This window comes from Pseudomonas guineae (assembly GCF_900113745.1).
Classification (GTDB): domain Bacteria; phylum Pseudomonadota; class Gammaproteobacteria; order Pseudomonadales; family Pseudomonadaceae; genus Aquipseudomonas; species Aquipseudomonas guineae.
The window spans coordinates 1,430,422-1,486,149 of record NZ_FOQL01000001.1 but is presented as its reverse complement, the minus strand read 5'-3'; the positions used below and the strand labels follow the sequence as shown (position 1 = coordinate 1,486,149).

At 59.7% G+C, this 55,728-nt stretch carries 54 protein-coding genes (1 of these 54 only partly in view); 34 read left to right on the top strand and 20 right to left on the bottom strand.

Annotation, left to right across the window (positions count from 1 at the left end):
- The first annotated feature begins 84 nt into the window (after positions 1–84).
- The 4 genes from BMZ32_RS06735 (at position 85) to BMZ32_RS06720 (ending at position 3,040) form a co-directional block, all read left to right on the top strand.
- Complete coding sequence (locus BMZ32_RS06735) at positions 85–1,233, top strand: NAD(P)/FAD-dependent oxidoreductase (protein WP_090240744.1); 1,149 nt, start codon at positions 85–87, stop codon at positions 1,231–1,233.
- A gap of 185 nt (positions 1,234–1,418) precedes the next feature.
- Positions 1,419–1,691 (top strand): HU family DNA-binding protein, encoded by a 273-nt coding sequence (locus BMZ32_RS06730; protein WP_090240742.1) that lies wholly within the window; start codon positions 1,419–1,421, stop codon positions 1,689–1,691.
- Between the two features lie 139 nt (positions 1,692–1,830).
- Entirely contained in the window at positions 1,831–2,223 is a 393-nt protein-coding gene (locus BMZ32_RS06725) for a helicase (protein WP_090240741.1), read from the top strand.
- 79 nt (positions 2,224–2,302) lie between these two features.
- Entirely contained in the window at positions 2,303–3,040 is a 738-nt protein-coding gene (locus BMZ32_RS06720; RefSeq protein WP_090240740.1) for a hypothetical protein, read from the top strand.
- A gap of 54 nt (positions 3,041–3,094) precedes the next feature.
- On the opposite strand, the gene BMZ32_RS06715 is transcribed toward BMZ32_RS06720, so the two are convergent.
- The 3 genes from BMZ32_RS06715 to BMZ32_RS06705 form a co-directional block, all read right to left on the bottom strand.
- A complete protein-coding gene (locus tag BMZ32_RS06715) occupies positions 3,095–4,501 on the bottom strand; it encodes an aminoacyl-tRNA deacylase and HDOD domain-containing protein (protein WP_090240739.1) in 1,407 nt (468 codons plus the stop codon).
- A gap of 90 nt (positions 4,502–4,591) precedes the next feature.
- Positions 4,592–6,667, bottom strand: a complete 2,076-nt coding sequence (recG, locus tag BMZ32_RS06710) for an ATP-dependent DNA helicase RecG (protein ID WP_090240737.1) — start codon at positions 6,665–6,667, stop codon at positions 4,592–4,594.
- Positions 6,668–6,675: 8 nt separating this feature from the next.
- Entirely contained in the window at positions 6,676–7,602 is a 927-nt protein-coding gene (locus BMZ32_RS06705; protein ID WP_090240736.1) for a hydrogen peroxide-inducible genes activator, read from the bottom strand.
- Between the two features lie 266 nt (positions 7,603–7,868).
- On the opposite strand from BMZ32_RS06705, the gene BMZ32_RS06700 reads away from it, so the two are divergent.
- The 14 genes from BMZ32_RS06700 to BMZ32_RS06635 all read left to right on the top strand — a co-directional run bounded on the left by BMZ32_RS06700 (position 7,869) and on the right by BMZ32_RS06635 (position 23,797).
- Positions 7,869–8,282: an NADH-quinone oxidoreductase subunit A gene (locus BMZ32_RS06700; protein WP_090240735.1), complete on the top strand. Its 414-nt coding sequence runs from the start codon at positions 7,869–7,871 to the stop codon at positions 8,280–8,282.
- Positions 8,283–8,292: 10 nt separating this feature from the next.
- On the top strand, positions 8,293–8,970 hold the full coding sequence (locus BMZ32_RS06695; protein ID WP_090240734.1) for an NADH-quinone oxidoreductase subunit B: 678 nt from the start codon (positions 8,293–8,295) through the stop codon (positions 8,968–8,970).
- Between the two features lie 66 nt (positions 8,971–9,036).
- Positions 9,037–10,818, top strand: a complete 1,782-nt coding sequence (gene nuoC / locus BMZ32_RS06690; RefSeq protein ID WP_090240733.1) for an NADH-quinone oxidoreductase subunit C/D — start codon at positions 9,037–9,039, stop codon at positions 10,816–10,818.
- Positions 10,818–11,315, top strand: a complete 498-nt coding sequence (nuoE, locus tag BMZ32_RS06685) for an NADH-quinone oxidoreductase subunit NuoE (RefSeq protein ID WP_090240732.1) — start codon at positions 10,818–10,820, stop codon at positions 11,313–11,315. The genes nuoC and nuoE overlap by 1 nt, the downstream gene beginning before the upstream one ends.
- Positions 11,312–12,676 (top strand): NADH-quinone oxidoreductase subunit NuoF, encoded by a 1,365-nt coding sequence (gene nuoF, locus BMZ32_RS06680; RefSeq protein WP_090240731.1) that lies wholly within the window; start codon positions 11,312–11,314, stop codon positions 12,674–12,676. The genes nuoE and nuoF overlap by 4 nt, the downstream gene beginning before the upstream one ends.
- Before the next feature lie 96 nt (positions 12,677–12,772).
- Positions 12,773–15,496 carry an NADH-quinone oxidoreductase subunit NuoG gene (gene nuoG / locus BMZ32_RS06675; protein ID WP_090240730.1) on the top strand — a complete coding sequence of 908 codons (2,724 nt, stop codon included), beginning with the start codon at positions 12,773–12,775 and terminating at the stop codon, positions 15,494–15,496.
- Complete coding sequence (gene nuoH, locus BMZ32_RS06670) at positions 15,496–16,488, top strand: NADH-quinone oxidoreductase subunit NuoH (RefSeq protein ID WP_090241575.1); 993 nt, start codon at positions 15,496–15,498, stop codon at positions 16,486–16,488. The genes nuoG and nuoH overlap by 1 nt, the downstream gene beginning before the upstream one ends.
- Before the next feature lie 13 nt (positions 16,489–16,501).
- Positions 16,502–17,050 (top strand): NADH-quinone oxidoreductase subunit NuoI, encoded by a 549-nt coding sequence (nuoI, locus tag BMZ32_RS06665; RefSeq protein ID WP_090240728.1) that lies wholly within the window; start codon positions 16,502–16,504, stop codon positions 17,048–17,050.
- Positions 17,051–17,211: 161 nt separating this feature from the next.
- The gene (nuoJ, locus tag BMZ32_RS06660) at positions 17,212–17,721 is read left to right on the top strand and encodes an NADH-quinone oxidoreductase subunit J (protein ID WP_090240726.1); all 510 of its coding nucleotides are present in this window, start codon (positions 17,212–17,214) and stop codon (positions 17,719–17,721) included.
- Complete coding sequence (gene nuoK / locus BMZ32_RS06655) at positions 17,718–18,026, top strand: NADH-quinone oxidoreductase subunit NuoK (RefSeq protein ID WP_090240724.1); 309 nt, start codon at positions 17,718–17,720, stop codon at positions 18,024–18,026. The genes nuoJ and nuoK overlap by 4 nt, the downstream gene beginning before the upstream one ends.
- Positions 18,023–19,873, top strand: a complete 1,851-nt coding sequence (nuoL, locus tag BMZ32_RS06650; RefSeq protein WP_090240722.1) for an NADH-quinone oxidoreductase subunit L — start codon at positions 18,023–18,025, stop codon at positions 19,871–19,873. The genes nuoK and nuoL overlap by 4 nt, the downstream gene beginning before the upstream one ends.
- A gap of 14 nt (positions 19,874–19,887) precedes the next feature.
- The gene (nuoM, locus tag BMZ32_RS06645) at positions 19,888–21,417 is read left to right on the top strand and encodes an NADH-quinone oxidoreductase subunit M (protein WP_090240720.1); all 1,530 of its coding nucleotides are present in this window, start codon (positions 19,888–19,890) and stop codon (positions 21,415–21,417) included.
- A 23-nt stretch (positions 21,418–21,440) separates the two neighbouring features.
- The gene (gene nuoN, locus BMZ32_RS06640; RefSeq protein ID WP_090240718.1) at positions 21,441–22,916 is read left to right on the top strand and encodes an NADH-quinone oxidoreductase subunit NuoN; all 1,476 of its coding nucleotides are present in this window, start codon (positions 21,441–21,443) and stop codon (positions 22,914–22,916) included.
- A gap of 29 nt (positions 22,917–22,945) precedes the next feature.
- Positions 22,946–23,797, top strand: coding sequence for an SDR family oxidoreductase (locus BMZ32_RS06635; RefSeq protein WP_090240716.1), 852 nt, complete (start codon positions 22,946–22,948; stop codon positions 23,795–23,797).
- Between the two features lie 6 nt (positions 23,798–23,803).
- On the opposite strand, the gene BMZ32_RS06630 is transcribed toward BMZ32_RS06635, so the two are convergent.
- The 6 genes from BMZ32_RS06630 to BMZ32_RS06605 all read right to left on the bottom strand — a co-directional run bounded on the left by BMZ32_RS06630 (position 23,804) and on the right by BMZ32_RS06605 (position 29,194).
- Positions 23,804–24,538: a putative periplasmic lipoprotein gene (locus BMZ32_RS06630; RefSeq protein ID WP_090240714.1), complete on the bottom strand. Its 735-nt coding sequence runs from the start codon at positions 24,536–24,538 to the stop codon at positions 23,804–23,806.
- A 48-nt stretch (positions 24,539–24,586) separates the two neighbouring features.
- Positions 24,587–24,967, bottom strand: a complete 381-nt coding sequence (locus tag BMZ32_RS06625; RefSeq protein ID WP_090240713.1) for a RidA family protein — start codon at positions 24,965–24,967, stop codon at positions 24,587–24,589.
- A gap of 145 nt (positions 24,968–25,112) precedes the next feature.
- On the bottom strand, positions 25,113–27,221 hold the full coding sequence (gene spoT, locus BMZ32_RS06620; RefSeq protein WP_090240712.1) for a bifunctional GTP diphosphokinase/guanosine-3',5'-bis pyrophosphate 3'-pyrophosphohydrolase: 2,109 nt from the start codon (positions 27,219–27,221) through the stop codon (positions 25,113–25,115).
- A 60-nt stretch (positions 27,222–27,281) separates the two neighbouring features.
- Positions 27,282–27,545: a DNA-directed RNA polymerase subunit omega gene (gene rpoZ / locus BMZ32_RS06615; protein WP_090240710.1), complete on the bottom strand. Its 264-nt coding sequence runs from the start codon at positions 27,543–27,545 to the stop codon at positions 27,282–27,284.
- Positions 27,546–27,660: 115 nt separating this feature from the next.
- A complete protein-coding gene (gene gmk, locus BMZ32_RS06610; protein ID WP_090240708.1) occupies positions 27,661–28,281 on the bottom strand; it encodes a guanylate kinase in 621 nt (206 codons plus the stop codon).
- Positions 28,282–28,330: 49 nt separating this feature from the next.
- The gene (locus tag BMZ32_RS06605) at positions 28,331–29,194 is read right to left on the bottom strand and encodes a YicC/YloC family endoribonuclease (protein WP_090240706.1); all 864 of its coding nucleotides are present in this window, start codon (positions 29,192–29,194) and stop codon (positions 28,331–28,333) included.
- Between the two features lie 139 nt (positions 29,195–29,333).
- Here BMZ32_RS06605 and rph point away from each other — a divergent pair, with 139 nt between their 5' ends.
- Together rph and BMZ32_RS06595 are read left to right on the top strand one after the other, a co-directional pair.
- Entirely contained in the window at positions 29,334–30,056 is a 723-nt protein-coding gene (gene rph, locus BMZ32_RS06600; RefSeq protein ID WP_090240705.1) for a ribonuclease PH, read from the top strand.
- A gap of 40 nt (positions 30,057–30,096) precedes the next feature.
- The gene (locus BMZ32_RS06595) at positions 30,097–30,468 is read left to right on the top strand and encodes a DUF4870 domain-containing protein (protein WP_090240704.1); all 372 of its coding nucleotides are present in this window, start codon (positions 30,097–30,099) and stop codon (positions 30,466–30,468) included.
- Positions 30,469–30,548: 80 nt separating this feature from the next.
- Here the strand turns inward: BMZ32_RS06595 and BMZ32_RS06590 are convergent, their stop codons facing one another.
- The gene (locus BMZ32_RS06590; RefSeq protein WP_090240703.1) at positions 30,549–31,328 is read right to left on the bottom strand and encodes an exodeoxyribonuclease III; all 780 of its coding nucleotides are present in this window, start codon (positions 31,326–31,328) and stop codon (positions 30,549–30,551) included.
- 92 nt (positions 31,329–31,420) lie between these two features.
- Here BMZ32_RS06590 and pyrE point away from each other — a divergent pair, with 92 nt between their 5' ends.
- Both pyrE and BMZ32_RS06580 read left to right on the top strand, forming a co-directional pair.
- Positions 31,421–32,062: an orotate phosphoribosyltransferase gene (gene pyrE, locus BMZ32_RS06585; RefSeq protein WP_090240701.1), complete on the top strand. Its 642-nt coding sequence runs from the start codon at positions 31,421–31,423 to the stop codon at positions 32,060–32,062.
- A gap of 21 nt (positions 32,063–32,083) precedes the next feature.
- Positions 32,084–32,674 (top strand): DUF4124 domain-containing protein, encoded by a 591-nt coding sequence (locus tag BMZ32_RS06580; protein WP_090240699.1) that lies wholly within the window; start codon positions 32,084–32,086, stop codon positions 32,672–32,674.
- 495 nt (positions 32,675–33,169) lie between these two features.
- On the opposite strand, the gene argB is transcribed toward BMZ32_RS06580, so the two are convergent.
- The 4 genes from argB to coaBC all read right to left on the bottom strand — a co-directional run bounded on the left by argB (position 33,170) and on the right by coaBC (position 38,646).
- Entirely contained in the window at positions 33,170–34,075 is a 906-nt protein-coding gene (argB, locus tag BMZ32_RS06570; protein ID WP_090240697.1) for an acetylglutamate kinase, read from the bottom strand.
- Between the two features lie 31 nt (positions 34,076–34,106).
- Complete coding sequence (gene algC, locus BMZ32_RS19510) at positions 34,107–35,495, bottom strand: phosphomannomutase/phosphoglucomutase (protein WP_244153945.1); 1,389 nt, start codon at positions 35,493–35,495, stop codon at positions 34,107–34,109.
- 1,259 nt (positions 35,496–36,754) lie between these two features.
- On the bottom strand, positions 36,755–37,210 hold the full coding sequence (dut, locus tag BMZ32_RS06560; protein WP_090240693.1) for a dUTP diphosphatase: 456 nt from the start codon (positions 37,208–37,210) through the stop codon (positions 36,755–36,757).
- Positions 37,211–37,437: 227 nt separating this feature from the next.
- Positions 37,438–38,646, bottom strand: a complete 1,209-nt coding sequence (gene coaBC, locus BMZ32_RS06555) for a bifunctional phosphopantothenoylcysteine decarboxylase/phosphopantothenate--cysteine ligase CoaBC (RefSeq protein ID WP_090240691.1) — start codon at positions 38,644–38,646, stop codon at positions 37,438–37,440.
- 187 nt (positions 38,647–38,833) lie between these two features.
- Between coaBC and radC the strand changes: the two genes are divergently transcribed.
- Positions 38,834–39,508 carry a RadC family protein gene (radC, locus tag BMZ32_RS06550; protein ID WP_090240689.1) on the top strand — a complete coding sequence of 225 codons (675 nt, stop codon included), beginning with the start codon at positions 38,834–38,836 and terminating at the stop codon, positions 39,506–39,508.
- Between the two features lie 3 nt (positions 39,509–39,511).
- Here radC and BMZ32_RS06545 read toward each other — a convergent pair whose 3' ends face one another.
- The gene (locus BMZ32_RS06545; RefSeq protein ID WP_090240687.1) at positions 39,512–41,101 is read right to left on the bottom strand and encodes an ABC transporter substrate-binding protein; all 1,590 of its coding nucleotides are present in this window, start codon (positions 41,099–41,101) and stop codon (positions 39,512–39,514) included.
- Between the two features lie 345 nt (positions 41,102–41,446).
- Between BMZ32_RS06545 and rpmB the strand changes: the two genes are divergently transcribed.
- Positions 41,447–41,683, top strand: a complete 237-nt coding sequence (rpmB, locus tag BMZ32_RS06540) for a 50S ribosomal protein L28 (protein ID WP_090240685.1) — start codon at positions 41,447–41,449, stop codon at positions 41,681–41,683.
- A gap of 10 nt (positions 41,684–41,693) precedes the next feature.
- The gene (rpmG, locus tag BMZ32_RS06535) at positions 41,694–41,849 is read left to right on the top strand and encodes a 50S ribosomal protein L33 (protein WP_007894709.1); all 156 of its coding nucleotides are present in this window, start codon (positions 41,694–41,696) and stop codon (positions 41,847–41,849) included.
- A gap of 205 nt (positions 41,850–42,054) precedes the next feature.
- Here rpmG and BMZ32_RS06530 read toward each other — a convergent pair whose 3' ends face one another.
- Positions 42,055–42,420 (bottom strand): cupin domain-containing protein, encoded by a 366-nt coding sequence (locus tag BMZ32_RS06530; RefSeq protein WP_090240681.1) that lies wholly within the window; start codon positions 42,418–42,420, stop codon positions 42,055–42,057.
- Between the two features lie 216 nt (positions 42,421–42,636).
- Here BMZ32_RS06530 and BMZ32_RS06525 point away from each other — a divergent pair, with 216 nt between their 5' ends.
- Entirely contained in the window at positions 42,637–44,130 is a 1,494-nt protein-coding gene (locus BMZ32_RS06525; RefSeq protein WP_090240679.1) for an aldehyde dehydrogenase, read from the top strand.
- A 144-nt stretch (positions 44,131–44,274) separates the two neighbouring features.
- Positions 44,275–45,420 carry an MFS transporter gene (locus BMZ32_RS06520; protein WP_090240677.1) on the top strand — a complete coding sequence of 382 codons (1,146 nt, stop codon included), beginning with the start codon at positions 44,275–44,277 and terminating at the stop codon, positions 45,418–45,420.
- A gap of 51 nt (positions 45,421–45,471) precedes the next feature.
- Here the strand turns inward: BMZ32_RS06520 and BMZ32_RS06515 are convergent, their stop codons facing one another.
- Positions 45,472–46,785, bottom strand: a complete 1,314-nt coding sequence (locus tag BMZ32_RS06515) for an NAD(P)/FAD-dependent oxidoreductase (protein ID WP_090240675.1) — start codon at positions 46,783–46,785, stop codon at positions 45,472–45,474.
- Between the two features lie 175 nt (positions 46,786–46,960).
- Between BMZ32_RS06515 and BMZ32_RS06510 the strand changes: the two genes are divergently transcribed.
- Positions 46,961–47,314: a YkgJ family cysteine cluster protein gene (locus BMZ32_RS06510; protein WP_090240674.1), complete on the top strand. Its 354-nt coding sequence runs from the start codon at positions 46,961–46,963 to the stop codon at positions 47,312–47,314.
- 1 nt (position 47,315) lies between these two features.
- Here the strand turns inward: BMZ32_RS06510 and BMZ32_RS06505 are convergent, their stop codons facing one another.
- Complete coding sequence (locus BMZ32_RS06505; RefSeq protein ID WP_090240673.1) at positions 47,316–47,804, bottom strand: winged helix-turn-helix transcriptional regulator; 489 nt, start codon at positions 47,802–47,804, stop codon at positions 47,316–47,318.
- Positions 47,805–47,958: 154 nt separating this feature from the next.
- On the opposite strand from BMZ32_RS06505, the gene dadA reads away from it, so the two are divergent.
- The 5 genes from dadA (at position 47,959) to BMZ32_RS06480 (ending at position 52,369) form a co-directional block, all read left to right on the top strand.
- The gene (gene dadA / locus BMZ32_RS06500) at positions 47,959–49,257 is read left to right on the top strand and encodes a D-amino acid dehydrogenase (RefSeq protein WP_090240672.1); all 1,299 of its coding nucleotides are present in this window, start codon (positions 47,959–47,961) and stop codon (positions 49,255–49,257) included.
- On the top strand, positions 49,232–49,582 hold the full coding sequence (locus BMZ32_RS06495; RefSeq protein WP_090240671.1) for a RidA family protein: 351 nt from the start codon (positions 49,232–49,234) through the stop codon (positions 49,580–49,582). Before dadA ends, BMZ32_RS06495 begins: the two co-directional genes overlap by 26 nt.
- A 288-nt stretch (positions 49,583–49,870) precedes the next feature.
- Entirely contained in the window at positions 49,871–50,944 is a 1,074-nt protein-coding gene (gene alr / locus BMZ32_RS06490) for an alanine racemase (RefSeq protein ID WP_090240668.1), read from the top strand.
- A 343-nt stretch (positions 50,945–51,287) separates the two neighbouring features.
- A complete protein-coding gene (locus tag BMZ32_RS06485; RefSeq protein ID WP_090240667.1) occupies positions 51,288–51,836 on the top strand; it encodes a cupin domain-containing protein in 549 nt (182 codons plus the stop codon).
- A 110-nt stretch (positions 51,837–51,946) separates the two neighbouring features.
- The gene (locus BMZ32_RS06480; protein WP_090240665.1) at positions 51,947–52,369 is read left to right on the top strand and encodes a c-type cytochrome; all 423 of its coding nucleotides are present in this window, start codon (positions 51,947–51,949) and stop codon (positions 52,367–52,369) included.
- Between the two features lie 126 nt (positions 52,370–52,495).
- On the opposite strand, the gene BMZ32_RS06475 is transcribed toward BMZ32_RS06480, so the two are convergent.
- Together BMZ32_RS06475 and rep are read right to left on the bottom strand one after the other, a co-directional pair.
- Positions 52,496–53,068 (bottom strand): xanthine phosphoribosyltransferase, encoded by a 573-nt coding sequence (locus BMZ32_RS06475; RefSeq protein WP_090240664.1) that lies wholly within the window; start codon positions 53,066–53,068, stop codon positions 52,496–52,498.
- Between the two features lie 115 nt (positions 53,069–53,183).
- On the bottom strand, positions 53,184–55,193 hold the full coding sequence (gene rep, locus BMZ32_RS06470) for a DNA helicase Rep (protein WP_090240663.1): 2,010 nt from the start codon (positions 55,191–55,193) through the stop codon (positions 53,184–53,186).
- Between the two features lie 264 nt (positions 55,194–55,457).
- On the opposite strand from rep, the gene BMZ32_RS06465 reads away from it, so the two are divergent.
- Positions 55,458–55,728, top strand: partial view of a putative bifunctional diguanylate cyclase/phosphodiesterase gene (locus BMZ32_RS06465; RefSeq protein ID WP_090240662.1) — the 5' portion only. Its footprint extends 1,400 nt past the window's final position; only the first 271 of its 1,671 coding nucleotides appear in the window; the start codon lies at positions 55,458–55,460; its stop codon lies off the right edge, out of view.

Below are 55,728 nucleotides of genomic sequence, written 5' to 3'. Positions count from 1 at the left end.
GCGAGAGCATGAGCAGATTCTGATCTGCGCGTCCTGAAATTAATTAGCGCCGCCGCTCTGCGCGGCCTGTGTGAGGAATGCAACATGAGTGCACCTGTCGTCATCGTCGGTACCGGCCTGGCCGGCTACAACCTGGCCCGTGAGTTTCGCAAGCTCGACCGCGAAACCCCGCTGCTGCTGATCACCGCTGACGACGGCCGCTCCTATTCCAAGCCGATGCTGTCCACCGGCTTTGCCAAGAATAAGGACGCCGATGGTCTGAGCATGGCTGAGCCAGGCGCCATGGCCGAGCAACTGAACGCGGAAGTGCGCACCCACACGCGCATCAGCGGAATCGACCCCGGTCACCAGCAGCTGTGGATTGGTGAAGAGGCCGTACCCTACCGTGATCTGGTATTGGCCTGCGGCGCGGAGGTGATTCGCGTGCCGGTACCAGGTGATGCTGACGATGCGATCTTCTCGATCAATGACCTCGAAGACTACGCGCGCTTTCGTGCCGCAGCCGCCGGCAAACAGCGGGTATTGCTCCTGGGAGCCGGGCTGATCGGCTGCGAATTTGCCAATGACTTGACCCTTGGCGGTTATCAGGTTGAGTTGGTGGCACCCTGCGAGCAGGTCATGCCTGGCTTGCTGCATCCAGCCGCTGCCGCCGCTGTGCAGGCGGCGTTGGAAGGACTGGGCGCGCGCTTTCACCTTGGCCCGGTACTGGCCAGCCTGAATCACCAGGGTGATGGGCTGGAAGCGCACCTGTCCAACGGCACGCTGATCAACTGCGATCTGGTGCTGTCGGCAGTAGGCTTGCGCCCACGTATCAACTTAGCCGCGGCCGCCGGGCTAGTGGTCAATCGCGGGGTGGTAGTCGACCGCCAGCTGCGCACCAACCGCGCCAATATCTACGCCTTGGGCGACTGCGCCGAGGTGGATGGCATCAACCTGCTCTATGTCATGCCACTGATGACCTGCGCCCGTGCACTGGCCCAAACCCTGGCTGGCAATCCCACCGCTGTGAGCTATGGCCCCATGCCGGTGACGGTCAAAACCCCGGTCTGCCCTTTGGTGGTGTCGCCGCCACCGCACGGCTTGCAAGGCGAATGGAGCATTGAAGGCAGTGGCGCGGACATCAAAGCGCTGTGCCATGACAGCAGCGGCGCGCTGCTCGGCTACGCCCTCACCGGGGCGGCCGTTCAAGACAAATTGAACTTGAATAAGCGCCTGCCGGCGCTGTTGGCTTAAACGGCGGCTGTTGTGTCGTGTATGCCATAAAGTTGCACGGCTTAACTGTCGGACAAGACTGGCGCAGGGCCCAATGCCATGCCATTCTCCCTCAGCCTGCCGCAGCCTAGAGCTGTTGCGACGCCTTGGTACCTGCTCACGCAGAGCAGCCCGGACACAACAACAAAAAACGTAAAGAGGCATTTATGCGTAAACCGGAACTCGCCGCCGCCATCGCCGATAAGGCGGATCTGACTAAAGATCAGGCAAACCGTGTACTTAACGCCGTACTCGAAGAAATCACCAACGCACTGAACCGTAAGGACAGCGTAACCTTGGTAGGTTTCGGTACCTTCTTGCAGCGCCACCGCGGCGCGCGCACGGGTAAAAACCCACAAACCGGTCAGCCGGTACAGATCAAGGCCAGCAACACTGTCGCTTTCAAGCCAGGTAAGTCCCTGAAAGACGCGGTCAACTGAGTCCTTTAACCCGGAGCCACTGGCTCCGGGCGGCTGCACACTGGTCAGCGTGCTCACGCCCTTCTCAGACCGGCTGTAGTCCCTGCAACAACCCGCTACAATGCGCCGCCTTTTCCTGACTCTTTGCGAGGCCTCGCGCATGAAATTTCGTTTTCTTCTGTGGATGTTGGGCCGCCTAATGGCCAAGGCAAGCCGTGAAAACCCGGCGTTCCAACAGCAGCTTATTGACCGCGATATGACGTTCCAGCTGCATACGCTAGACGGCAAAGTGGCGCGTCACTTTATCGTCAAAGACCAACGCATCACCAGCAAGCGTGGTTCGGCTGCCGAGCCAGCATTCGCGCTCGGCTTCAAGGATGCGGCTTATGGTTTCGCCACCATGAGCGCCAAAAACAAGCAGCTGGCGTTTATGCAGGGCATTCAGAACAAGGACATCCAGATCCAGGGTAACCCTGCGCTGGTGATCTGGTTCCAGGGGCTGACTAAATACCTGATGCCGAAGAAGAAAAGCGCCGTCCAAAAAGCCGCCTGATTTGAAGCTGTGCGCGTCGGCACTGGTCGCCGCGCACGCCTTTCGCTAGGCTGGGCGTCGTCATAGTGAGAACTTGCCCATGCGTCTGCTGCTAATTGCCTTGTTGTTGTTGTCCTCCCTAGCCCATGCCGCACCGCCTAAAGCTGAAGCCTTTGCGCCTTTATTCGAACTGGCGGGTATTCGTTTAGTTTGCGAACAGGCTGCGCCGCTGGTGCAGCGCGGCCTGCCGAATACACAGCACGCGCAGCTGGGCAAAGTGTTTGCCGCCGATGGCTTATGCCTAGATTTGGCTAATCGCCTAACTGGTGCGCTCACGCAGACGCAGCTACAGCAAGCTCTGCGCTTGCTGGAAAGCCCGCTGGCGCAGGGCTTTACCGCCGCTGAGCGGTCAGTCGGCGACGCGGGCGCAGACGGGCTGGCGGCTTATCGCAAACAACTGAGCGAGCGGCCGCCACGTGCAGAGCGGCTTGCTTTGGTGCAGCGTCTGGATGCGGCCGCGCATACCACCGCTTTGGCCGGCCTGTTACGTTATGAGGTCGGTAAGACCCAGGCGTTTTTGGCCCTGCAAGCCCGTGGCGAAAGCATTGATGAAAAGGCGCTGAGTAGTCAAACCAAGGCTCAAGAAGACGCCTTGCGCGTCTCTAGCGCTGAGGCTGTGGCGTCCTTTATGCTTTACGCCTATCGGCAGATGCCCAGCGAAAAGCTGGCTGAATATGCTGCGTTGTATGAGCAGCCAGCCGTTGCCCAGTTGCTTGATGGTAGCGTGCAGCGGCTGCCAGAACTGTTTGCAGCGCGCCGCGCGCAGTTGCAGAAGTAACGCTTCGGCTGAAACGACAAAGGGGCCATAAGGCCCCTTTGTCGTTTCAGCTATTTAGTGCGCCGGGTGGAATTGTGCAGCCAGTTCGCGCAGCGCGACCTCGGCGGCCAGCACCTTGCTCACGGCTTCCTCGGCCTTGTCACGGCTGATGCCGAGGTTGTCGAACAGGCTTTGCGGGATATCGCTCTGCGGGCCCGCGCCGATGCCGCGATTGCGCAGCAAGCTAACTGACAGGCACACCAGGTTTGGATAGGCCGCATGTGCACCGGTGTACTCAGGGTCGTGCTGGAAGCGCAGGGCACTGACCAGCTCTTCCGGCATGTCCCAGTAGCGCATCAGCCAGGCGCCGATTTGCTCGCGGCTGATACCTAGCAGATGTTGCTCGATATAGCTGTGCGACAGGTGCGGATTGACCTCCAGATGACGACAGATCAGCGAGAAGTGTGGCGGAAATACATGCGCCAGCACCAGGTAGCCGAAGTTATGCAGTAGGCCGGCGAGGTAGCTCAGACCCGCTTCCGGGCGTTGCGCGCGGGGAATGGCGCGGGTCAGGCCTTCGATCACGGCGGCGCTATAAATCGCTTGTTGCCAATACGGCGTGGCGTGTTGCGGGTGGTCCTTGGGCAGGCTCAGGGTTTTACCCAAAGCCAGGCCTAGGGCCAAGTTAATCACCAGATCAAAGCCCAGCACGCGGACGATGGCATCTTCCACCGAGCGGATTTTGCCGGGCGCGGCGTAGTAGGGCGAGGCAGCCCAGCTGACGACTTGGGCAGCCAACGCCGGATCGGTTTCGACCACACCGGTAATATCATCAACGGTGGCATCCGGGTCGACGCGCAGCTTGATGATCTTCTGCGCCGTTTCCGGCAGCGGTGGAATCTCGATGGTTTCTTCCAGGCGCTGCTGGATGCGGCGAGCGGTAAACGCCTGGACAGCTTGAGTGATTTCCGCACGATCATCGTCTGGGCGGTCGAGGTTCAGGTGGATATTGCTCAGCGGCTCGCCGAAGCGTGCGGCGCTGGCCTTACTTAGCAGGCTCTTGAAAGCCTCGCTCGCCAGCTCCAGCAACACGCCGGGCTGACCCGATTCGATGTACAGACTCGGCACCTGCAGTAGACGTTCGTCATACAGGCACGGCGAGCTGGTCAGTGGCGGCAGGCCGGGCAGCATTTTCAGGTTGTGCTTGCCGAGCATGCGCTCCAGGCGATCCGGTTTGACCGCCACCAGTTGGCGCCCCGTGAGCTCGGTCAGGCGATTCAGGTCGAGCAACTGATTCTGCGGGAAAAGTACCAGCAGCGCGCCCACCGTATCGTCGAGCAGCACGGCTTGTAAGCGTTGCGCGCTTGGCAGGTTGGGTTGATCAGGACAGATTTGATAGCTCAGGCCGAGCTTTTCTAGCAATTGCAGAATCACCGCAGGCGGGCGCGGCGCAGTGTCAGTAGCAAGGGCGAGTTCAGTCATGGCGGTTTCCGGCAGAGTCAGCAATGTTTCGAGTATAAACAGCAGGCTAGCGGAAATGCGGCGCAGGTGGCAGTTGTGTTGTGCGTCGGATCACACTTGCCCGTATTGTTGGCCATGCCGCAGCCAGCGTTCAAGTAGCGGGCTGACATGCTGCGGCCAGTGTTCCAGCAGCGCCTGCGCGGCGTCGCGCACGGCCGGCAGCAAGTCAGCGTCGCGCATCAGATCGGCGACCTTGAATTGCAGCAGGCCTGTCTGGCGGGTGCCGAGCATCTCGCCAGGGCCGCGCAGTTCCAAGTCTTTTTCGGCGATGATGAAACCATCGCAGGTCTCACGCATGATTGCTAGGCGTTGGCGGCCCAGTTGCGATAACGGCGGGTGATAGAGCAGCAAACAATGACTGGCGGCGCTGCCACGGCCGACTCGCCCGCGTAACTGGTGCAGCTGAGCCAGGCCCAGGCGCTCAGGATTTTCGATGATCATCAAGCTGGCATTGGGCACGTCGACGCCCACTTCGATCACCGTGGTGGCAACCAGTAATTGCAGCCGGCCTTGTTTGAACTGGTCCATCACCGCCGCTTTTTCCGCCGGTTTCATCCGCCCATGGATCAGCCCGACATTCAGCCCGCCCAGTGCGGCAGTCAGGTCGCTGAAGGTGGTTTCGGCGGCCTGGCAGGTCAGCTCTTCGGATTCCTCGATCAGCGTACACACCCAGTAAGCCTGGCGACCTTCATTGCAGGCCAGGCGCACGCGCTCGACCACTTCCAGGCGGCGGCTGTCGGCAATCACCAGGGTATTCACCGGGGTGCGACCCGGGGGTAGTTCATCGAGTATCGAGGTATCAAGGTCGGCGTAGGCGCTCATCGCCAGGGTTCTGGGTATGGGCGTGGCGGTCATGATCAGCTGGTGCGGGCACATGCGTCCGCCAATGCCCTTCTGGCGCAGGGCCAGACGCTGTTGCACACCGAAGCGGTGCTGCTCGTCGATGATCACCAAGGCCAGCTTCTGAAAGCGCACTTCGTCCTGAAACAGCGCGTGGGTGCCGACCACCATCGGTGTTCCGCTAGCAATCTGTTCCAGCGCGCTGGCGCGCGCTTTGCCTTTGAGCTTGCCGGCTAGCCAGGCGACGTCTAGGCCAAGGGGGTTGAGCCATTTGCTGAAGTTAATGAAGTGCTGTTCGGCGAGAATCTCAGTGGGCGCCATCAGCGCCACTTGATAACCGGCTTCCAGCGCTTGCAGCGCGGCAAAGGCGGCGACCACTGTCTTGCCTGCACCCACGTCACCTTGCACCAAACGCAGCATCGGTTCGCTCTGGCTGAGGTCGTAGGCGATTTCCGCGCCGACCCGCTGTTGCGCACCGGTGGGGGCAAAGCCCAAATTTGCCAGGTACTGCTGCGGAAGGTTTTTTGCCATGGGCAGAGCGGGTGCCTGCTGCGCGCGCACGCTTTCGCGCAGGCGTTGCAGAGACAATTGGTGGGTCAGCAGCTCCTCGAAGGCCAGACGGTGTTGCGCCCAGTGACGGCCTTCGGCGAGTTCCTCTAGGTCGGCATCTGGCGGTGGTCGGTGCAGGTAGCGAATCGCCTGATCGAGCGGACTGAGCTGGTAATCGTCAGCCAGTTCAGGCGGCAGCCAGTCCGGCAGGCTATGCGGACCCAGGCGCGCCAGGGCTTGTTCGCTGAGTTGGCGCAGGCGCTGCTGGGTCAGGCCTTCAGTCGTTGGGTAGATTGGCGTCAGCGTCTGTTCCACTGCAATCGACTCGCTGCCCGACAGCGCGCGGTATTCCGGGTGATAGATCTCCAGCCCGGAGGAGCCCGGGCGCACTTCACCGTAGCAGCGCACCTGAGTGCCGCGTTTGAGTCCTTCCTTCTGTGCCTGGCTAAAGTGATAGAAGCGCAGGCTGAGGGTTCCGCTGCCGTCCTGCAGGCGCACCAGCAGGCTGCGGCGGCGGCCCATCACGACATCGGCGCCGGCGACTATGCCTTCGACCACGGCGTCTTGACCGGGGCGCAGCGCGCCAATCGGTACGATGCGGGTGCGATCCTGATAGCGCAGCGGCAGGTGAAACAGCACGTCTTGCAGCGTCTCAAGGCCAACCTTGCCGAGTTTTTCGGCCAATGCCGCACCCACGCCTTTCAGCGCGGTGACAGAAACCATGGCCAGCTCGGTCATGGCCTGTCTTAAGTCTTTTGTGGCAGCGGGCGCGCCACCGAGCACAGGCGGATCGAGTCGGTCAGCACCTCAATCGCATTAGGCCGCGGGAAGCTGGCACGCCAAGCGATGGCCACGGTGCGGAAGGGGGCTGGCGCGCTAAGCGGGCGCACTTCAATCACGCCCGGGGCGTAATGGTGGCTGTCGACTGCAGAGAACGGCAGGATCGACACGCCAAGGCCCGAGGCGACCATATGGCGGATGGTTTCCAGCGAGCTGGACTCCACAGTGGTGTGCTTGGCGCTGTCTTCACCGCCTTTGCGCAGCGTCGGGCAGGCTTCTAGCACCTGATCACGGAAGCAGTGGCCTTCACCCAGTAGCAGCAGGCTTTTGTCATTCAGCAGTTTGCTGTCGATGGTTTTCATTGCCGCCCAAGGGTGGCCAAACGGCAGCAGGGCGTAGAATGGCTCATCATAGAGCGGCTTGGTCAGCACATCGGCTTCATGGAACGGCAGGGCGATAATGATCGCGTCCAGCTCACCATTACGCAGCTTGTCGCGCAGCACGTGGGTGAAGTTTTCCTCGATATACAGCGGCATATCCGGAGCAACACGGTGCAGTTGCGGGATCAGATGAGGGAATAGGTAAGGGCCGACGGTGTAAATAGCACCGATTTTCAGCGGAGCCGCCATCTGGTTTTTGCCGGCTTGGGCCAGCTCACGGATGCCCTGGGCTTGCTCCAGCACCTTCTGCGCTTGGGTGACGATGCCTTCACCAACAGGGGTCAGGCGCACTGCGCTCTTGCTGCGCTCGAAGATCAGCACACCCAGTTCATCTTCGAGTTTCTTCACCCCTACCGACAGCGTTGGCTGGCTTACATGGCAGCGTTCGGCGGCACGGCCGAAGTGCTGCTCTTGAGCGAGGGTGACTATGTAGCGCAGTTCGGTGAGGGTCATAGTCTTTATCCATTGAGATGACGCCAAGCATAGCGGCTGTCTTCAATGGAACCAACTGTTGATCCGGCTTCATGGCAATGGCGACGGCACTGGGAGGGCTATAGCTATTGTCTACAAATTAATGTCTCTTTGTGAACAAAAAATAATTAGTTACTAATGTGTTGTGGGCATAGAATTGCGGCCATACTCCGCCGGCGATACCCGTTGGGTTTTGCATTCGCCATAATAAAATTATAGAAGCCGTCCTTTACCCGAGGAGTACCGGCATGCCTGATGCGGTAACGACCATGTCCCATAACTGGGCTTTTGCTGTGTTTTTGCTCGGAGTATGTGGGCTCATCGCCTTTATGCTCGGCCTATCCAGCCTGCTGGGTAGCAAAGCCTGGGGCCGCAGCAAGAACGAACCTTTTGAGTCCGGTATGTTGCCCGTCGGCAGCGCGCGTCTGCGCCTGTCAGCCAAATTCTATCTGGTCGCGATGCTCTTCGTGATCTTCGACGTTGAAGCCCTCTTTCTCTTTGCTTGGGCCGTCTCGGTGCGCGAAAGCGGCTGGGCTGGGCTAATCGAAGCTACAGTCTTTATAGCAATTCTGTTGGCAGGTCTTGTCTACCTTTGGCGGATTGGGGCGCTCGATTGGGCGCCTCAAGGTCGTCGTGAGCGGCAGGCGAAGCTAAAACAATGAGGCTTTGGCGATGCAATACAAACTTACTCGGATCGATCCGAATGCGCCCAATGAGCGCTATCCGGTCGGCGAGCGGGAGACGGTTTCCGACCCGCTGCTAGACGATGAAGTCCACAAGAACATCTACATGGGCAAGCTCTCGGATGTTCTCAATGGTGCCGTGAATTGGGGGCGCAAAAATTCCCTGTGGCCTTACAACTTCGGCCTGTCGTGCTGCTATGTGGAAATGACCACCGCCTTTACCGCGCCGCACGATATTGCGCGCTTCGGTGCGGAGGTGATTCGAGCCTCGCCACGCCAGGCGGACTTTATGGTCATCGCAGGCACCTGCTTTATTAAAATGGCTCCGGTCATCCAGCGCCTGTACGAGCAGATGCTTGAGCCCAAGTGGGTCATCTCGATGGGCGCCTGCGCCAATTCCGGCGGTATGTACGACATTTACTCGGTGGTTCAGGGGGTCGACAAGTTCTTGCCGGTCGACGTCTACATTCCCGGTTGCCCGCCTCGTCCTGAAGCATTTCTGCAAGGCTTGATGCTGCTGCAGGAGTCTATCGGCCAAGAGCGCCGTCCGTTGTCATGGGTTGTCGGTGATCAAGGTGTTTACCGTGCTGACATGCCTTCGCAGAAAGAACAGCGCCGCGAAGAGCGTATCGCTGTAACCAATCTGCGAAGCCCCGACGAAGTGTGAGCCTGGGCTCGCGTGAGCCCGTCGACTGACACTGTTGCCCGATAGCGACCGATAGCGACCGAGACCATGACTGCACAAAGCATTCTGTCCATACCGCCTTACAAAGCCGATGACCAAGAAGTGGTTGTCGAACTGAATTCCCGTTTTGGCGCTGACGCCTTTACTGTGCAAAGCACCCGCACCGGTATGGCGGTGCTGTGGGTGGCGCGTGAGCGCTTGGTCGAGGTGCTGACCTTTCTGCGCAACCTACCGCGACCCTACGTCATGCTCTATGACCTGCATGGTGTCGACGAGCGTCTGCGTACTCAGCGCCGTGGCCTACCCGGTGCGGACTTCACCGTGTTTTATCACCTGATGTCGCTGGAGCGGAACAGCGACATCATGATCAAGGTGGCGCTCAATGAGCGTGACCTGAATATGCCCAGCGTCACCAGCATCTGGCCTAACGCCAACTGGTATGAACGTGAAGTGTGGGACCTCTATGGCATCCACTTTACCGGCCATCCGCATCTGACGCGGATCATGATGCCGCCGACCTGGGAAGGGCATCCACTGCGCAAGGATTACCCCGCGCGCGCCACCGAGTTTGATCCGTTTAGCCTGACCCTGGCCAAGCAACAGCTTGAAGAAGAAGCGGCGCGTTTTAAGCCGGAAGACTGGGGCATGAAGCGCGGCAGCGAGCATGAGGACTATATGTTCCTCAACCTCGGCCCCAACCACCCTTCAGCCCACGGTGCATTCCGCATCATCTTGCAGCTCGATGGCGAAGAAATCGTCGATTGCGTACCGGAAATCGGCTACCACCACCGTGGTGCCGAGAAGATGGCTGAGCGCCAGAGCTGGCACAGCTTTATCCCCTATACCGACCGCATCGACTACCTCGGTGGGGTGATGAACAACCTGCCGTATGTGCTGGCCGTGGAAAAACTCGCGGGCATTATCGTGCCGCAAAAGGTCGACGTGATTCGCATCATGATGGCCGAGTTCTTCCGTATCACCAGCCACCTGCTGTTCCTCGGCACTTACATCCAAGACGTCGGTGCGATGACCCCGGTGTTCTTCACCTTCACCGACCGCCAGCGTGCCTACAAGGTCATCGAAGCCATCACCGGCGCCCGCCTGCATCCGGCCTGGTACCGCATTGGCGGCGTCGCCCACGACCTGCCGCGCGGCTGGGACCGTTTGGTGAAGGAATTCGTCGACTGGCTGCCTAAGCGCCTCGATGAGTACGAGAAAGCCGCGCTAAAAAACAGCATTCTCAAAGCGCGCACCATCGGTGTGGCGCAGTACAACACCAAAGAGGCGTTGGAGTGGGGTGTTACCGGAGCAGGGCTACGTTCCACCGGCTGTGATTTCGACCTGCGCAAAGCACGGCCGTATTCCGGTTACGAGAACTTCGAGTTTGAAGTGCCGTTGGCGGTGAATGGCGATGCCTACGACCGTTGCATGGTGCGGGTGGATGAGATGCGCCAGAGCATCAAGATCATCGATCAATGCATGCGCAACATGCCGGAAGGGCCGTACAAGGCCGATCACCCGCTGACCACGCCGCCGCCGAAAGAGCGCACCTTGCAGCACATCGAAACCCTGATCACCCACTTCCTGCAGGTGTCCTGGGGTCCGGTGATGCCGGCCAATGAGTCGTTCCAGATGATCGAGGCGACCAAGGGCATCAACAGTTACTACCTGACCAGCGACGGCAGCACCATGAGCTACCGCACGCGTATCCGCACGCCGAGCTTCCCGCACCTGCAGCAGATTCCCTCGGTGATCCGCGGCAGCATGGTCGCCGATCTGATCGCCTACCTGGGCAGTATCGACTTCGTTATGGCTGACGTGGACCGCTGATGATGAACGCACTTATTCAGACTGACCGTTTTGCCCTGAGCGACGCTGAGCGCTCGGCCATCGAGCATGAAATGCACCACTACGAAGACCCGCGCGCGGCGTCGATCGAAGCCTTAAAGATCGTGCAGAAGGCCCGTGGTTGGGTGCCAGACGGCGCCGCCGATGCCATTGGCGAGGTCCTGGGTATCCCGGCCAGCGATGTCGAAGGCGTTGCGACCTTTTACAGCCAGATCTTCCGCCAGCCGGTTGGCCGGCACATCATTCGCGTCTGCGACAGCATGACCTGCTACATCGGCGGCCATGAGTCGGTGGTCGAGAGTATTCAGCAGCAACTGGGCATTGGCCTGGGCCAAACCAGCGCCGATGGTCGTTTTACCCTGCTGCCGGTGTGCTGCCTGGGTAACTGCGATAAGGCGCCGGCGCTGATGGTCGACGACGATACCTTTGGTGATGTCAACGCCGGTAGTATCGGCCAACTGTTGGAGGCCTACGTATGACCGGTTTTAGCGTCAAGCGTCTGACCTCTATCGGCCCGGCCAACACAATTGCCCGCAGCGAAGAGACCCATCCGCTGACCTGGCGTTTGCGTGACGACGGTCAGCCGGTGTGGCTGGAGGAATACCAGCAGAAGAATGGCTACGCCGCTGCGCGCAAGGCACTGAGCGAAATGGCCCAGGCCGACATCGTACAAACGGTGAAAGACTCCGGACTCAAGGGCCGTGGCGGTGCGGGCTTCCCCACTGGAGTGAAGTGGGGGCTGATGCCGGCGGATGAGTCGATGAACATCCGCTACTTGCTGTGCAACGCCGATGAAATGGAGCCCAACACCTGGAAAGACCGCATGCTGATGGAGCAGCTGCCGCACTTGTTGGTGGAAGGCATGCTGATTTCCGCGCGGGCGCTCAAGGCTTATCGCGGCTACATCTTCCTGCGCGGCGAGTACGTTGATGCGGCGACCCACCTCAATCGCGCCATCGCCGAGGCTAAGGCCGCTGGCCTGCTTGGCCAGAACATCCTCGGCAGCGGTTTCGATTTTGAGCTGATCGTACACACCGGTGCCGGTCGCTATATCTGCGGCGAAGAAACCGCGCTGATCAACTCCCTTGAAGGCCGCCGCGCCAACCCACGGGCCAAGCCGCCGTTCCCGGCCGCCGTTGGGGTGTGGGGTAAGCCGACCTGCGTGAATAACGTCGAGACCCTGTGCAACGTGCCGGCGATCATCGGCAGTGGTGTCGATTGGTACAAAACCCTGGCCCGCCCGGACAGTGAAGACCACGGCACCAAGCTGATGGGCTTTTCCGGCAAGGTGAAGAACCCCGGGTTGTGGGAGCTGCCCTTCGGCGTGAGCGCCCGTGAGCTGTTCGAGGACTATGCCGGCGGCATGCGCGAAGGTTACACGCTCAAGTGCTGGCAGCCTGGCGGCGCCGGTACTGGCTTCCTGCTCCCCGAGCACCTTGATGCGCTGATGTATGCCGGCGGTATCGGTAAGGTCGGCACGCGCATGGGCACCGGCCTGGCGTTGGCGGTCGATCACACGGTCAACATGGTGTCCCTGCTGCGCAATATGGAAGAGTTCTTTTCTCGTGAGTCTTGCGGCTGGTGTACGCCGTGCCGTGATGGCCTGCCCTGGAGCGTGAAGATTCTCCGCGCCTTGGAGCGCGGGCAAGGCACGCAGCAGGACATCGACACCTTGCTCGGTTTGGTCAACTTCCTCGGCCCAGGTAAAACCTTCTGCGCCCATGCACCGGGCGCCGTTGAGCCGCTGGGCAGTGCGATCAAGTATTTCCGCTCGGAGTTCGAAGCTGGCGTGTCCAGCGCGCCGGCTCCGGCCGCGACGGGGCAATTCGTCCCCGCGTAAAGATTTAACGTCAGGGCGGCCACTGACCTGGCCCCGTGACACACCGTGATTTCATTAGCCAAGCCCGCTTCGGTGGGTAAAGAAGAAACCTCAACCATGGCCACTATCCACGTAGACGGCAACGATTTCGAAGTCGATGGGGCGGACAACCTACTACAGGCCTGCCTGTCCCTCGGTCTCGACATTCCCTACTTCTGCTGGCACCCGGCGCTCGGTAGCGTTGGTGCGTGCCGTCAGTGCGCGGTCAAGCAGTACAGCGACGAGAACGACACGCGTGGTCGTATCGTCATGTCCTGCATGACGCCGGCCACCGACAACAGCTGGATCTCCATCGACGATGAAGAGTCCAAGGCCTTCCGCGCCAGCGTTGTCGAGTGGCTGATGACCAACCACCCGCACGACTGTCCGGTGTGCGAGGAGGGCGGTCACTGCCACCTGCAAGACATGACCGTGATGACCGGTCACAACCAGCGCCGTTATCGCTTCACTAAGCGCACTCACCAGAACCAGCAACTCGGCCCGTTTATCGCCCATGAGATGAACCGCTGCATCGCCTGCTACCGCTGCGTGCGTTATTACAAGGATTACGCTGGCGGTACTGACCTCGGTGTTTACGGCGCGCACGACAACGTCTACTTCGGTCGCGTCGAGGATGGCACGCTGGAAAGCGAGTTCTCCGGCAACCTGGTCGAGGTTTGCCCGACCGGTGTGTTCACCGACAAGACCCATTCCGAGCGTTACAACCGTAAGTGGGACATGCAGTTTGCCCCGAGTATCTGCCACGGTTGCGCCAGTGGCTGTAACACCAGCCCCGGCGAGCGTTATGGCGAGATCCGCCGTATCGAGAACCGCTTTAACGGCGATGTGAACCAGTATTTTCTTTGCGATCGTGGCCGCTTCGGTTACGGCTTCACCAACCGCGCCGACCGTCCGCGCCAGCCGTCGCTGGGCAATACCAAACTAGGGATCGATGCCGCGCTGGACAAGGCCGCCGAGCTGCTCAAGGGCAAACGGGTGATCGGCATTGGCTCGCCGCGCGCCAGCCTGGAAAGCAACTTCGCCCTGCGCGAGCTGGTCGGCGAGGCCAACTATTACAGCGGTATCGCCGCCGGCGAGCTGGCGAATATCCAGCTGATCCGCGACATCCTGCAGAACGGCCCGCTGCCGGTGCCGACCCTGCGTGAAGTGGAAAACCACGACGCGGTATTTGTCCTCGGCGAAGACCTCACCCAGACCGCCGCACGCCTGGCTCTGGCTCTACGCCAGACAGTCAAAGGTAAGGCCACCGAAATTGCCGCCACGGCGAAGATTCCGGAGTGGCACATGGCGGCGGTGCAAAACGTCGCTCAAGACGCGCTGCATCCGCTGTTTATCGCCAGCGTCACCGCGACGCGCCTGGATGATATTGCCGAAGCCTGCGTGCATGCCGCGCCGGCCGACCTGGCCCGTATCGGCTTTGCTGTGGCTCACGCCATCGACCCGAGCGCGCCCGCCGTTACAGGCCTGGATGCCGATGCTGTCGAATTGGTAGAGCTAATCGCTGAGGCCTTATTGGACGCCAAACGTCCGTTGATCGTATCCGGCGCCTCATCGGGCAGCCGGGACATCATCGAAGCGGCGGCCAACATCGCCAGCGCGCTGAAGAATCGTGAGAAGAACGCCTCCATCAGCCTTGTCGTGCCGGAAGCCAACAGCATGGGCCTGGCCCTGCTGCTGGGCGAAAGCTCTGCCGACACCTCGGTGGATGCCGCGATGCAGGCGCTGACGACTGGCCTGGCTGACGCGGTGATCGTGCTGGAAAACGACCTCTATCGCCGCGCCGATGCCGCCACGGTTGACGCCGCGCTGGCTGCCGCCCAGGTAGTGATCGTTGCTGACCATCAGCACACCGCCACCAGTGCCAACGCCCATTTGCTGCTGCCCGTGGCCAGCTTCGCCGAAGGCGATGGCACCTTGGTCAGCTTCGAAGGTCGAGCCCAGCGCTTCTTCCAAGTGTTTGAGCCCAGCTACTACGACGCCTCTATCCTTATTCGTGAAGGCTGGCGCTGGCTGCATGCGCTACACAGCACCCTGCTGGGTAAGCCGCTCGACTGGACGCAGCTGGATGAAGTCACCGCCGCCTGCGCCGCCAGCAACAACCTGCTGGCGCGGATTGGCGAGGCCGCACCGAGCGCTACGTTCCGCATCAAGGGTATGAAGCTGGCGCGTGAGCCGCACCGTTACAGCGGCCGCACCGCGATGCGCGCCAATATCAGCGTGCACGAGCCGCGTCAGCCGCAGGATCAGGACTCAGCCTTTGCCTTCTCCATGGAAGGCTATTCCGGCAGCGTTGAGGCCCGTCAGCAGATTCCCTTCGCCTGGGCGCCAGGCTGGAACTCGCCGCAGGCCTGGAATAAGTTCCAGGACGAAGTCGGCGGCCATCTACGCGCCGGTGATCCGGGCGTGCGCTTGCTGACAGCTCAAGGTGTTGCACTGCCGTGGTTCGGCGTACCGGCGGCGTTCAACCCTGCTGCCGGTACCCTGCAAGTCGTCGCCCTGTATCACCTGTTCGGCAGTGAAGAAACCTCGGCCAAGGCGCCGCCGCTGCAGGAGCGCATCCCAGCAGCTTATGCCTTGTTGGCGAAAGCCGAAGCGGATCGACTAGGGGTTAATGACGGTGCGCTGCTCAGCCTGACAGTGGCGGGGCAGCACCTGCGCTTGCCGCTGCAGATCACAGAAGAGTTGGCCATTGGTGTGATTGGTCTACCGGTCGGCTTGCCTGGTATCCCGGCGCAGGTGATTGGTGCTGTAGTCACTCACATTGAGGAGGCTGCGAAATGATGAGCTGGTTCACTCCAGAAGTGATCGACGTGCTGATCGCGGTGCTCAAGGCCATCGTGATTTTGCTGGTGGTGGTGGTCTGTGGTGCGCTGCTGAGCTTTGTCGAGCGGCGCTTGCTCGGTTGGTGGCAGGACCGCTACGGCCCGAACCGGGTGGGCCCATTCGGCATGTTTCAGATCGCTGCCGACATGATCAAGATGTTCTTCAAGGAAGACTGGACGCCACCGTTTGCCGACAAGTTCATCTTTATCCTGGCGCCGATGATCGCCTTCGCCGCGATGCTGATGGCCTTCGCGATTATCCCGATTACGCCGAATTGGGGCGTGGCAGATCTAAACATCGGCATCCTGTTCTTCTTCGCCATGGCCGGTTTGTCGGTGTATGCGGTGCTGTTTGCCGGCTGGGCGAGTAACAACAAGTTTGCCCTGCTCGGTGCGCTGCGTGCTTCGGCACAAACCGTGTCTTACGAGGTGTTTCTGGCCCTGGCGCTGATGGGCATCGTCGCTCAGGTGGGCTCGTTCAACATGCGCGATATCGTCGATTACCAGGCCGAGAACCTCTGGTTCATCATTCCGCAGTTCTTTGGCTTCTGTACCTTCTTTATCGCCGGCGTAGCAGTGACGCACCGTCACCCGTTCGACCAGCCAGAAGCCGAGCAGGAGCTGGCCGATGGTTATCACATCGAATATGCCGGGATGAAATGGGGCATGTTCTTCGTCGGTGAGTACATCGCCATCATCACCATTTCGGCGCTGCTGGTAACCCTGTTCTTCGGCGGCTGGCACGGCCCGTTTGGCATTCTGCCGCAGATTCCGTTTATCTGGTTCGCCCTGAAAACCTGTTTCTTCATCATGATCTTCATCCTGCTGCGCGCCTCGATTCCGCGGCCACGGTATGACCAAGTCATGGCCTTCAGCTGGAAGTTCTGCCTGCCGCTGACCCTGATCAACCTGCTGGTGACCGGCGCAGTTGTGCTGGCTACGGCCCAGTAAGGAGAACCACAGAATGTTCAAATACATATGGGATGTGCTGGTCGGTACTGGCACCCAACTGCGCAGCATGGCCATGGTCTTCAGCCACGGCTTTCGCAAGCGCGACACCCTGCAATACCCGGAAGAGGCGGTGTACCTGCCGCCGCGCTACCGCGGCCGTATTGTGCTGACTCGTGACCCCGATGGCGAAGAGCGCTGCGTGGCCTGCAACCTCTGCGCTGTGGCCTGCCCGGTGGGCTGCATCTCGCTGCAGAAGGCCGAAACGCCGGATGGCCGCTGGTACCCGGATTTCTTCCGCATCAACTTCTCGCGCTGCATTTTCTGCGGTTTGTGTGAGGAAGCCTGCCCGACCACGGCGATTCAGCTCACCCCGGATTTTGAAATGGGCGAGTTCAAACGTCAGGACCTGGTGTACGAGAAAGAAGACCTGCTGATTTCCGGCCCAGGCAAGAACCCGGACTACAACTTCTACCGCGTCGCCGGTATGGCCATCGCCGGCAAGCCGAAAGGCGCCGCGCAAAACGAGGCCGAACCCATCAACGTCAAAGGCCTACTGCCTTAAGGAGCCCGTTTAATGCCTGCTGCGCTTGCTGATACTGCGTTGGAAACAGGCTCGGAATGCTCATGTACAAAAGTACACTGCGCTTCCTCGCCTGTTTCCGCCTTGTCTCACCTACGCTCGCGACGCCCTTAAACAGACTCCTGCGGAGATAAAGGATTTATATGGAATTCGCTTTCTACCTCGCCGCCGGCGTTGCCGTGGCGGCCACATTCAGGGTGATTACCGCGAGCAATCCGGTGCACGCCCTGTTGTATTTGATTCTGTCGCTGTTGGCCGTGGCCATGACCTTCTTCGCCCTCGGTGCGCCGTTTGCCGGGGCGCTGGAGATCATCGTCTACGCCGGCGCGATCATGGTGCTGTTCGTGTTTGTGGTGATGATGCTCAACCTCGGCCCGCCTGCGGTCGAGCAGGAGCGGCAGTGGCTGACACCGGGTATCTGGGTTGGCCCGGCGATTCTCTCGGCGCTGTTGCTGGGGCAGTTGCTCTATGTGTTGTTCCAGTCACCCAGTGGAGCGGCCATTGGCTTGCAAACCATCGAGGCAAAAGCCGTTGGTATTGCCTTGTACGGGCCTTACCTGCTGGCGGTGGAGCTGGCTTCGATGCTGTTGCTGGCCGCGCTGGTCGCGGCCTATCACCTCGGTCGTCACGATGCCAAGGAGCCAACCGCATGAATGCGATTCCTATGGAGCACGGCCTGGCACTGGCCGGCGTGTTGTTCAGCCTTGGCCTGATTGGCCTGATGGTGCGGCGCAACATCCTCTTTGTGCTGATGAGCCTGGAAGTGATGATGAATGCCACCGCCCTGGCCTTTGTGGTGGCCGGTAGCCGTTGGGCTCAGCCTGATGGCCAGGTGATGTTTATTCTGGTGATCACCCTGGCAGCCGCCGAAGCCAGTATTGGCTTGGCGATCCTGTTGCAGCTGTATCGCCGCTTCAACACCCTCGATGTCGACGCTGCCAGCGAGATGCGCGGATGAACCTTCTATTGCTGACTTGTGTGTTCCCGCTGCTGGGCTGGTTTCTGCTGGCCTTTTCGCGCGGGCGTTTCTCCGAAAACCTTTCGGCGCTGATCGGTGTCGGCTCGGTGGGCCTATCCGCTATTACGGCGGCCTGGGTGATTGTGCAGTTCAACCTCAACCCGCCGGCAAACGGTGTATTCACCCAGGTGCTGTGGCAGTGGATGGATGTCGGTGGCTTCGCGCCGAGCTTCACCCTGTATCTGGATGGCTTGTCCGTGACCATGCTCGGTGTGGTGACTGGCGTTGGTTTTCTGATCCACCTGTTCGCCAGTTGGTACATGCGCGGGGAGGAGGGCTACTCGCGCTTCTTTGCCTACACTAATCTGTTTATCTTCAGCATGTTGCTGCTGGTTCTCGGCGATAACTTGTTGATGCTGTACTTCGGCTGGGAAGGCGTGGGGCTGTGTTCTTACTTGCTGATCGGCTTCTACTTCAAGCACAGCGCCAACGGCAATGCGGCGCTCAAAGCCTTTATCGTCACTCGCATCGGTGACGTGTTTATGGCCATTGGCCTGTTTATTCTGTTCCTGCACCTAGGCACCCTGAATATTCAGGAGCTGATGCTGCTGGCGCCGCAGAAGTATGTAGAAGGGGATAGCTGGCTGTGGATCGCCACCCTGATGCTGCTCGGCGGTGCGGTGGGTAAATCCGCGCAGTTGCCGCTGCAGACCTGGCTGGCTGACGCGATGGCGGGTCCGACGCCGGTGTCGGCCCTGATCCACGCGGCGACCATGGTCACCGCCGGTGTCTACCTGATCGCGCGGACCCACGGCCTGTTCCTGCTGACCCCGAACGTTCTCGAACTGGTCGGCATCGTTGGCGGCGTAACCCTGGTGCTGGCCGGCTTTGCCGCGCTGGTGCAGACCGACATCAAGCGCATCCTTGCGTACTCGACCATGAGCCAGATCGGCTACATGTTCCTCGCTCTGGGCGTGGGTGCCTGGGACGCGGCGATCTTCCACTTGATGACCCACGCCTTCTTCAAGGCGCTGCTGTTCCTGGCTTCCGGTGCAGTGATCAACGCCTGTCACCACGAGCAGAACATCTTCAAGATGGGCGGCCTGTGGAAGAAACTGCCACTGGCCTACGCCAGCTTTATCGTCGGTGGTTCGGCCCTCGCGGCGTTGCCGCTGATCACTGCAGGCTTCTACTCCAAAGATGAAATCCTTTGGGAAGCGTTCGCCAGTGGCCACCAGTGGCTGCTCTACGCCGGGTTGGTGGGCGCATTTATGACCTCGCTGTATACCTTCCGCCTGATCTTTATCACCTTCCACGGCAAGCAGCAGACCGAAGCCCATGCCGGCCATGGCGTCGCCCACTGGCTACCGCTGGTGACTTTGATTGTGTTGTCGACCTTTATCGGTGCGTTGATCAGCCCGCCGTTGGCAGGTGTGCTGCCGCAGAGCGTCGGGCATGCCGGCGGCGACGCTAAGCACAGCCTGGAAATCGCTTCCGGGGCTATCGCGATCATCGGCATCGTCCTGGCCGCGCTGCTGTTTCTCGGCAAGCGCCGGTTTGCCACAGTGGTGGCGCAGAGTGCGCCTGGGCGCTTCCTCTCGGCCTGGTGGTTCGCCGCCTGGGGATTTGACTGGCTTTACGACAAGCTATTTGTGCAGCCCTACCTGTTGCTTTGCCGGTTGCTCGGGCGTGACCCGATTGACCGTAGCATTGGCCTGATTCCGCGCCTGGCGCGAGGCGGCAACGCCTTGCTGGCTAGCAGCGAGACCGGCCAAGTGCGCTGGTATGCCACGTCGATTGCCGGGGGTGCCGTGCTGGTACTCGCCGTCCTCCTGTTTCTGAATTAAGGAAAAACAGCCTGATGATTCTGCCCTGGCTAATCCTGATCCCCTTTATCGGCGGCTTATTGTGCTGGCAGTTCGAGCGCTTCGGCAACGTGCTGCCGCGCTGGATTGCCCTGTTAACCATGGGCCTGTTGTTTGCTCTGGGCCTGTGGCTGTGGGCCACGGGTGACTTCAGCTTGGCGCCTGCGCCTGGCGCGGCTCCGCAGTGGGCGGCGGAATTTCAGGTGCCGTGGATCGAGCGTTTTGGCATCAGCATCCACCTGGCGCTGGATGGCCTGTCGGTACTGATGATCAGCCTCACCGGCTTGCTTGGTGTGCTCTCGGTGCTGTGCTCATGGAACGAGATCCAGAACCGCGTCGGTTTCTTTCATCTCAACCTGATGTGGATTCTCGGTGGCGTGGTCGGCGTGTTCCTCGCCGTCGATCTGTTTCTGTTCTTCTTCTTCTGGGAAATGATGCTGGTGCCGATGTTCTTCCTCATCGCGCTCTGGGGACACAGCGGCAGTGACGGCAAGACGCGCATCACCGCCGCCACCAAGTTCTTTATCTTTACCCAGGCCAGCGGCCTGATCATGCTGCTGGCGATTCTTGGCCTGGTGTTTGTGCACTTCAATCAGACCGGCGTACTGACGTTTAACTACGCCGATCTGCTGCAAACCAAGATGAGTGCCGGCACCGAATACATCCTCATGCTCGGTTTCTTTATCGCTTTCGCGGTGAAATTCCCGGTGGTGCCGTTCCACTCCTGGCTGCCGGATGCCCACGCCCAGGCGCCCACTGCTGGTTCGGTGGACTTGGCCGGTATCCTGCTGAAAACCGCGGCCTACGGTCTGTTGCGCTTTGCTTTGCCGCTGTTCCCCAACGCCTCGGCCGAGTTTGCCCCGATTGCCCAGTGGCTCGGCGTATTCGCCATCATTTATGGCGCGCTGCTGTCGTTCGCGCAGACCGATATCAAGCGGCTGGTGGCCTACTCCAGCGTGTCACACATGGGCTTTGTCCTTATCGCCATCTACTCCGCCAGCGAGATCGCCCTGCAGGGCGCAGTGGTGCAGATGCTCGCTCACGGCTTATCGGCGGCGGCGCTGTTTATCCTCTGCGGTCAGCTCTATGAGCGCCTGCATACCCGCGACATGCGCGAGATGGGCGGTATCTGGGCGCGTATGCCCTGGCTGCCGGCGCTGAGCCTGTTCTTCGCCGCTGCGGCGCTGGGTCTGCCGGGTACCGGTAACTTTGTCGGTGAGTTCCTGATTCTGCTCGGCAGTTTCCAGAGCGCGCCGTGGGTCACCATCGTGGCCGCCACCGGCCTGGTATTCGGTTCGGTCTACGCGCTGATCATGATTCACCGCGCCTTTTTCGGCCCGGCCAAGGCGGATACCACATTGCCAGGCCTGCAGTTGCGCGAGCTGAGCATGGTGCTTGGCCTGGCTGTGCTGCTGATCCTGCTTGGGGTCTACCCGCAGCCGGTGCTCGACACCTCCGCTGCCAGCATGCAAGGCGTGCAGCAGTGGCTGGGTAACGCCCTCAATCAACCTGTTCTGGCCCGGTAAGCGGCTTAATGGAAAGTCATGCTATGCAACTGACGACTCAACATTTCATCGCGCTGCTGCCGTTGCTGATCACCAGTGCCACGGTGGTGGTGGTGATGCTGGGCATCGCCTGGAAGCGCAACCACACGCTGACCTTCGGTCTCTCGGTGCTGGGCCTCAACCTGGCCTTGCTGTCGCTGCTGCCAGCTTTGGGGGTGACGCCTATCGAGGTCACGCCGCTGTTGCTGGTGGATAAATTTGCCTGCTATTACATGGCGCTGGTGCTGGCCGCGACGCTGGCGTGTGTGACGCTGACTCACGCCTATTTGGGCGGCGAGTCGGGCAAGGGTTACCCGGGCAACCGGGAAGAGCTGTACCTGCTGATGCTGCTGTCCGCTGCCGGTGGACTGGTGTTGGTCAGCGCGCAGCACCTGGCTGGCCTGTTTATCGGTCTGGAGCTGCTGTCGGTGCCGACCTACGGCATGATCGCCTACGCCTTCTTCAACAAGCGCTCGCTCGAAGCCGGTATCAAGTACATGGTGCTGTCGGCCGCAGGCTCAGCGTTTTTGCTGTTCGGCATGGCGCTGCTGTATGCCGAGTCGGGCAACCTGACCTTCGCCGGCATCGGCGCGCAGTTGGCGGCTAATGGTCTGCCGAGCATGCTCGCGCAGTTAGGCGTGGGCATGATGCTGATCGGCCTGGCGTTCAAGCTGTCGCTGGTGCCGTTCCACCTGTGGACGCCGGACGTCTACGAAGGCGCGCCGGCGCCGGTGGCGGCGTTCCTCGCCACGGCCAGTAAGGTCGCGGTGTTCGCCGTGCTGCTGCGTTTGTATCAAATGTCGCCGGCTATGGCGGGCGGCTGGCTGAGTGACCTGCTGACACTGATTGCGATTGCCTCGATCATCTTCGGTAACCTGCTGGCATTGTTGCAGAACAACCTCAAGCGCCTGCTCGGTTATTCCTCCATTGCCCACTTCGGCTACCTGTTGGTTGCGTTGATTGCCAGTAAAGGCTTGGCCGTGGAGGCGGTTGGCGTGTACCTGGCGACCTATGTGCTGACCAGCCTCGGCGCGTTCGGCGTGATCACCTTGATGTCGACGCCCTACAACGGCCGTGATTGTGACGCGCTGTACGAATACCGCGGGCTATTCTGGCGCCGTCCGTATCTGACGGCCGTGCTCACGGTGATGATGCTGTCGCTGGCGGGTATTCCGCTCACGGCTGGTTTTATCGGCAAGTTCTACGTGGTCGCTGCGGGTGTGCAATCGCAGCAGTGGTGGCTGCTCGCTGCGCTGGTGATCGGCAGTGCCATTGGCGTGTTCTATTACCTACGGGTGATGGTCACCCTGTTTATGGCCGAGCCCAACATGCATCGCCACGATGCCCCGTTTGACTGGGCGCAGCGTGCCGGGGGCATCATGCTGTTGGTGGTGGCCGTGTTGGCCTTCGCCCTTGGCGTGTATCCGCAACCGCTGCTGGAGCTGGTGCAGCAGGCTGGATTAGTGGCTGTGCTGCCGTGACAGATGACCAACCAGAGGTACACAAGGCAATGAGCAAGACCCTATTGATTGCGGGTTGTGGTGATGTGGGTAGCCGTCTGGGGCAGCAGCTGAACACTGCCGGCTGGACGATTTATGGCCTGCGCCGCACGGTGACATTGCTGCCGGAAGGCATTCGCCCGGTAGCCGGTGATCTGTATAACGACGCTTGCCCGGCTGCCTGGCCGCATGAGCCGCTGGATTACCTGGTGTACTGCGCCGCAGCCACCGAGCGCGATGAGGCAGGCTACCGCGCTGCCTATGTTGACGGGCTGCGCCGGGTAATTGATTGGTTAGCGCAACATGGACAGCAGCCTAAGCGCCTGCTGTTTGTTTCCAGCAGCGGCGTATACGGCCAGCTGCAGGGCGAGTGGGTCGATGAATGCTCGCCAGCGCAAGCCGATAGTTACTCTGGACGGATATTGCGGGAAGCCGAACAGCTTGCCTTGCACAGTGGGCTGGCCGCCAGTGTGGTGCGTCTCACCGGGCTTTATGGGCCTGGTCGCGCATGGCTGCTCAATCAGGTGCGCCAAGGCTATCGAGTCGCCAGTGAGCCTGCGTTGTATGGCAATCGTATTCATGTCGATGATGCGGCCGGGCTTTTAGCCTATTTGCTGCAAGCGGATGCTCGTGGTGTCGCTTTGGACGACTGCTATATCGGCGTCGACGATCAGCCTGCGCCGCTGCACGAAGTGGTGGCTTGGTTGCGTGAGCAGTTGGGCGTCAGCCATTGGTCTGATACGGCGACATTACGCCGCGCCGGCAGCAAGCGTTGCAGTAACGCACGCGCTCGCGCCCTAGGCTGGGTGCCGCAGTACCTGAGTTATCGCGAAGGTTATCGCGAGATATTACGCGGCGTATAACGGCTGCTAGCGCTGCTCTAGCAACCAGCGCTGCTGGCCTTTGTAGTAGTCGGGCATTTCATCGACTTGGGCGCGATTAAGTGCGGTGAACACGCGCAGCTGATGGCCTTCACGTTCAAACAGCCAGCTTTGGCCCTGCTCACCCAGTTGCAGCCATATGCTGTCGAGCTCGCCGCTCATGGCCGCACAGTCACCGGCTAGGCACAACGCATAGCGTTCTGTGCCGGGGAGACCTTGCACGCTGCCATCGGCCTGAAACACGACCAGACCCCGTTCACCTAGCCCTTCTTTGATTAGCCAGGTGCCGCTTAAGTAGGCGCTGTACAAGGCTTTCTCAAAACTGCTGCCGAGTGGCGCCAATGGATCTGGCGCTGCAGGTGCACGAACAAAGCGTTGTTCCGGCCAGGTCGCGCTTTGTGCCTGAATCAGTTCGCGGTTGTTAAGGCTCAAGGACTCTTGATCGTCACCGTAGAAGTTCACTTGCAGGTGGCCATCGGCCTGAAGCTCGAAGGTGCCTTCGCCGCGCTCGAAGCCGTTGCTGAAGCTAGCCTGCTGGCGCGGACTATCAATCTGCCACTCCAAATTAGGACCATAGGCGAGCAGCGCTTCACGTAGGTTGCCACCTTCGACAGCGGCATCAATGGCAGCCTGGTTGATCCACGTTCCGTTAGGGTTTGGCGGTGTGCTGGCACAGCCACTGAGCAGTGCGCTGAATAACAGAGCAGCAAACAGGTAACGCATGGTGCGTCCTCGAGAGGAAAGGGCGGGACAGAGGCCCCGCCGATGGACTTATTCGATAACCAGAATCGCGTCCATTTCTACCTGCGAGCCGCGTGGCAGTGCAGCAACGCCAATAGCGGCACGGGCTGGGTAGGGTTGCACGAAGTAACGGCCCATGACTTCATTAACGGTGGCGAAGTGCGACAGGTCAGTCAGGAAGATGTTCAGCTTGACGATATCTTTGAATGAACCGCCTGCCGCTTCGGCTACTGCTTTAAGGTTCTCGAATACCTGCACGGTCTGGGCTTCGAAGCCTTCCACCAGCTCCATGGTTTTTGGGTCTAGCGGGATTTGCCCAGACATGTAGACGGTGTTGCCCGCCTTGATTGCCTGCGAATAGGGGCCGATGGCAGCTGGGGCCTTGTCGCTGGTGATAACGCTCTTGCTCATGGGAACTCCTAGAAAGGATTAAGGGGAATCATCGGCGTGCGCATTAATCGCGCGCTACCCGTTAGAGCGCCTAGGGTGGGGGAAAGCCACAGGCACTGTCAAAGCTCAGCGGCGGTTGATGATTGGTATCTGTGTTGCTCGTGCATCAGCCGCGGGCGCGGGTGATGCGGATGACCCCAATCAGGCCGCGTAGCTTTCTGATCACACGGGCCAGGTGTACGCGATCATGCACACTGACGACCAGCTGGACCACGCTGATGCGGCCGTCGCGCTCGTCCATGCTGATTTTCTCGATATTACCGTCGGCAGCATTGACGCTGCCGGCCAGCAGGGCAATCAGGCCGCGCTGGTGCTCCAATTCGACGCGTAATTCAACATTGAACTCGCCGGTCACATCCTTAGCCCAGGACAGTTGGATGCATTTTTCTGGGTTGTGGCGGATCTCACCGATGTTCTTGCAGCTGTCCAAGTGCACCACCATGCCTTTGCCGGCAGACAGGTGGCCGACAATCGGGTCGCCCGGGATCGGCGTACAGCACTTGGCATAACTCAACACCAAGCCCTCGGTGCCGCGGATGGCCAACGGACCTTCACTGCTCGGCAGGGCTTCGCCGTTGTCGCTGAGCAAGCGGCGCGCCACCACATAGGCCATACGATTGCCCAGGCCAATGTCTTCGAGCAGGTCTTCGAGCACCTCTTGATGGTATTCGGCGACCACGGCCTGAACGCGTTCGGGCGAGAGCTTATCGATGCGACTGTCGAAGCTGGCGAGGACCTTGTTCAGCAGGCGTTCGCCAAGGCTGATGGACTCTGAGCGGCGTTGCAGTTTCAGCGCATGGCGAATGTGCGTGCGGGCCTTGCCGGTGACCACGAAGTTCAACCAGGCCGGATTTGGCCGTGCCCCGGGCGCGCTGACGATTTCCACCGTTGAGCCGCTTTCCAGCGCTTGCGACAGCGGTGCCAGGCGGCGATTGATCCGACAGGCAATGCAGGTGTTGCCGACGTCGGTGTGCACCGCATAGGCGAAGTCGACCGCCGTGGAGCCTTTCGGCAGCTCCATGATGCGGCCCTTGGGCGTGAACACGTAGACCTCGTCGGGGAACAGGTCGATTTTCACGCTTTCGATAAATTCCAACGAGTTGCCGGCTCGTTGCTGCATTTCCAGCACGCCCTTGACCCACTGGCGTGCACGGGCGTGGCTGCCCTTGGGTTGGTCTTCCTCGTTGGATTTGTACAGCCAGTGTGCGGCAATGCCGTTGTTGGCCAGCTCTTCCATTTCACGGGTACGGATCTGAATTTCGATCGGTACGCCATGCATGCCGAACAGCGTGGTGTGCAGCGACTGGTAACCGTTGGCCTTGGGGATCGCGATGTAGTCCTTGAAGCGGCCCGGCAGTGGCTTGTACAAATTGTGAACGGCGCCCAGTACGCGGTAGCAGGTGTCGACCTTGTCGACGACGATGCGGAAGGCGTAGACGTCCATAATTTCATTGAACGCCCGACGTTTGCCGCGCATCTTCTGGTAGATGCCGTAGAGGTGCTTCTCGCGGCCCGATACTTCGCCTTCCATACCTTCGCGAGCGAGGCAATGGAGGATCGACTCTTCGATCTTGTTGACGATTTCCTTGCGATTGCCCCGGGCGCGTTTAACCGCAGTGCGGATACGCTCGGCGCGCATCGGGTGCATGGCCTTGAAGCCCAGGTCTTCGAACTCGATGCGCATGCTATGCATGCCCAGGCGATTGGCGATCGGTGCGTAGATTTCAAGGGTTTCCTTGGCGATGCGCCGGCGTTTCTCGCCGGACAGCACTTCCAGGGTGCGCATGTTGTGCAGGCGATCAGCCAGCTTGACCAGGATCACGCGGATGTCGCGGGCCATGGCCATGGCCATCTTCTGGAAATTTTCGGCCTGCGCTTCGGCCTTGGTCTCGAAGTTCATCTGGGTCAGTTTGCTGACCCCATCAACCAACTCCGCCACGGACTCACCAAACTGGGTGTCCAAGGCTTCCTTGGCGATGCCGGTGTCTTCGATTACGTCATGCAGCATCGCGGCCATCAGGCTTTGATGGTCCATGTGCATGTCTGCCAGGATGCATGCCACCGCAAGAGGATGGGTGACATAGGCTTCGCCGCTGCGGCGGCGTTGACCGTCGTGGGCTTGTTCGGCGTAAAAATAAGCTCGACGCACCAAGTTAACTTGGTCATCGTCGAGGTAGGTCGAAAGTCTGTCGGCGAGTACGTCTATGCTCGGCATGGGCGTGACCCTTGTCGATTCAGATGATCCTGCGCCTGACGACGTCGACCCAGCATAGGCTTACAGAGGCTCGTTAGCCTCATCCTCAAATGCGGCAAACAGCGGCTCTTCCTCAACGATTTCGTCTTGGGCGATGACGTCATAGCTCATCAGGCCTGCAGCGATTTCGCGCAGTGCAACTACGGTTGGCTTGTCATTTTCCCAAGCCAGCTTCGGCTCTTTGCCACCGGTAGCCAGTTGGCGTGAACGCTTGGTAGCGAGCATGACCAGCTCAAAGCGGTTCTCAACGTGATCCAGGCAATCTTCGACGGTAACGCGAGCCATGGTGTTCCTCGTAGCAAATGCGTAATAGGGCTGGGCCCAAATGGGCGAGCGGACTGAATAGTCTAAAAAATCACCAGCCGTAAGGGAAGCATTGATTTATCGGCATACGAATAAGTCAGACCAGTAACTCGCTGAGCAGGCCGTTATGGCGTTGTTGTTGTGGGCTTTGCAGCAGCTGATTAGAGCGGAAAATAGCTTTTAAGTCGCTCAGAGCGTGGGCGAAGTCATCATTGATCAGCAGATAGTCATATTCGACGTAGTGGCTCATCTCGCTGACGGCTTCACGCATGCGCTGTTCGATGATCTCGCCGCTGTCCTGGCCACGATTGGTCAGGCGATGGCGTAGGGCTTCCTGGGTCGGTGGCAGAATAAAGATCGATTTTGACTCGGGCATCAGGCGGCGTACTTGTTGTGCGCCTTGCCAGTCGATCTCCAGAATCAGGTCGAAACCTTCGCGCAAAGTCTGCTTAACCCATTCCTGTGAGGTGCCGTAGAGGTTACCGAAGACCTCCGCGTGTTCAAGAAACTCAGTCTTGTCGAGCATGGCGTGGAACTGTTCGCGGCTGGCGAAGTGGTAATTCACCCCGTCCACTTCACCCGGGCGCATGGCGCGGGTGGTATGCGAGACGGACACGCGAATCTGCGCTTCGCTGTCGATCAGCGCCTTGACCAGGCTGGTTTTGCCCGCGCCGGAGGGGGCGGAAATGATGTACAAGGTACCGGTGGTGATGGTCATGGATCAGTCCTGGAGCGCGTTGTTCGAAGAGTAGCAGTAGCGGTTTGGCTTATTCGATGTTCTGTACTTGTTCGCGCATCTGTTCAATCAGCACTTTCAAGTTAACGGAGGCCTGAGTGCTGCGCGTGTCAAAGGCCTTGGAACCGAGTGTGTTGGCTTCGCGGTTGAGCTCCTGCATGAGGAAGTCCAGGCGGCGGCCCGCTGCTCCACCACTTTTCAGTACGCGGCGAACTTCACTGACATGAGTGACCAGGCGATCGAGTTCTTCGGCCACGTCGCTTTTCTGCGCGAGCATCACCAGCTCTTGCTCCAGGCGCTGAGGGTCGAGGTCGGCCTGCATCTCGGCGCAGCGGTCGAGAATCTTCTGGCGCTGGGCGGCCAGCATCTGCGGTACGAGTTCGCGCAGGGCGACGACTTCGGCAGCAATGCTGTCCAGGCGCTCGTTGAGAAGCTTGGCCAGTTCTGCACCTTCACGTAAACGGCCTTGTTTCAGCTCGTCCAGTGCTTGGGTGAAGAGCGCCAGTGCGGTTTTATTGAGCGCCTGTGGGTCTGCGGCATCGGCGACCAGCACACCGGGCCAGCCCAGTACTTCTAGCGGGTTGAGTGCTGCGGGTTGCTTGATCAGGCCGGCAATGCTTTCGGCGGCGGCGACCAGCTGTGCGGCGCGCTCCAGGTCGACTTGCAGGGCTTTGCCTGCATTGTCATCACTAAAGCGCAGGGTGCATTCGACTTTGCCACGGGAAAGACCATTGCGCAGCGCTTCGCGCACTGCGCCTTCGAGGTCGCGGAAGGCTTCCGGCAGGCGCAGGTGCGGTTCCAGGTAGCGATGGTTGACCGAGCGCAGCTCCCAGCTCAGGGTGCCGTTGGCGCCTGGCTGTTCGGCGCGGGCGAAGGCAGTCATGCTGTGGATCATGGGGCGAACCTCGCGAAAAGTCGTAACGAAAGGCGCAGGATTGTAGCGCAGTGCGTCAGTGGCTCCCAATTCGGCATGTCAGCGCAGGCTTACGGCCCTATAATGGCAGGCAGATTTTATTCAAAGTAGGTATTCCTAGATGAAACGTCCCAGTGGCCGCGCCGCCGATCAGTTGCGCTCGATTCGTATCACCCGCAACTACACCAAGCATGCCGAGGGTTCGGTGTTGGTGGAGTTTGGCGATACCAAAGTGATTTGCACGGTCAGTGTCGAGTCGGGCGTTCCGCGCTTCTTGAAAGGCCAGGGCCAGGGTTGGTTGACCGCCGAATACGGCATGCTGCCGCGTGCAACCGGTGACCGTAACCAGCGTGAAGCCAGCCGCGGCAAGCAGGGCGGTCGTACTCTGGAGATTCAGCGTTTGATCGGCCGTTCGCTGCGCGCGGCGCTGGATATGTCGAAACTGGGCGAAAACACCCTGTATGTCGACTGCGACGTGATCCAGGCCGATGGCGGCACCCGCACTGCCTCTATTACCGGTGCCATGGTGGCGGTTATTGATGCGCTGAAAGTGATCAAGAAGCGTGGCGGTCTGAAAAACGGTGATCCACTCAAGCAGATGATTGCCGCTGTCTCGGTGGGCATGTATCAAGGCGAGCCAGTGCTGGACTTGGATTATCTGGAAGACTCCGCCGCTGAAACTGACCTCAACGTGGTGATGACCAACACCGGTGGTTTCATCGAAGTGCAGGGTACCGCCGAAGGCGCGCCATTCCAGCCGGCTGAGTTGAATGCCATGCTGGCGTTGGCGCAGAAAGGTATGACTGAATTGTTCGAGCTGCAACAGGCGGCCCTGGCTGACTGATTGAGTTGCATTGCAAATCGCTATCGCAAGGAGAGGCATCATGAGCGACGATCCTCAAACGCCACAGCCGGTTCCCGGCCCTGAAGCACGGCAGTGGGCAATGTTGTGCCACTTCGCGGCCTTTCTCGGGTTGGTGATTCCCTTTGGCAATCTGCTGGGGCCACTGATTGTCTGGCAGATCAAGAAGGATCTCGACCCGTTCGTTGATGCTCAAGGCAAGGAGGCGCTGAACTTTCAGATCAGCGTGGCCTTGGCGGTGATGCTGTGTTTCCTGCTGATGGTGGTCGTCGTGGGTTTCCCGCTGCTGATGCTGGTCAGCATTGCCGCACTGGTGTTGACCATCATTGCTGGAATCAAGGCCAATGAAGGCCAGGCGTATCGTTATCCCTTTGCCTGGCGCTTGGTGAAATAGGCGCTCCGCAGCGGCTGCTATGGATGGCAGGCCACAAAAAAGCCGGCAGTTAGCCGGCACTTTTGTGTTTGCTGATCAGGCTATACGCTGAGTATCCAATCGTAATCGACAATCAGTGGTGCGTGCTGCGAGAAGCGCGGTTGATGCGGCAAGCGGGCACTGCGAATGCTGCGGCGCATCCCTGGTGTGAGCAACTGATAGTCGAAGCGGTAACCCAGGTTGAGCAGTTCAGCCTGCTCACTGTCAGGCCACCAGCTGAACTGCTCGCCTTCGCGGCTGACTTCGCGCAACGCATCGACATAGCCCATGGTGCCAATCACTTCATCCAGCCACGCGCGCTCAGGCGCGAGGAAGCCTGGTGATTGCTGGCAGTCGCGCCAGTTCTTCACATCAAGCTTTTGATGCGCTACATAGAGCGAGCCGCAATAGATGTATTCGCGGCGCTTGCGGCGCTGCTTATCCAAGTAATGAGTGAAGTCGTCCATGAACTTGAATTTTTGATTCAAACTCTCGTCACCCTGCTGCCCGGAAGGCATAAGCAGGGTGGCAATACTTACTTTGTCAAAATCAGCTTGCAGGTAGCGCCCGTAGCGGTCGGCCATTTCAAAGCCGAGGCCGCTGATTACCGCCTTCGGTTGCAACCGCGAATACAGTGCCACGCCACCTTGGCTGGGCACTTCTGCATCGCAGGCATAGAGGAAATAGCCATCCAGTTGGAAGGCTTGGTCGTCCAGTTCAAAGGCGGAGGCGCGGGTGTCCTGCAGGCAGATGACGTCGGCATTCTGTGCTTGCAGCCAACTGAGCAAACCGCGCTCGACTGCCGCATGAATACCATTCACGTTCACACTGATGATCCGCATAAATGGCCCCAAAAATCACGTGCGTGTATGATACCCGAGCTCGTCTCTAATAAGTAACTTCCTAGCAAAGCCGTGCCGTTCGGGACTTTTTCATGCAAGCGTATCAGCGCGATTTCATCCGTTTTGCCATCGAACGTGGGGTTTTACGATTCGGTCAGTTCACGCTGAAATCCGGGCGTATCAGCCCTTATTTCTTCAATGCCGGCTTGTTCGACAGCGGTCTAGCGCTGGCGCAGCTCGGGCGTTTCTATGCCGCCGCAGTAGTGGACAGCGGGATCGACTTCGATGTGCTGTTCGGTCCGGCCTATAAAGGTATCCCGTTGGCGGCCACCACTGCAGTGGCGCTGGCGGAGCATCATCAGCGCGATATGCCTTGGTGCTTTAACCGCAAGGAAGCTAAGGATCACGGCGAAGGCGGCACCCTAGTCGGTGCGCCATTGGCCGGGCGCATACTCATCATCGATGACGTGATCACTGCCGGCACGGCAATTCGTGAGGTGATGCAGATCATCCAGGCGCAGGGCGCCAAAGCGGCTGGCGTGCTGATTGCGCTTAATCGTCAAGAGCGCGGCAAGGGCGAGCTTTCAGCGATTCAGGAAGTTGAGCGTGATTACGCGATGCCGGTGGTGAGTATTGTGTCACTCGAACAGGTACTGGAATATCTGGCAGAGGATGCTGAACTCAAGCAGTATCTCCCTGCTGTACAAGCCTATCGTGCCGAGTACGGCATCTAACCTGCTGATAAGGTGCTGCGTGTGCATAAGACTGCCCTAACCCGCTGTTCGCTGTTGCTTGGCCTACTGCTGCCGGTTGTGGCAGGTGCGACCGAGTTGTACCGCTATGTCGACGATCGGGGGACCACCGTATTAAGCCGTCAGGGCGTACCGCCTGAGCACATCGGCAAGGGCTATGAGGTGCTGAACGATCAGGGCCGGGTGATTAAAGTGATACCGCCGGCCCCTACCGCCGAAGAAATGAAACACATCCTCGCAGAGAAGGCGCGCGCCAGCTCTGATGCGCAACTGCTGCGCTTTTATAGCACCCCGGAAGACGTGGAACGTGCGCGCCAGCGCAAGCTGGCCGAGCTGGATGGCCTGATTGGTGTGGCGCGCGGCAATTTGCAGTCGGTGCGTACTCAACAGGCCAACCTGCAAAGCCAAGCGGCCAACCATGAGCGCGCGGGGCGTGCAGTACCAGCGCACATATTGGCGCAGATCGATAATCAAAAAATCGAGCAGGAACGCCTCAAAAGCGACATCTTGCGCTATCAGGCTGTGCGCAAAGCGGCGGACAGCAGTTTCAATGCTGACCGTGATCGGCTCAAGGTCCTGCTGGGGCGCAATTAAACGCTTATGTTTGCGGCGCGCAGCGCTCAAAGTTCAGAGATCTTTTCTCTCAGCCATGCCAGCAGCGAGCTACTGTTATGGCTTGTGTTGTCTGCGTGTACGTAAATCACTTCTCGGCGTTCAGCGCCTGCTGCGCGCACCAACTGTCTATGGTAAAGCTCAAGCTGGAACGTCCCAGGCGAGCGACGCGAATGCCAATCTGCAGTTTATCGTCGAAGCGAGGAGGGTTAGATACCCAAGCACCGTTTTGATCGCGAAGAAATCACCGCCGTTACGACTTAGGTCATCTGCATAGCGAATGCCCGGCGCACACGTAGCGTGTTGAAAAAGCTCAAGGCTTCGCGAGAAAGGGCAGTTGCTATGGCGTACACCTCTGGCGTGCAGTGTGGATTCACTGAGCTTCGGTGTTGAGGCAGCCTGCTGCAGGGGTGCAGCAGGCTATCAGGAGGGCGAATCAGCCATGATCAGCGCTGATGACTCGCTTTTGTGCGGGCCCTAGAGGTGTTCGCGGTTGCAGATTAGGGTGCCCACGCCGCTGTCAGTGAAGATTTCTAGCAGCACGGCATTGGGCACCCGGCCATCAATAATGTGCGCGCTGATTACGCCACCTTGTACGGCTTCCAGAGCACAGCGGATTTTCGGCAGCATGCCGCCGTAGATGGTGCCGTCGGCGATCAGGCCATCAACCTGCTCGGTGGTTAGGCCGGTGAGCACTTCACCCTGCTTGTCCATCAGGCCGGCGATGTTGGTCAGCAGCATAAGTTTCTCAGCTTTCAGTGCTTCGGCGACTTTGCCGGCCACCAAGTCGGCATTGATGTTGTAGGACTCGCCGTTCGCGCCGACGCCGATCGGCGCTATGACGGGAATAAAATCGCCCTTGACCAGCATGTTGAGTAGGTCGGTATTGATTCCGGTGACTTCGCCCACATGGCCAATGTCGATGATCTCCGGCTGGGTCATCTCCGGTGTTTGTCGGCTGACCTTAAGTTTCTTCGCGCGGATTAGCTGAGCGTCTTTACCGGTCAGGCCGATGGCGCTGCCGCCATGCTGGTTGATCAGGTTGACGATGCTCTTGTTGACCTGGCCACCGAGGACCATTTCCACCACGTCCATGGTCGCGGTGTCGGTGACACGCATGCCATCGATGAAGTGGCTTTCGATCGAGAGGCGCTTGAGCAGGTCGCCGATCTGTGGTCCGCCGCCATGCACCACCACGGGGTTGATGCCCACGGCCTTCATCAGCACGATGTCACGGGCGAAGCCTTGCTTGAGCTCTTCGCTTTCCATGGCGTTACCGCCGTATTTGATCACCAAGGTCTTGCCAACAAAGCGGCGGATATAGGGCAGCGCTTCGGACAATACCTTGGCGACGTTGGTGGCGGCATCACGTTCGAGGGTCATGCGGGGCTCCAGTAGAAAATTCACTCGTCAATCAGAACGGCAGGTCGAGGTCAGGCACGGCGCTGTAAAGCTGGGCGCGGAATACTTCTTTAATCCGTTCGAGTTCCTGTTCGGTTTCCGCCTCGAAGCGCAGTACCAAAACCGGCGTGGTGTTGGAGGCGCGGACTAGGCCCCAGCCTTTGGGGTAGTCGACGCGAATGCCGTCGAGGGTGGTGATATTGCCTTCACCCCATACGCCATCGCGTTGCAGGCGTTCGATGATGCTGAACTTGCTCTGCTCGGTCACCTCGATATTGATTTCTGGGGTGGAAACATCATTGGGGAACGCACTGAACACGTGATCGGCATCGCGGCGATCCTGGCTGAGAATTTCCAGCAGGCGCGCAGCGGCATAGATGCCGTCGTCGAAACCGAACCAGCGCTCCTTGAAGAAAATATGCCCGCTCATTTCACCTGCTAACAGCGCGCCAGTTTCTTTCATCTTCTTCTTGATCAGTGAGTGGCCGGTTTTCCACATCACCGGACGGCCACCGTAGCCGCTAATCAGCGGGGTCAGGCGGCGCGTGCATTTAACGTCGAAGATAATATCGGCACCAGGGTTGCGCGACACTACATCCTTGGCGAACAGCATCAGCAAGCGATCCGGATAAACGATGGTGCCGGTGTTGGTGACCACGCCGACGCGGTCGCCATCGCCATCGAAGGCCAGGCCGATATCGGCGTTTTCGCTTTTGACCTTGGCAATCAGATCTACCAAGTTCTCCGGCTTGCCGGGATCCGGGTGGTGGTTAGGGAAGTTACCGTCGACCTCGCAGTACAGCGGAATCACCGTACAACCCAGCGATTCGAGCAATCGCGGTGCGATCACGCCGGCGACGCCATTGCCGCAGTCGACCACCACGCGCATGGGCTTGGCCATGGCGATGTCATCGCGAATTTGCTTGAGGTAGCGGTCCAATACATCGACCTGCTCGATAGTACCGACGCCACTGATCAGGTCGTTGTTATCGATGCGCGCCTTCAGCGCTTGGATCTGTTCGTTGGCCAGGGTGTCGCCGGCGATGACGATTTTGAAGCCGTTATAGTCGCGCGGGTTATGACTGCCGGTGAGCATGACGGCGGATTTTCCGGTGAGAATATGCCCGGCGTAATACACCACGGGCGTCGGCACCATGCCAACGTCGCTGACGTGGCAACCGCAATCGAGCAGACCTTGGATGAGTTGCTGAGCCAGTTCCGGGCCGGACAAGCGCCCGTCACGGCCGACGGCAATGTTCGGCTCGCCTTGGGCAATGCTTTGCGAGCCGATGGCGCGGCCAATCCAGTAGGCGGTTTCGGCGCTCAGGGTGCGCCCGACAACGCCGCGAATATCGTAGGCGCGGAAGATATCTGCCGGCAGCTTTGGCGCGTTCGTTTGCACTGGCGCGGGAGTCGGCTCATCGAGGCCTAGCAGGTCCTGGTCTTCGTCGAGAATATCGATATCGAGAATGTCGGTGTCATGAAACAGTGGGTCGAGCATAGCGCTGGTTGGCGCCTGCAGGGGGTCAGTACGTTCCGGCTTGGCGCCACCGGCGTTGGGCGCCGCTGCCGCCGTCTGCTCGCTGGCGCGGCGTGGCATGCGTGCCAGGCTCTGCGCAAGGGTATCCAGGACGGGAAGGCTCAGGCTGAAGGCTTTGACTGCCTTACCCGAAGCCAAGGTTTTGAGCATCTGACTCAGCTGTTGTACGTCGCTACGCAGGCGGCGCTGCAGGGTGCTCTGCAGCAGATAGAGCCCGGCAGTCGCGCCAGCCAGGGCCAGCAGGCCGGCGATGGCCAGCAGCAGCGGAGAAAATACTGGGCTGGTCAAAGAAGGGCCAGGGGTGAAGCTTACTGTCCAGTTGGGGTTGCCGGTGCTGAATGATTGCGCGTTGCCTTGAGCCTGACCGCGCTGGGCCAGCACTTGGGCAGCGGTGTTGCTGAACTGCTGAATCAGTTGGATCTGGCCGATTTCGTCGGGCATTACTGGCAGGCTGGCGAGCAGGCGCTCAAGGTCTACGACCAGCAGCAGCGTGCCATGCAGCGGCTCACCTTCGCTCAGGCGCAGGGGCGCGGCGCTGTAGACCAGCCAGCGCTGGCCCACCTTGTAGGCTTCGGGTGCTGGCGTTTGGCCGTTTTCTACACGGCGGAGCATGTCCAGCGCGGCAAAGTTCATCGGCGCGCTGCGGCCCATGTCCTGCACGGCCTGGTTGCGTGCGTTGAGGTGGGCGTCGACCACGCCGTGCCAATAGGTGAGGTTGCGTTCGGCGGCGCGGACTTGGTTGATGTCCTGGCTTTGCAAGGCCTGCAACAGTTGTGGGTTGCGTGCGGCTGCCTGGGTGTCGGCACTAAGTTGCTGCAGGGCTTTTTGCAATACGGTCGCCTGACCGCCGCCCCAAGCCTGGCTGAGTTGCTGCAACTGCTGCTGATAGGCGCTGTTGAGCGGGCCGAACCAGAGTAGCGCGCCGGCTAGGATGATGCCGACAAACGCCGCCAGCAGACCAGGCAGCAAGGTGTTTTGGCTGCTTTTGGCTGTTTTCGGCTCGTCGGGAGCGCTGGTTAACTGGGCGCTAGTGGTTAACACGTCAGCGTCCTTGGCAGTGCGGGTGAAGAGTTTCATGCAGCGTCTCCTCGGTCATTCATCCTAGAGCTAGGTTAGGGCAATCAGTGGCTGCCGGAGTGGCCGAAGCCGCCTGCACCGCGCTGGCTCTGATCAAACTCTTCTACCAACTCGAAATGGGCTTGCACAACGGGGACCAGAATCAGCTGGGCGATGCGTTCACCGATGGCCACGGTGAAGGCGCTTTGCCCGCGATTCCAGCAGGACACCATCAATTCACCCTGGTAGTCCGAGTCAATCAGGCCGACCAGGTTGCCGAGAACGATGCCATGTTTGTGGCCCAGGCCCGAGCGCGGGAGGATCATCGCCGCCAGACCAGGGTCGCCGATGTAGATCGATAGGCCGGTAGGGATTAGCACGGTCTGCCCTGGCTCGAGTACCAGTTCCTGCTTAAGCATGGCACGCAGATCGAGGCCGGCGGAGCCTGGCGTGGCGTAGTGCGGTAGGGGAAATTCGTTGCCCAGGCGCGGGTCGAGGATCTTGGCTTGTAAGGCGTGCATATCAGGCTCTGTGGTCAGTGAGTGGAGCGTCAGCTGCGGGCCGGCAGGCCGTTTAAAACTACGTGCGTTGGCAATGCTGCGTTAAAACGGCGTCGGAAAGTCACTTGTGGCTAGCGCGCTTCAGTGCGACCCGAAGGGCGAGTGAAGCGAGTAATGCTCATTTACAGCCAGTAAACTCCGCTTTCTCGGCCATTTTTGCCTTGTCTTGCCTGCCTCGCTCACGTTTTTCAACGGTCTGCCATGCGCTCGGCGATGAAGCTCACCAATTGGCGAGCAATCTTGCTTTTGCTGGTCTGGGCGAAGCTGCTTTGCTGGAGCTCACGGTCGATGATGGTGATGGCATTTTCTTCGCTATTGAAGCCTATGCTCGGGTTAGCCACGTCATTGGCCACGATCAGGTCGAGGTTCTTGTCGCGTAGCTTGCGCGAGGCGTACTCCAGCAGGTTCTCGGTTTCGGCGGCAAAGCCAACACTGAACGGGCGGTCGCTGCGGCTGGCCAGGGTGGCGAGAATATCCGGGTTGCGCACCATTTGCAGGAGCAGACCGTCGCCGCTGGAAGGATCTTTCTTCAATTTGTGCTGGGCGACCACTTCTGGACGGTAATCAGCCACCGCTGCAGCGGCAATCAGCAGGTCGCAAGGCATTGCGGCTTCACAAGCGGCGAGCATGTCGCGGGCACTGGTGACGTTAATGCGGGTAACCCGCTCGGGTGTAGGTAGGTGCACCGGGCCGCTGATGAGGGTGACCTTGGCACCTGCTTCAGCGGCGGCCTCGGCGAGGGCAAAGCCCATCTTGCCGGAGCTGTGATTGGTGATGTAGCGCACGGGGTCGATATTTTCTTGGGTCGGCCCAGCGGTAATCAACACATGCTTGCCGGTCAGCGCTTGATGCTGGAAGCAATCAGCGGCGCATTGCACCAGCTGCTCGGCTTCAAGCATACGGCCCAGGCCGACATCGCCACAGGCCTGGCTGCCAGACGCAGGCCCGAATAGGTGCAGGCCGCGGATGGTCAGCAGTGCGGCGTTAGCTTGGGTGGCCGGGTCGCGCCACATCGCCTGGTTCATCGCTGGGGCCAGGGCCACCGGTGCATCAGTAGCCAGCACCAGGGTCGTCAGCAGGTCATCAGCTACCCCTTGGGCCAGGCGCGCCATCAGGTCAGCCGTGGCTGGAGCAATCAGTACCAGATCGGCCCAGCGCGCCAGTTCGATATGGCCCATAGCCGCTTCGGCAGCGGGGTCGAGCAGATCGAGGTGGACCGGGTGCCCAGAGAGCGCCTGCAAGGTTAGCGGGGTGATGAATTCACGACCGCCCTTGGTCATGACCACACGGACATCGGCGTCCTGATCTTTCAGTCGGCGAATCAGCTCAGCACTTTTATACGCGGCAATACCGCCGCCTACGCCAACAATGATGCGTTTCCGATACAGCCGCTGCATAGGCCTGCCTTTTATAAAAATGGATACACCGCCGCGCCGACACCTCCCCAGGCCAGGCGCGGCGCAAAAGTTGGGCTACGATAGCACAGAGCCTGCAGTCGAGTAGTACTGCCAAACGCTTGCCTGGCTTGGCTTTGCGGCACGCAGGTGAGGCAGTTTGCCGCGTCTGATAACACAAGGAGGTGTGATGAGTATTCGTGACTGGCCTGCGGCAGAGCGCCCGCGGGAGAAGCTTTTGGCTCAGGGTGCTGGCACCCTGACTGATGCGGAATTGCTGGCGATTTTCCTGCGTACCGGTGTAACCGGGCAAAGCGCGGTCGACTTGGCGCGGCATCTGCTCGGTGACTTTGGCAGCTTGCGGGCGTTGCTCCATGCCGATTTACCATCGTTCAGCAAGCGCCTGGGGTTGGGGCCGGCTAAGTTTGCCCAGTTACAGGCCGTGCTGGAGATGGCGCGGCGTCATCTGGCCGAGCAACTGCGTCGCGATTCGGCGCTGGAAAGCCCGCAGGCCGTGCGTGATTACTTGAAAGCGCTGTTGCGCCATGAGCCCCATGAGGTATTCGGCTGCCTGTTTCTCGATGCCAAACACCGCGTGCTGGCCTTTGAGGCGCTGTTTCATGGCTCCATCGACAGTGCCAGCGTATATCCCCGTCAGGTGGTTAAACGTGCGCTTGCACACAATGCAGCGGCGCTCATATTGACCCACAACCACCCTTCTGGCGTCGCTGAACCCAGTCAGGCAGACCGGGTACTGACTCGCCGCCTGAAAGAGGCGCTGGAGCTGGTAGATGTGCGCGTACTCGATCACTTTATCGTCGGCGATGGTGAGCCGCTGTCGATGGCTGAGTACGGCTGGCTCTAAGGTTCAAGGCGCTAGGCGTACCTTGGCAAAGTCTTGCCGGCCGAACGGACTGACCTGATAACCCTGGACTTGCTTGCGCGTCAGCGCGTAGGCGGTCGGATGAGCCAGTGGCAGCCAAAGCGCTTGCTGCTGGATGATCTGCTGCGCTTGCTTATACAGCTGGCTGCGTTGCGCCTGATCGCTGGTGCGTTTGCCGTCAGCGATCAGCTGGTCCAGTTGCGGGTCGCAGTAACGCGCGAAGTTCAGCCCGGACTCGACCGAGGCGCAGGAAAACTGTGGGGTGAGGAAGTTGTCGGGGTCGCCGTTGTCGCCGGCCCAACCCATAAACAGCAGGTCATGCTCACCGGCTTTGGCGCGGCGAATCAACTCGCCCCACTCGATTACGCGAATCTCGGCTTTGATGCCGATTTTGTCCAGATCGGCCTGCAGCAGTTGCGCGCCCAGGTTTGGGTTAGGGTTGAGCAGGCTGCCGCTTGGGCGTGTCCAGATGGTGGTGCTAAACCCGTCAGCCAGACCAGCCGTCTTGAGCAGTTCGAGGGCCTTTTGCGGATCATAAGCGTAACCGGGCAGTTCGCCGGCGTAGCTCCATGTGTTGGGTGGATAGGGCCCATTAGCAGCCTCGGCGCTGTTTTCAAACACCGCTTTCAAGTAGCTAATTTTATCAAAGGCTAGGTTGATGGCCTGGCGCACAGCCGGTTGGTCGAGTGGCGGATGCTGGCTGTTGATGCCGACAAAGGCCGTCATAAAAGCTGCGGTGTGCACGCTCTGCAAGCTGTTATCGCCGGCAATGGCCATTACATCCTGAGGTTTTGGTGATAGCGCAATATGACACTCGCCGCGGCGCAGCTTTTGCAGGCGAACATTAGCGTCTGGGGTGATGGCAAAGATCAGGTTGTCCACCGCAGGTTTGCCGGCGAAGTAGTTCGGATTGGCGCTGTAGCGCACGCTTGCGTCTTTCTGAAAGCGTTTGAAGACAAAGGGGCCGCTGCCAATCGGCTGGCTGTTGAGTGCCTCGGGTGTGCCAGCGGCCAATAGCTGGGCGGCGTACTCGGCGGAGTAAATCGATGCGAAGCCCATGCTGAGTGTTGCGAGGAAGGTCGCGTCGGGGTAGTTGAGGGTGAAGCGCAGGCTGTGCTCGCCGGTTTTATCGAGGCTCTTGATCAGGCTTGGTAGTTGCATCGACTGGGCATGCGGATAGCCACTCGCGGCCACGTTGTGCCAAGGGTGGGCCGGGTCGAGCATGCGCTGGAAGCTGAACAGCACGTCATCCGCATTCAGCGTGCGGCTGGGGGTGAAGTAGTCAGTGCTGTGGAAGCTCACATCGGGCCTAAGGGTAAAGCTATAGCTCAGGCCGTCCGGGCTGACGTCCCAGGTTTGTGCCAGGCTTGGCTGTAAGGTGCCGCTGGCGGCATCGAAATCCACCAGGCGATTCATCAGCACGTCAGCCGAAGCGTTGGTGGTGGTCAGGGAGTTGTACTGCACCACGTCGAAACCGTCCGGGCTGGCTTCGGTGCAGACGCTGAGTGTGCTGGCCTGGGCCAGTGCAGGCGCCAATAGCGGTGCAAGTAGCAGCGGAAGGAGGGCGAGGCGCATAACAAACTCCAGAGTAAGATGGCGCGTTAGCGAAAGCTTTACCCTAGGCCATTACTCGGCAGCAGGGCAATCAATCTTGGCGACGAGCGGTCGATCTACGTTATCTCCACCAATAGCTGGCTTTGAGGTGGGAAACGGTAGAGGGGCTTAGGTAGGTAAAGTACGTTTATTCTTGTTGCGCTTTGGGCTTTCTGGTATAAAGCAGCGCTCTTTTGTAGGGGCCCGGTTCTTGCGCTTTCAGGTACGTCCGGTAAGACCCTCGAGATACGCGGCGCTGCGCGCCAAGATTGAATATTAGCGGCCAACCCATGCCGGGTTGGGCATGTGGTTTTAGAGGGCTGAGGCATGTCGAGAGTCTGTCAAGTTACCGGTAAGGGTCCGGTAACTGGGAATAATATTTCCCACGCAAACAACAAAACCCGTCGTCGTTTCCTGCCGAACCTGCAGCATCACCGCTTCTGGGTCGAGTCTGAGAACCGTTTCGTGCGTCTGCGCGTTTCTGCTAAAGGCATGCGTTGCATCGACAAGCGTGGTATTGACGTCGTTCTGTCCGAGCTGCGTGCTCGCGGCGAAAAGGTTTAAGGGGAAAGTCATGCGTGAATTGATCCGTTTGATCTCAAGTGCCGGTACTGGTCATTTCTACACTACCGACAAAAACAAGCGCACCACTCCGGACAAAATCGAAATTAAAAAATTCGATCCGGTTGTGCGTAAGCACGTGATCTACAAGGAAGGCAAGATCAAGTAATTGATCTTGCACCTTGCCGAAAAAGCCCGCCTTCTGGCGGGCTTTTTCTTGCCTGGGATTTAACCGAGCAAGCCCAAGGGTGTTTAAAAACTGCCTGGAGCAGTTTCAATGTTGCCTAGCGACGACTCTTAAAGGATGGCCGCCATGGAGGGCCGGCCATAAAAAGCCCGCGCGAGGCGGGCGAAGGGTGTTGCGTCGATAGTGCTTAGTTACGGGTCTGTTCGAACATCACATAGACCTTGCGGCAAGCTTCTAGTACTTCCCAGGTGCCGGAGAAGCCGGCGGGGATCACGAAGCGGTCGCCGGCGCGCAGGGTCTTGGCGTTGCCGTCTTGGTCACGCAGCACCGAGACACCTTGCAGAATTTCGCAGTACTCGTGCTCGGTGTAGTTGACGGTCCAGTGACCGATAGCGCCTTCCCAGGTTCCCGCGTTGAACTGGCCGCATGGGCTGCCGTAGTGGTTGCGCACACTCTGCTCAGGATCACCCTTGAGGACTTTTTCCGCGGCTGGGCGGTAATGCTCTGGCGTGGTGGTGGCGTAGGCGAAGTCGACGATCTGCTCAATGTTCATAAGAAGGTCCGGTCAGATGAATGGCAATTTCGGCAGTCTATGTTTAATAAAGCGCACATAACAAGGCGACTTAGCCTCCATTTGTAAAAAATATTGGAACTACGCAGGCCGCTGGTTTAGTGTTGCCGGCACTATTGGGTTGGTTAACCCATGCAAAACAATTGATAGCGTGTGCGGCCAAACTGCGGCGCTTTACTTGCGATAGAGGATGTTCGAATGATTAGCCTGACTCGTGCCGATTGGGAACAGCGCGCCAAAAACCTGAAGATCGAAGGCCGCGCCTTTGTTCATGGCGAGTACCGTACGGCGGTTTCGGGTGACACCTTTGAGTGCATCAGCCCGGTCGATGGCCGTGTGCTCGGCCAGGTGGCCAGCTGTGATCTGGCCGACGCTGAGCTGGCCGTGGCAGATGCCCGGGCCACCTTCGAGTCAGGTGTTTGGTCGCGCATGGCGCCGGCGCAGCGCAAGCGCGTCATGATTCGGTTCGCCGACTTGATGGATGCCCACGCCGAAGAGCTGGCGCTGCTGGAAACCCTCGATATGGGTAAGCCGATCAGCGATTCCCTGGGCGTTGATGTGCCGGGTGCCTCGCGCGCGATTCGCTGGAGCGGTGAAGCGGTCGACAAAATCTACGACGAAGTCGCGGCCACACCGCATGACGAACTGGGCCTGGTGACCCGTGAGCCGGTGGGGGTCGTCGCGGCCATCGTGCCGTGGAACTTCCCGATGATCATGACCTGCTGGAAGCTCGGTCCTGCGCTATCCACGGGCAACTCGGTAATCGTCAAGCCGTCCGAAAAGTCGCCGCTGACCGCGCTGCGTCTGGCCCAGTTGGCCCTTGAAGCCGGCATCCCGGCTGGCGTGCTCAACGTACTACCGGGTTACGGTCACACTGTTGGCAAAGCGCTGGCGCTGCATATGGATGTCGACACCTTGGTGTTCACCGGTTCGACCAAGATCGCCAAGCAACTGATGATCTACGCCGGCGAATCCAACATGAAGCGCGTGTGGCTGGAGGCGGGCGGCAAGAGCGCCAACATCGTCTTCGCCGATGCGCCAGATCTGAAAGCAGCAGCCGAGGCTGCAGCTGCGGCAATCTGCTTTAACCAGGGCGAAATGTGCACCGCGGGTTCGCGCCTGCTGGTGGAGCGCTCGATCAAGGATCAGTTTATGCCCATGGTCGTGGAGGCCATGCAGGGCTGGAAAGCCGGCCATGCACTGGACCCAGACACCAAAGTCGGCGCCCTGGTCGATGCCGGCCATCTGAATGCGGTGCTGGGTTATATCGATGCCGGCCATAAAGATCAGGCCAAGCTACTTTGCGGCGGCAAACGCACCCTAGAAGAAACCGGCGGCATGTATGTTGAGCCGACCATCTTCGATGATGCGCACAACGCCATGCGCATCGCCCAGGAAGAGATTTTTGGCCCGGTACTGACTGTGATCGCCTTCGACAGCACCGAGGAAGCCATCCAGATCGCCAACGACAGTATCTATGGCCTGGCAGCCGCCATCTGGACCAGCAACCTGTCCAAGGCACACCTAGCCGCCAAGGCGCTGCGCGTCGGCAGCATGTGGGTCAACCAATACGACGGTGGTGACATGACCGCCCCGTTCGGCGGTTATAAGCAGTCGGGTAATGGCCGCGACAAGTCGCTACACGCCTTCGACAAGTACACCGAAATCAAGGCGACCTGGATCAAGCTGTAACGCGTACTGTTGAAGTTCGGCCCGTGCAGGGCCGGCTCATATAAGCTGAAGTCGCGGCCGACTTCCTGATCAGGAAGTCGGCCGTAGTCTTTTCTGCGGTCGCAGAGCCTGAGTGATTGGCTCCATGGGATGGGAGTTGCGTGAGTGAAGTGGGCAACCTATTTCGCCGTCAGTGCGGCGGTGGTGGTGGTCGGGCTGTCGTTGGGGGTGACGCTGCCGTTGGTGTCATTCCGCCTTGAGTCGTGGGGTTATGGTCCTTTTGCCATTGGCGTGATGGCGGGTATGCCGGCGGTGGGGGTGTTGCTTGGTGCGCGGCTGACCGGGCATCTGGCTGGCTGGTTTGGTACGCCGCAGACCCTGCGGCTTTGCCTGCTCGCCAGTGCGGCATCGGTGGCGTTACTCAGCGTCATGCCGAGCTATCCGCTGTGGTTGCTGTTGCGGTTGTTGATCGGCATCTCCCTAACCGTGGTGTTTGTGCTCGGCGAAAGCTGGATCAATCAGCTGGTCGAGGACCGTTTGCGTGGCCGTTTAGTCGCGTTGTACGGCACCGGTTTTGCGCTCAGTCAGCTGTGTGGGCCGCTGCTGCTGACCTTGCTGGGCACCGACAATGACCGGGGGTTCTGGTTTTCGGCGGGCTTGTTGATCTTCGGTAGCCTGCTCCTGCTAGGTCGCGATGGGGCGCCCAAGGTCGATGCGCAGAGTGCCTCCGGGCGCGGGATATTGGCCTTCTGCCGAACATCGCCGGCGATTGCCTGGGCGGTGGTGCTATTTGCCGCCTTCGAAGCCATGGTGCTGACCCTTTTGCCGGTGTACTTGGTGCGAGAGGGCTTTGCCCAGCAACTGGCACTGATCATGGTCAGTGCGGTGGTGGTGGGTGATGCCGCGCTGCAACTGCCGCTTGGCTGGATGGCCGACCGCGTGCCCCGGCAGATGCTGTTCCGCAGCTGTGGCGTGGTGTTGCTGTTTTCTAGCTTGAGTATTCCATTGCTGCTGCATACGCCGCTGATCTGGGCGGTGCTGCTGTTATTCGGTGCCAGTGCTGGCGGGCTGTACACCCTGTCGCTGATTCTGGTCGGCCAGCGTTACCGCGACGATGCCTTAGTGCGCGCCAACTCGCATATCGCTCTGCTTTGGGGCGCAGGCTGCCTGCTTGGGCCCCTGTCGACTGGGGCAGCGAGCCAGTGGATCAGCGGCCATGCCCTGCCGATGCTGATGGCGATGGGCGCGGCCGGGTTTGTCTGGCTGGCATTTCGTCGAGGCGCGTTTGATGAGGTGGCGCTGTCGCGCTGAGCAATCGGCAGGTGCGCTGCATGGCGATCGGTTTCGTCATGCAGGCTCTAGTCAGACCATTTCTTTTAGGCGATGCCAGAGCATGCCTAGGGCTAGTAGAGGTGAGCGCAGGTGTTTGCCGCCAGGGAAGGTCATGTGTGGCACCTTGGCGAACAGGTCGAAGCCAGTACTGGCGTGGCCGGCGATGGCCTCGCCGAGCAGTTTGCCGGCCAAGTGCGTGGCGTTGACCCCGTGCCCCGAGTAGGCCTGGGCGTAATACACGTTCGGCTGATCCTTGAGTCGACCGATCTGCGGCAGGCGGTTGGCGCCGATGCCGATCATGCCGCCCCATTGATAGTCGATGCGCGCATCGTTCAGGTGTGGGAAGACTTCCAGCATTTTTGGCCGCATATAGCCGGCGATGTCCGCTGGATCGCGACCAGAATAGTGACAGGCACCGCCAAACAGCAGGCGGTTGTCGGCGGACAGGCGGTAGTAGTCGAGCGCCACGCGCTGATCACACAGCGCCATATTCTGCGGGATGATCGCCCGCGCTTCGGCTTCGGACAGCGGTTCAGTGGCGATCACGTAGCTGCCAGCAGGCAGCACCTTGCCGCCTAGGCTGCTGTTCAGATCATTCAAATAGGCGTTGCAACCCAGCACCAAGTTGGCCGCACGCACCACGCCTTGAGCGGTGTACACCTTGACCTCGTTGCCGTAGTCGATACGTATCACCGTTGAATCTTCAAACAACTGCACGCCCAGGCTGTGTGCCGCAGCGGCTTCACCGAGCGCCAGGTTGAGCGGGTGCAGGTGGCCGGAGCCCATGTCGATCATGCCACCGACATAGCGGTTGGAGCCAACCACTTCATGCATCTGCTCAGGCTGCAGCAGGCGCATTTCGTGGCGATAGCCCAGTTGCTTAAGGTCGGCCATGTCCTCGGCGAAGTCGTCGAGGTGGCTAGGCTTGTTGGCCAGATCGCAGTAACCCCAGGTCAGGTCGCAGTCGATGTCGAACTGTTCGACGCGCTGGCGGACGATTTCCACTGCCTCCAGGCCCATCAACTTCAGGTCACGCACGCCTTGCGCGCCGATCACCGATTCGAACTGTTCGACGTCGTGGCCGACACCGCGAATCAGTTGCCCACCATTGCGCCCGCTGGCGCCCCAGCCGATTTTGTGGGCTTCCAGCAACACCACCGACAGGCCTTTCTGCGCCAGTTCGATTGCCGTGTTTAGGCCCGAAAAGCCGCCGCCGACAATGCACACGTCGACACGTAATTCGCCGCTCAGTGGGGGGTAAGCCAATTGGCGATTAGCGCTGGCGGCGTAATAAGAGTTGGCGTGCGGACTGCTGTGAGTCGGCTGGTGAACGCGGGCGTTCATGTGTGGAATCCTGATTATTATGTTTGGAAAATTTTACGAAGCATAAGCGTGAGTTTTACCAAACGCCAAGAGGCAATCGGCAATTAACCGGTTTTTCGTCGATTAATCTGGCTGCATCCCCCGAAGTTGCACGCCGCGCGGTTACTATGCCGGCCACTTTTTCAGGACCCTGCCCATGAGTTGCACCCGCCGTAAGATCGACCAGCTGCGTTTGCAGATTCCCAGTTTCGCTTGTGTGCCCGGCTGTCACGACTGTTGTGGCCCGGTGACGGCGTCGTCGGAAGAAATGTCGCGCCTGCCGGTGAAAAGCGCTGCCAAGCACGATGCTGCATTAGCCGAATTCAATTGTGTGCACCTCGGCCCGCAGGGCTGCACGGTGTATGACCAGCGCCCGCTGATCTGCCGTTTGTTCGGCACCACGCCAAGCCTGCCATGCCCGCAGGGTCGTGGTCCGGAGCAAATGACCGAGTCGGCAGTGGAAAAGCAGGTGCATAATTTGATTGCCAGCACGCGCCAAGTGTTGGTTTGAGCTACTCGGCAATCGGCAGGCTGAGGCTCTCCTTCACTTCCTCCATGACGATATAGCTCTTCGACTCGCGCACGTGCGGCAGCTTGAGCAGGATGTCGCCGAGTAGCTTGCGGTAGCTGGCCATCTCGTTGATGCGCGCTTTCACCAAGTAGTCAAAATCGCCTGACACTAGGTGGCACTCCAGCACGTGCGGCAGCTTGAGTACGGCGCGGCGGAACTCCTCAAAAGTGTCGCCGGACTTGTAATCCAGGCTGATCTCGACAAACACCAGCAGGCTGGCCTTGAGCTGCTGCGGGTTAAGCCGTGCGTGGTAGCCCATGATGATGCCTTCGCGCTCCAGGCGGCGCACGCGCTCGGTACACGGCGTGGTTGATAGGCCGACTCGCTCGCCCAGTTCGGTAAAGCTGATACGCCCGTCCTCCTGCAGGATGCGCAGGATATTGCGGTCGATTTTGTCCAGTTCACGACGGCTCTGATGCTGGGTGCGCACGGTGGATACCCCTCTGTAGAAGGCGATAATGCCAACAATTGTCGCCAAATATAGCTATTTATATAGTGAAATGCACTGGCTGTCTCTTTCTATACTTCGCTCAACTTGATCTTAAGAATTATCTGTCGTGGTCAGTCGCGACAAGGAGAGCGGCATGCGGGTTATGGTTCTTGGTAGCGGTGTGATCGGCACAACCAGTGCGTATTACCTGGCCCGTCAGGGTTTCGACGTGGTGGTGGTCGATCGGCAGAGCGCCCCTGGCATGGAAACCAGCTTTGCCAATGCTGGCCAGGTTTCGCCGGGTTATGCCTCGCCCTGGGCTGCGCCGGGTGTGCCATTGAAAGCCATCAAGTGGTTGCTGCAGAAGCATGCGCCGCTGGCGATCAAGGCCACCGCCGATATCGATCAATACCTGTGGATGGCGCAGATGCTGCGCAATTGCACCGCCGCCCGCTACGCGGTGAACAAGGAGCGGATGGTGCGGTTGTCTGAGTACAGCCGTGACTGCCTCGATGAACTGCGTGCGGAAACCGGCATCGCCTATGAAGGCCGCGCGCTAGGTACGACCCAGCTTTTCCGCACCCAGGCGCAGCTGGATAACGCTGCAAAAGACATTGCTGTGCTCAAGCAGTCTGGCGTGCCTTTCGAACTGCTCGACCGCGCCGGTATCGCCCGTGTTGAACCGGCCCTGGCGGCGGTGACCCACAAGCTGGCCGGGGCACTGCGTTTGCCCAACGACCAGACCGGCGACTGCCAGATGTTCACCAGCAAGCTGGCCGAGATGGCTTTGGCGTTGGGCGTTGAGTTCCGCTTCGGCCAGAACATCCAGCGCCTGGATGCCACCGGAGACCGCCTCAATGGCGTGTGGATCGACGGCAAGCTGGAAACCGCCGACCGCTACGTGCTGGCCCTCGGCAGCTTCAGTCCGCAACTGCTCAAGCCGCTGGGGATCAAAGCGCCGGTTTACCCGCTTAAGGGTTATTCCTTGACCGTACCAATCACCAACGCGGAGATGGCCCCGACTTCGACCATCCTCGATGAAACCTACAAGGTCGCCATCACCCGTTTCGATGGCCGTATCCGCGTTGGAGGCATGGCGGAGATCGCCGGCTTTGACCTGAGCCTGAACCCGCGGCGTCGTGAAACCCTGGAAATGATCACGGCTGATCTCTATCCACAAGGCGGCGATCTGACCCAGGCTGAGTTTTGGACCGGCCTGCGTCCGGCGACCCCGGATGGAACGCCGATCGTCGGTGCCACCCGTTTGAGTAATCTGTTCCTCAATACCGGCCACGGCACATTGGGTTGGACCATGGCTTGCGGTTCCGGCCGCCTGCTTGCCGATCTGATGGCGAAAAAGCGCCCGCAAATCAGTGCCGATGGTCTGGATATTTCCCGTTACAGCCGTTCCCAGGAGACGCACAAGCATGTCAGTACAGCGCCTGCTCACTGAAACCCGTCACAGCGAAGTCGTTATCCATAACGGCACGGTCTATTTGGCCGGGCAATTGGCCGATGACTATAGCGGCGACATCGTGGCGCAAACCCGCGAAACCCTGGCGAGTACCGACCGTATGCTGGCCGAGGCCGGCAGCGACAAGTCAAAAATTCTCTCCGTGACCATCTTCTTGAAGGACATGGCGCGCGACTATGCCGGATTCAACCAGGTCTGGGATGCCTGGGTCGTCCCAGGCGCGGCGCCTGCGCGGGCGTGTGTTGAGGCGAATATGTACAAGCCTGAGGTGTTGGTGGAGATTACCGTGGTGGCGGCGCTATAGAGCCTGCGTATGACTTGCTGCGGGCCGGTCTTGTTGCGTTAAAAATAGCCGCGAGTCAGCGCATTCGGAGTGCTCATGTACAAACGTACACCCCGTGTTTTCGCCTTTTTTTGCCTTGCACAGCTCTAAGTCGGCACCTGCGACGATCGTAATAAGCTGTTGCCCGGCACTGCCGGGCTTTTTATAGCCTGTCCCCCCTAGCGGTGAGCCTTCGGGTTACTGCTGCATAACGTTAAAATGGCGCCTGGTCATTTTAAAGCCTGAAACCTGCTGATAGCCGAGAACATCATGCGTCCTGCTCGTGCCCTGATCGACCTGCAAGCTCTGCGTCACAACTACCTACTGGCTCGCGAGCTTAGCGACGCGCGGGCTCTGGCGGTGATCAAGGCGGATGCCTATGGCCATGGTGCGGTGCGCTGTGCGCAGGCGCTGCAGGGTGAGGCCGATGGCTTTGCCGTGGCCTGCATCGAAGAGGCGTTGCAACTGCGCGAAGCCGGTATCAGTGGGCCGATTTTGTTGCTGGAAGGCTTTTTCGAGGCAGACGAGCTACCGCTGATCGAGCAGCACGGACTGTGGTGCGTGGTGCATTCGCAGTGGCAGCTCGAAGCGATTGAGCGCAGCACGCTCAGCAAGCCGCTGACGGTCTGGCTAAAAATGGACAGCGGCATGCACCGGGTGGGGCTGCACCCGGCTGAGTATCAGGTGGCGTATAAGCGGCTGCTGGCCAGCGGCAAGGTGGCGAAAATCGTCTTGATGAGTCACTTCGCCCGCGCCGATGAGTTGGATTGCCCGCGCAGTGACGAGCAATTGGCGGTCTTCCAGCAGGCTCGCGAAGGGATTGTCGCCGAGCTCAGTTTGCGTAACTCGCCGGCCGTGTTGGGTTGGCCGAGCGTGCCGAGTGACTGGGTACGCCCCGGCATCATGCTCTATGGTGCCACACCGTTCGAGCAGGCGCAGGCTGCGGCGGCACGACTGCAGCCGGTGATGACCCTCGAATCGAAAATTATTAGTGTGCGCGAACTGCCGGCCGGCGAGCCGGTGGGCTATGGCGCACGGTTTGTCAGTGAGCGAGCGACTCGTGTTGGGGTGGTCGCCATGGGCTATGCCGATGGTTACCCACGCCACGCACCAACTGGTACGCGGGTGGCGGTGGACGGTCAATTGACGCGTTTGATCGGCCGAGTGTCGATGGACATGCTCACCGTCGACCTCACCGACTTGCCGCAAGCTGGCCTGGGCAGTCGGGTCGAACTCTGGGGCAAGCAAGTGCTGGCCAGTGACGTGGCGACCCAGGCGGGCAGCATTCCTTACCAGCTGTTCTGCAACCTGCGCCGGGTACCGCTGCTCTATCGCGGGGACTGAGAGTCTGCCAAAGACTGCTGCGCTTCGGGCCTGCTCGGTTAAAAACCGGTTCGGCTAACGCACTTCAGTGCGGTCCCGAAGGGGCGAGCGGAGCGAGTACTGCTCATTTACAGCGCGTAAATTCCGTGTGACTCGCTACGCTCAGCCTGCGGCCCAGCCGTTGGCTGTTACTCCGCTACGCTACGTTTCTCGGCTGTTTTGCCTCGCATGACTCTAGCTAGCGAGCCTTTAAATAGGCTTTAACGTGCGTGCTGTCGATGAGATTGAACGCGAGTGTTGTAAATTCCGAACGCTATGCCATGATACGGCCACATTTCCGTATCTTCCCGAGGGGGCTCCAGCATTGGACGTCGGTGTTCGACTGCAATCCATTCGTAAACTCAAAGGCCTTTCCCAGCGTGAACTCGCCAAGCGGGCGGGCGTCACCAACAGCACTATTTCGATGATCGAGAAAAACAGCGTAAGCCCCTCGATCAGTTCGTTGAAAAAAGTGTTGGCGGGTATCCCCATGTCGCTGGTGGAGTTCTTCTCCCTCGATGCAGAGCAGGATGCCCAGACCCAGGTGGTCTATCGGGCTGCCGAGCTCACTGATATCTGCAGCGGTGCTATCACCATGAAACTGGTGGGTAAGGCGCACCCGAGCCGGGCGATTTCCTTCCTTGATGAAACCTACCCCGTGGGTTCAGACACGGGCGACGAGATGTATGCCCACGAAGGTGAAGAGGCTGGGATACTGGTCTCCGGTAAGTTAGAGCTGACCGTCGGCAGTGAGGTGTTTATTCTTGAGCCGGGTGACAGCTACTACTTCGAGAGCAGCAAGCCGCATCGCTTTCGTAATCCGTTCGAGCAGCCTGCGCGGTTGATCAGTGCGACTACACCGGCCAACTTCTAAATAACCCTGCGGCAATCTGGGCTGTTTCAGCGCTAGCGGCTTGCCGTTATACTGCTCCCAGCTCGCGAAACCGTGGCCGCGAGCGTGACTAGCCACGAAGAGGGTGTACCGTGAACCTGATTAAAAAGATCCTGGTAGCACCGGCTACCGTATTGGCCCTGTGGGCAGTGACTGCTCAGGCCATGACCGACGATGCTATTACCGAACGCTTGAAGCCGGTAGGCCAAGTCTGTGTGATGGGTGAAGAGTGTAAAGGTGTGGGCGCTGTCGCTGTCGCCGCTGGCGGCGCTGCGCGTACGGCCGACGACATCATTGCCAAGCACTGTGGCGCCTGCCACACCCCAGGTATTCTGGGTGCACCGAAAATTGGCGATACTGCGGCATGGAAAGAACGTGCCGATGCACAAGGCGGCCTCGACGGCATCCTGGCCAAGGCTATTTCCGGTATCAACGCCATGCCGGCGAAGGGTACATGCGCTGATTGTTCGGATGACGAGCTGCGTGGCGCAATTCAGAAGATGTCGGGTCTGTAATACGCCTGACACTGCTGTAAAAAAGCCGCCTATTAGGCGGCTTTTTTGTGGCCGGCCATCCATGGCAGTGGCCCCGCAAGTCGTCGTTTAGTCCCGTCAAGCCGACTATTTTGACGACAAGCATTGTTAGTCGATAAAGCTGACCAGACCATCCTTCAGCGAGCCGATGCGCGCCAGCGATTCGACCCGATAGCCCTGTTCATCCAGCTCGGCGCGGCCGCGTTGGAAGGACTTTTCGATCACCACGCCAATGCCAGCGATGCTCGCACCCGCCTGACCAATCAGGTCGATCAGGGCGTGTGCGGCATGGCCGTTGGCGAGGAAATCGTCGATCAGTAGCACGTGATCTTCAGCGTTCAGGTGCTTGGACGAGATGGCCAGGGTGCTTTCGGTTTGCTTGGTAAAAGAAAACACCTTAGAGATGTACAGGTTGTCGGTGAGCGTGAGTGACTGGTACTTGCGGGCGAAAATCACCGGCACGCCCAGTTCTAGGCCGGCCATTACCGCCGGGGCAATACCTGAGGCTTCAATGGTGACAATCTTAGTGATGCCCTGGCCGGCGAAGCGCTGGGCGAACTCATGACCGATCTGCTGCATCAGCGCCGGATCAATCTGATGATTGAGAAAGGCATCGACCTTGAGTACGTGCTCCGAGAGCACGGTGCCTTCATCGCGAATCTTCTGTTTCAGCGCTTCCACGCGGTTACCCTCGTTGTTTCTGGTGCCCGGCCTGCGCCGGGGTGAAGTGAAGCAGCGTAGCGCGGATGCAAAAGGCCGTGAAATACTCGCCGCCTGCTCGTTGCTCAGCTGCTGGTTATTTTTTCAGCATGGCGCGCATATTGGCCAGCGCCGAGTTGCCGGTGGCAGCCTTGACCTCAGCGGGTGCGTCTTCCAGGCCTTCCCAAACCAAGTCTTCGGGCGGCAGCTCATCGAGAAAACGGCTCGGCGCGCAATCGATGATTTCGCCGTATTGTTTGCGCTTGGCGGCGAATGTCATGGTCAGGTTGCGTTTGGCACGGGTGATACCGACATAGGCCAGGCGGCGTTCTTCTTCAACCGTGTCGGCCTCGATGCTGGAGCGGTGCGGGAGGATTTCTTCCTCGACACCGAGGATGTACACCGACGGGTATTCCAGGCCCTTGGAGGCATGAAGGGTCATCATCTGCACGCCCTCGGCGCCATCCTCTTCCTCTTGCTGACGTTCGAGCATGTCGCGCAGCACCAGTTTGCCGATGGCGTCCTCGATGGTCATGTCGCCGTCTTCGTCGCGCTCCAGGGTGCTCTTCAGCGCCTCGACGAGGAACCAGACGTTGCCCATGCGCGCATCGGCGACCTTATCGTTGGAGGCGTTCTGGCGCAGCCAGTTCTCGTAATCGATGTCCATCACCATGCTGCGAATCGCGGCAATCGGGTCGTTCTGTGCGCACTCCTGACGTACCCGGTCCATCCAGCGGGTAAAGCGCGCTAAGCGTTCGGTATAGCGTGCATCCAGGCTTTCGCCCAAGCCGATTTCACCGGCGGCGGCGTACATACTGATCTTGCGTTCAGTGGCGTAGTTGCCGAGTTTTTCCAGGGTGGTGGAACCGATCTCGCGGCGCGGTACGTTGATTACCCGCAGGAAGGCGTTGTCGTCATCCGTGTTGACCAGCAGGCGGAAGTAACTCATCAGGTCCTTCACTTCCTGGCGAGCGAAGAAGCTGGTGCCACCCGACAGGCGATAGGGGATCTGGTGGTGCTGCAACTTCAGCTCCATCAGCTTGGCCTGGTAGTTACCGCGGTAGAGAATTGCGTAGTCGCTGTAGGGCCGATCGGTGCGCAGGTGCTCAGTGAGGATTTCCAGGGCCACGCGCTCGCATTCGGCATCTTCATTCTTGCAGCGGATCACGCGGATCTCGTCGCCCATGCCCATCTCGCTCCACAGTTGCTTTTCGAAGGCATGCGGGTTGTTGGCGATAAGGATGTTGGCGCACTTGAGGATGCGGCTGGTGGAGCGGTAGTTCTGCTCGAGCATCACTACTTTTAGCGACGGGTAGTCGTCTTTCAGCAACATCAGGTTTTCCGGGCGCGCGCCACGCCAGGCGTAGATCGACTGGTCATCGTCGCCGACCACGGTGAACTGGTTACGCATGCCCACCAGCAGCTTCACCAGCAGGTATTGGCTGGCGTTGGTGTCTTGGTATTCGTCGACGAGCAGGTAGCGGATGCGGTTCTGCCACTTCTCTAAGATATCCGGACGCTCCTGGAACAGCTTCACCGGCATCAGGATCAGATCGTCGAAGTCCACCGCGTTATACGCCTTGAGCGTGCGTTGGTAGTGCAGGTAGACGATGGCGGCGGTCTGCTCCTTAGGGTTGCGCGCGGCGCTCACGGCCTGGTCAGGTAGGACTAGATCGTTTTTCCAGCTGCCGATGTAATTTTTGATCTCATCGATGCCGTCGTCGCCGGCATATTCCTTCTGCATGATGTCCGACAGCAGCGCCTTGATATCGCCCTCATCGAAGATCGAAAACCCCGGCTTGTAGCCCAGCGCCGCGTATTCCTTACGGATGATGTTCATGCCCAGGTTGTGGAAGGTCGACACCGTCAGGCCGCGCGCTTCAGGGCCTTTAAGCAGGCTGCTGACACGCTCCTTCATTTCGCGCGCGGCCTTGTTGGTAAAGGTCATGGCGACGATATGGCGGGCCTGGATGCCGCAGTTCTTTACCAGGTGGGCAATCTTGCGGGTGATTACGCTGGTCTTGCCGGAGCCTGCGCCGGCGAGCACCAAAAGAGGGCCGCCGACATAGTTCACGGCTTCCTGCTGCCGGGGGTTCAGTCGGGACATCGAATCAATCGCCAGGCGAAATGGGCGCGCATTTTAACAGGCCTGAGGCTTTCTGCTGTGACCATCTGGAAGTGTGTTGCAGTGCACGTAATGGCGAACCGCCAGGCTTGGCTAATTTGTGCAATCCAGTACTCTGGTGCCAATTCTGGCACTTTGCCTGTCCGCAGGACGCGCCACAGTCACATGGATGTGCGTTATTAGACGTCGGTTACGACGCGTCTGAGCAGAATCAATGCTCTTTATTTGTGCTGTGGGGGAAGTTGCTTGCCAGTGTTCGTCGAACCATTACGCTTGCTCCTGTTGGCGGAAACGCCCGATTGGGCGCTGGCACTGCGCGAGCGCCTGAGTGCGTTGGGCAGTGGCTACGCACTGATTACCGCGCCGTCTTGGGACGCGGCCAGCGCGTTGTTCGATAAACCCAGTAACGCCTTACTGCTGACCACTGCCACCTATCTGCCAGCCTCGGGACGCTGTTCTCTGCCGATTATTCTGCTGCTGGATGCCGAGCCGAGCGTTGTGCCTGAGGGCGTATGCG

What these genes read in the sequence shown, in the direction of transcription:
- alr (WP_090240668.1), top strand. Translation starts at nt 49,871, where the DNA reads ATGCGTCCTGCTCGTGCCCTGATCGACCTGCAAGCTCTGCGTCACAAC.
- coaBC (WP_090240691.1), bottom strand. Translation starts at nt 38,646, where the DNA reads ATGCAGCGGCTGTATCGGAAACGCATCATTGTTGGCGTAGGCGGCGGT.
- nuoN (WP_090240718.1), top strand. Translation starts at nt 21,441, where the DNA reads ATGCAACTGACGACTCAACATTTCATCGCGCTGCTGCCGTTGCTGATC.
- nuoI (WP_090240728.1), top strand. Translation starts at nt 16,502, where the DNA reads ATGTTCAAATACATATGGGATGTGCTGGTCGGTACTGGCACCCAACTG.
- rpmB (WP_090240685.1), top strand. Translation starts at nt 41,447, where the DNA reads ATGTCGAGAGTCTGTCAAGTTACCGGTAAGGGTCCGGTAACTGGGAAT.
- BMZ32_RS06725 (WP_090240741.1), top strand. Translation starts at nt 1,831, where the DNA reads ATGAAATTTCGTTTTCTTCTGTGGATGTTGGGCCGCCTAATGGCCAAG.
- BMZ32_RS06735 (WP_090240744.1), top strand. Translation starts at nt 85, where the DNA reads ATGAGTGCACCTGTCGTCATCGTCGGTACCGGCCTGGCCGGCTACAAC.
- spoT (WP_090240712.1), bottom strand. Translation starts at nt 27,221, where the DNA reads ATGCCGAGCATAGACGTACTCGCCGACAGACTTTCGACCTACCTCGAC.
- BMZ32_RS06510 (WP_090240674.1), top strand. Translation starts at nt 46,961, where the DNA reads ATGAGTTGCACCCGCCGTAAGATCGACCAGCTGCGTTTGCAGATTCCC.
- nuoJ (WP_090240726.1), top strand. Translation starts at nt 17,212, where the DNA reads ATGGAATTCGCTTTCTACCTCGCCGCCGGCGTTGCCGTGGCGGCCACA.
- rpmG (WP_007894709.1), top strand. Translation starts at nt 41,694, where the DNA reads ATGCGTGAATTGATCCGTTTGATCTCAAGTGCCGGTACTGGTCATTTC.
- BMZ32_RS06530 (WP_090240681.1), bottom strand. Translation starts at nt 42,420, where the DNA reads ATGAACATTGAGCAGATCGTCGACTTCGCCTACGCCACCACCACGCCA.
- BMZ32_RS06700 (WP_090240735.1), top strand. Translation starts at nt 7,869, where the DNA reads ATGCCTGATGCGGTAACGACCATGTCCCATAACTGGGCTTTTGCTGTG.
- BMZ32_RS06595 (WP_090240704.1), top strand. Translation starts at nt 30,097, where the DNA reads ATGAGCGACGATCCTCAAACGCCACAGCCGGTTCCCGGCCCTGAAGCA.
- BMZ32_RS06590 (WP_090240703.1), bottom strand. Translation starts at nt 31,328, where the DNA reads ATGCGGATCATCAGTGTGAACGTGAATGGTATTCATGCGGCAGTCGAG.
- BMZ32_RS06715 (WP_090240739.1), bottom strand. Translation starts at nt 4,501, where the DNA reads ATGACTGAACTCGCCCTTGCTACTGACACTGCGCCGCGCCCGCCTGCG.
- nuoM (WP_090240720.1), top strand. Translation starts at nt 19,888, where the DNA reads ATGATTCTGCCCTGGCTAATCCTGATCCCCTTTATCGGCGGCTTATTG.
- radC (WP_090240689.1), top strand. Translation starts at nt 38,834, where the DNA reads ATGAGTATTCGTGACTGGCCTGCGGCAGAGCGCCCGCGGGAGAAGCTT.
- BMZ32_RS06720 (WP_090240740.1), top strand. Translation starts at nt 2,303, where the DNA reads ATGCGTCTGCTGCTAATTGCCTTGTTGTTGTTGTCCTCCCTAGCCCAT.
- rep (WP_090240663.1), bottom strand. Translation starts at nt 55,193, where the DNA reads ATGTCCCGACTGAACCCCCGGCAGCAGGAAGCCGTGAACTATGTCGGC.
- BMZ32_RS06605 (WP_090240706.1), bottom strand. Translation starts at nt 29,194, where the DNA reads ATGATCCACAGCATGACTGCCTTCGCCCGCGCCGAACAGCCAGGCGCC.
- BMZ32_RS06625 (WP_090240713.1), bottom strand. Translation starts at nt 24,967, where the DNA reads ATGAGCAAGAGCGTTATCACCAGCGACAAGGCCCCAGCTGCCATCGGC.
- rpoZ (WP_090240710.1), bottom strand. Translation starts at nt 27,545, where the DNA reads ATGGCTCGCGTTACCGTCGAAGATTGCCTGGATCACGTTGAGAACCGC.
- argB (WP_090240697.1), bottom strand. Translation starts at nt 34,075, where the DNA reads ATGACCCTCGAACGTGATGCCGCCACCAACGTCGCCAAGGTATTGTCC.
- rph (WP_090240705.1), top strand. Translation starts at nt 29,334, where the DNA reads ATGAAACGTCCCAGTGGCCGCGCCGCCGATCAGTTGCGCTCGATTCGT.
- recG (WP_090240737.1), bottom strand. Translation starts at nt 6,667, where the DNA reads ATGACCGAGCTGGCCATGGTTTCTGTCACCGCGCTGAAAGGCGTGGGT.
- BMZ32_RS06525 (WP_090240679.1), top strand. Translation starts at nt 42,637, where the DNA reads ATGATTAGCCTGACTCGTGCCGATTGGGAACAGCGCGCCAAAAACCTG.
- nuoL (WP_090240722.1), top strand. Translation starts at nt 18,023, where the DNA reads ATGAACCTTCTATTGCTGACTTGTGTGTTCCCGCTGCTGGGCTGGTTT.
- nuoC (WP_090240733.1), top strand. Translation starts at nt 9,037, where the DNA reads ATGACTGCACAAAGCATTCTGTCCATACCGCCTTACAAAGCCGATGAC.
- BMZ32_RS06695 (WP_090240734.1), top strand. Translation starts at nt 8,293, where the DNA reads ATGCAATACAAACTTACTCGGATCGATCCGAATGCGCCCAATGAGCGC.
- BMZ32_RS06515 (WP_090240675.1), bottom strand. Translation starts at nt 46,785, where the DNA reads ATGAACGCCCGCGTTCACCAGCCGACTCACAGCAGTCCGCACGCCAAC.
- BMZ32_RS06635 (WP_090240716.1), top strand. Translation starts at nt 22,946, where the DNA reads ATGAGCAAGACCCTATTGATTGCGGGTTGTGGTGATGTGGGTAGCCGT.
- dut (WP_090240693.1), bottom strand. Translation starts at nt 37,210, where the DNA reads ATGCACGCCTTACAAGCCAAGATCCTCGACCCGCGCCTGGGCAACGAA.
- nuoK (WP_090240724.1), top strand. Translation starts at nt 17,718, where the DNA reads ATGAATGCGATTCCTATGGAGCACGGCCTGGCACTGGCCGGCGTGTTG.
- BMZ32_RS06705 (WP_090240736.1), bottom strand. Translation starts at nt 7,602, where the DNA reads ATGACCCTCACCGAACTGCGCTACATAGTCACCCTCGCTCAAGAGCAG.
- pyrE (WP_090240701.1), top strand. Translation starts at nt 31,421, where the DNA reads ATGCAAGCGTATCAGCGCGATTTCATCCGTTTTGCCATCGAACGTGGG.
- gmk (WP_090240708.1), bottom strand. Translation starts at nt 28,281, where the DNA reads ATGACCATCACCACCGGTACCTTGTACATCATTTCCGCCCCCTCCGGC.
- nuoE (WP_090240732.1), top strand. Translation starts at nt 10,818, where the DNA reads ATGATGAACGCACTTATTCAGACTGACCGTTTTGCCCTGAGCGACGCT.
- BMZ32_RS06730 (WP_090240742.1), top strand. Translation starts at nt 1,419, where the DNA reads ATGCGTAAACCGGAACTCGCCGCCGCCATCGCCGATAAGGCGGATCTG.
- dadA (WP_090240672.1), top strand. Translation starts at nt 47,959, where the DNA reads ATGCGGGTTATGGTTCTTGGTAGCGGTGTGATCGGCACAACCAGTGCG.
- nuoF (WP_090240731.1), top strand. Translation starts at nt 11,312, where the DNA reads ATGACCGGTTTTAGCGTCAAGCGTCTGACCTCTATCGGCCCGGCCAAC.
- nuoG (WP_090240730.1), top strand. Translation starts at nt 12,773, where the DNA reads ATGGCCACTATCCACGTAGACGGCAACGATTTCGAAGTCGATGGGGCG.
- nuoH (WP_090241575.1), top strand. Translation starts at nt 15,496, where the DNA reads ATGAGCTGGTTCACTCCAGAAGTGATCGACGTGCTGATCGCGGTGCTC.
- BMZ32_RS06545 (WP_090240687.1), bottom strand. Translation starts at nt 41,101, where the DNA reads ATGCGCCTCGCCCTCCTTCCGCTGCTACTTGCACCGCTATTGGCGCCT.
- BMZ32_RS06630 (WP_090240714.1), bottom strand. Translation starts at nt 24,538, where the DNA reads ATGCGTTACCTGTTTGCTGCTCTGTTATTCAGCGCACTGCTCAGTGGC.
- BMZ32_RS06495 (WP_090240671.1), top strand. Translation starts at nt 49,232, where the DNA reads ATGTCAGTACAGCGCCTGCTCACTGAAACCCGTCACAGCGAAGTCGTT.